The organism is Ruegeria sp. O4 (genome assembly GCF_056535125.1).
In genome coordinates this window covers 111,307-166,792 of sequence record NZ_JBQERO010000003.1, presented here as the reverse complement: position 1 = coordinate 166,792, position 55,486 = coordinate 111,307, and the positions used below count along the sequence as shown (strand labels likewise).

The following is a 55,486-nucleotide window of genomic DNA, read 5'->3' as shown; positions in this document are numbered from 1 at the left end:
GTGCTGAAGTCGTGAAACCGAACTTCGATGCCATTGGCGGTCTCAAACCAGTCGAAGTCCTGGAGATGCCGCGCTACTGTGTCGGCGCCGAAGGACCAGATCAACCCAGCCCCGTTCTGGGTTCTTACCAGCGCCGCGTGACCGTCATGGGCGATTGTCACGTCGATCACCGTGTCTTCAGGGAAATGCCGCAGCCACTGGCGTGGCGCCGTGTCTGGCGTCAGCACGTGCAACCGCGACTTGCCTGTCAGATGCAACAATACCGTAATCCCGGCTATGCCTCCAACGACCAACACCAATAGAATTTCCAGCGGCATTCCATCCTCCTGAGCGCAGAGTGCAAAGGAGGATGGAAACTGTCAAAGGTGGCGTGACGTCAGCTGTGTTGCAAAATCAAGGCTCTGATCGCAGCCATTCGAGAAGCAGGAATACTAGTCGGAGATCGCGTAGGTTACTGGATCTCCCTTTCCCTTCTTGCGTACATCTTTGGCGGTAGCAGCATCAGCGGCTATCCAGAAATCACCCGCCATCGCGGCAATTCCTTCAATTGATTTCATAAAAATATCCTCCGGGTTGAATGCCCGAAGGATATCGCGATTCACTGAACTCGCTGACTATAAGGCTATTTCCTCAGCTTTCTGCGCCAACAAGCGTTGAGATAATCGCCTTCGCGCTGTCCGAGTTCCATTCGGCGTCGCCGATCAACCGCGCGATTTCCTGACCTTCGGGATTCAGAATGACCGTGATGGGCAATGCGATGATACCGAATTCGCGCGCAGCAGCCGAGCTGAGGTCCTGGTGACGCGGCAGGTTGGATATGCCATTTTCTTCGAAGAACTTCTTGATTCCTGCTGGTGAGTTGCGGCCTGTGGCAAGGGTCAGAACCTGAAACTTGTCCCCCCCGAACTCGTCCTGCAACTCGGCGATCTGAGGCATTTCTTTGCGGCAGGGGGCGCACCAGGTGGCCCAGAAGTTCAGCAGAACATACTTGCCCTCATAATCGGCCAGCGTGCCGACACCCCCGTCATCTTCCAGCTGAAACTCGATCACTTTTGCCGGTTTGGGTTCTTCATGCAGGATTAGGCGCTTCAGACTGCCTTCCCGTAAGGGGCCCAGTGTCGCGGCATCGGTTGCCAAAGCGGCATTTGCACCTAGCGCAAGGGCCATATAAAGGGGGATCAAACGAAATAGGCGCATATCAACTCCGGGTTTTCTTACATGACCGATCAATCCTCGAACCAGATGTGGGGCGGCCGCTTTGCCGCCGGTCCAGACGCGATCATGGAGGCGATCAACGCCTCGATCGGGTTCGATCAGCGGATGGCAGCCCAAGACATCGAAGGCTCGCGCGCCCATGCGGCCATGTTGGCTGCTACAGGCGTCATAAGTGATAGTGATGCGCAGGCCATTCGGGAAGGGCTGCTCACCGTTTTGTCAGAAATCCAGAGCGGCACGTTTCAGTTTTCAACTGCGTTGGAAGACATACACATGAATGTCGAGGCGCGGCTGAAAGAGATCATCGGCGAGCCTGCTGGCCGTTTGCACACAGGGCGTTCGCGCAATGATCAGGTGGCGACGGATTTCAAACTGTGGGTCCGGGATCAGCTAGACGCGGCTGAAACTGGTCTGCTGGCTCTGATTCGCGCGCTTTTGGCACAGGCCGAAGCAGGCGCCGATTGGGTCATGCCCGGCTTCACCCACCTGCAAACTGCGCAACCCGTAACATGGGGCCACCACATGATGGCCTATGTCGAGATGTTCGGCCGCGACCTGAGCCGAGTCCGCGACGCCCGTGCCCGAATGAACGAATCCCCGTTGGGGGCCGCCGCACTGGCGGGTACATCTTTCCCCATTGATCGCCATATGACGGCGCAGGCGTTGGGCTTTGATCGCCCCGCCGCCAACTCGCTGGATGCCGTCAGCGACCGCGATTTCGCGCTGGAGTTCCTGTCGACCGCCTCGATCTGCGCTGTGCACCTGTCGCGCTTTGCCGAGGAGCTGGTGATTTGGTCGTCGGCCCAGTTCCGTTTCGTGTCCCTGTCCGACCGGTTTTCGACCGGCTCGTCGATCATGCCGCAGAAAAAGAACCCGGATGCAGCCGAACTGATCCGCGCCAAGGTTGGGCGTATCTATGGGGCCAATACCGCGCTGATGATGGTGATGAAGGGCCTGCCGCTGACCTATTCAAAGGACATGCAGGAGGACAAGGAACAGGTCTTTGATGCCGCCGACAACTGGATGCTGGCACTGGCTGCGATGGAAGGGATGGTCAAGGACATGACCGCCAACCGCGACAGCCTTGCCGCCGCCGCCGGCTCGGGTTTCTCGACCGCTACGGATCTGGCCGACTGGCTGGTGCGGGTGCTGGGCCTGCCGTTTCGGGATGCGCATCACGTCACCGGATCACTGGTGGCCATGGCCGAAGGCAAGGATTGTGATCTGCCCGACCTGACGCTGGATGATATGCAATCGGTCCATGGTGATATCTCGGATGATGTCTACTCTGTCCTTGGCGTCGACAATTCGGTAAACTCGCGGCAGTCCTACGGTGGTACCGCCCCCGATCAGGTGCGGGCCCAGATCGAACGATGGAAGGCAATGGTATGACAACCGCGCTACGTGCGATCCTGATTGCGGTTTCCGGTCTGGTGCTGGCCGGGTGCGGGGCTGATGGCGAGCCTGATCAACCAACTGCCCCTCAACCCACGGTCAGTGCCACCATTGGGGTTGGATCAAGCGGCGCGTATGTTGGCGGGGGTGTCGGCCTAAGCCGCGGACCGCTGGGCATTTATCTTGGATTCTGATCCTTTTGAATGTTGCGCCCATGGTCCCGGCACCTCATGTTGGGTCCACGTATCGATTACCTGTCACACAAAGAAATGGTATTGAAATGAGAGTTCTGGGATTGGTTTGTGCACTTGTTGTTTTGGCGGCTTGCGAGCCTTCGTCAGCGCGACGCCCGGAACCTGCGGCCGAACCAAAACAATCGGGCACCGGCATTTCTATCTCGGGCTATGGCCGAGTTGGTGTTTCAACGCAAAACTAAACCGGGACCAAGGATACAGAATCCATTGATCCGAAGTCCTTTTATGGTCTAAGCGCGCAAGCATGGATCACTTTTTGTACCGCGACGGCGCGCTTTACGCCGAGGATGTCCCCGTCTCCGAAATCGCAGCCGCGGTTGGAACACCGTTCTACGTCTATTCCACGGCTACATTGCTGCGGCATTTCAAGCTGTTCGATGACGCGTTGGACGGCACCGATCATCTGGTCTGCTACGCGATGAAGGCGGCCAGCAATCAGGCGATCCTTAAGACATTGGCACAAGCAGGTGCGGGGATGGACGTGGTCTCGGGCGGAGAATATCTGCGGGCGAAGGCGGCTGGTGTTCCCGGTGACAAGATCGTGTTCTCAGGTGTGGGGAAAACAGCGGACGAGATACGCATGGCGCTGAGCGGCGGCATTCGCCAGTTCAATGTCGAATCCGAGCCCGAAATGGAAGTGATCAACGCCATTGCGCTTGAGCTTGGCGTGATCGCGCCGATTACCGTCAGGGTGAACCCGGATGTTGATGCCAGGACGCATGCCAAGATTGCCACGGGCAAGTCCGAGAACAAGTTTGGCATTCCGATTGCCCGCGCCTCGGAAGTTTATGCTCACGCCGCCGACCTGCCGGGGCTGGAGGTGATCGGCATCGACGTTCACATCGGCTCGCAACTGACCGAACTTGAACCGTATGAGTTGGCCTACACAAAGGTGGCCGAGCTGACCGAGCGCCTCCGCTCTGAAGGTCACAACATTAGGCGCCTCGACCTGGGCGGTGGTTTGGGCATTCCATACACCCGGTCGAACGACGCACCGCCCTTGCCGATTGAATATGGTGCGCTGGTCAAGAAAACACTGGGCCATCTGGGCTGTGAGATCGAGATTGAGCCGGGCCGCCTGATCGCGGGCAATGCCGGGATCATGGTCAGCAAGGTCATCTATGTGAAATCAGGTGAAGGTCGCGACTTTTTGATCCTTGATGGGGCGATGAATGACCTGATCCGTCCCGCAATGTACGAAGCGTACCACGATATCGTAGCGGTGCAGGAACCGGCGGCTGGCGTGGAACAGCAAGCCTATGACATCGTAGGCCCGGTCTGCGAATCCGGTGATACCTTTGCCAAGCAGCGCAATATGCCACCGTTGAAATCGGGTGATCTGGTCGCATTTCGCAGCGCGGGTGCATACGGTGCGGTGATGTCCAGCGAATACAATACCCGTCCGTTGATCCCTGAAGTTCTGGTGAATGGCGATCAATTTGCAGTCATTCGTGAACGGCCAAGCTTTGACGAAATCATAAACCGCGATACCATACCATCGTGGCTTTGACGCGATAACCGCGCGGGCCCGTCCCGGAGGCCCGTCTTGACCAACAGTACGAACCTGCCCATTCCGCGCCTGTCCCTGTGGCTAACCCATCTTGGCATGGTGGCTGAACAGGTGCTGCGCGCGTTCTGGCCTGCGTTCTCGATTGTTCTGGCTTTGCTCGCCGCTCTGATGCTGGGGCTGCAGGATCATCTGCCCGTTGAAATCGTCTGGGGTGCTGGTGCGCTCTCGTTGATCTCTTTTGGTGTAGCATCCGTCCGCGGTGTCACGAAATTCAAACTGCCGTCCCGCGCTGATGCGCTGGCGCGGCTGGATGAGGCTCTGCCCGGTCGACCTATTCAGGCTTTGCTGGATGATCAGGCAATCGGTACCAACGATGGGGACTCGGTTGCCTTGTGGCAGGCGCACAAAGCCCGCATGGCACAGCGTGCGGCCACTGCTGAGGCTGTGAAACCAGATCTTCGGCTTGCGTCGCGTGATCCGTATGCGCTGCGCTATGCCGCTCTGCTGGCATTTGTCGTGGCGCTGATCTTTGGTTCGTTGTGGCGCGTGGGTTCAGTGGCGGACATGGCGCCGGGTACAGCCGTCGCTGGACAGGGCCCAACTTGGGAAGGATGGGTGGAACCCCCCAGATACACAGGTTTGCCGACCTTATATCTTGCTGATCAGACGGGGGCGGCGCTTTCTGTTCCCAAGGGCAGTCGCATCACCTTGCGACTTTACGGTGAGGTCGGTGCACATAGTCTGACCGAAAGCAGTTCTGCCAGCGGAACCGAGGCGGCAACAGACCCGGAACAGGAGTTTGTCGCCGAACGCTCGGGTCAGTTGCGCATTGATGGTCCGGTGGGGCGGGACTGGTCGGTGCAGGTCATTGACGACGCGGCTCCGCAGATTGCAGTTTCCGGTACCGCCGAGTCTGAAGCGGGCGGGCAGATGAAGCTGCCATTTTCCGCCAGCGACGATTACGGAGTGGTTTCGGGCTTGGCCCGGATCGAGCTGGATTTGGCGGCGATTGACCGTCGGTACGGACTGGCGGCCGAGCCAGAGCCGCGCGAGGTGATCGAAATTGAATTACCCATGCCGATCACCGGTGATCGGGCAGATTTCACCGAAGACCTGATCGAGGACTTCTCGCAGCATCCGTGGGCGCATTTGCCGGTCAGGATTACCTTGATGGCAACGGATGCAGCGGAGCAGCAAACGTCTTCGGATTCCTATGAGACGGCTTTGCCAGCACGGCGCTTCTTTGATCCGCTGGCGGCAGCCGTGATTGAGCAAAGGCGCGATCTGCTTTGGTCGCGATCCAATGCGCCTCGTGTCTCGCAATTGCTGAGGGCTGTGTCGCACCGCCCTGAGGATCTGTTTCGTTCTGACACAGCCTATCTGCGTCTGCGGGTTGTTCTGAGGCGATTGGAAACTTTTCATCGATACGGGTTGAAACCCAAACAACAGGAAGAGATTGCACAAGCCCTGTGGGACCTTGCCGTGGTGATCGAGGACGGGACGCTGGCGGATGCATTGGAACGGATGCGCCGCGCGCAGGAACGTCTGACCGAGGCGATGAAGAACGGGGCCAGCGATGAAGAAATAGCGGAGTTGATGCAGGAATTGCGCGAGGCGACGCAGGATTACCTTCAGCAACTACAACGTCTGGCACAGCAAGATGGAGAAGACGGCGAACGTCAGCCCGGCCAGAATAGTGAATCTTTGCAAATGACGCAGGATGACCTGCAGCGCATGATGGACCGTATTCAGGAACTGATGGAACAAGGTCGCATGGCCGAAGCCCAGCAGGCGCTGGAAGAATTCCAGCAGATGATGGAGAACATGCGTGTAACTCAGGGTCAGGGCCAAGGGCAGCAATCCGAAGGCCAGCAGGCCATGGAAGGTCTTGCCGAAACCCTGCGCGAACAGCAGGGTCTTAGCGATCAGGCCTTTCGTGATTTGCAGGAACAATTCAACCCCGGCGCGCAATCAGGTGAAAGCCAAGGGAACGAAGGTCGCAACGGCGGGCAAGGTCGGGGGCAAAGCCACGAAGGTCAGGGCGGACAAGGTGAAGGTTCGGATCAGGCTGGAGACGGTGAGCAGGGGCAAGGCTCGCTCGCCGACCGACAGCAAGCGTTGAGAGACGAGTTGGGTCGTCAGCAACAAGGTCTCCCCGGTGTCGGCACACCCGAAGGTGACGCCGCGCGCGAGGCGCTGGATCGGGCCGGGCGCGCCATGGACGAGGCCGAGCAGGCCCTGCGTGGCGATGATCTCGCCGAAGCTATCGACCGTCAATCCGAAGCGATGGAAGCGTTGCGCGAAGGGATGCGGTCGCTGGGTGAAGCCATGGCGCAGGAACAGCAGAACCAACCAGGGCAGGGAACGCAGGACGGCGACATGCAGGCCAACAACCGCGATCCTCTGGGCCGAAACCCAGGCGCTGCGGGTTCGATTTCAACCGACGAGAACCTGTTGCAGGGCGAAGACGTTTATCGCCGGGCGCGCGAGTTGCTGGATGAAATCCGCCGTCGGACCGGTGAAACAGATCGTCCCCAGATCGAGCTGGAATACCTCAAGCGGTTGCTGGAGCGGTTCTAGCCCTTAGTTCTGCGCACCGGATCCTGCCTGAGTTTCGAGCCAGATGCGCGCCTGATCCACCAGCGACACATATGAGCTGAGCAACGGATCGGCCTGCGGTACAGCCTCGCTGATCTGGCGGGCATTCCCGTAGATCAGGTACAGAACCACGCCGATGATCAGCATCAGCGCAAAACCGCGCAAGAACCCACCGGACTTGCGAGGCGCCTGCGCCTCATCTTCTGCCGGGTCCGACCGCATGCTCGAGTTGATGGCATCGACATCCGGCAGTGCATCCTTTTGCCCGGCATCTACGGCGGTTTCCGAAGTTGCAGGGCGTTTGGGCCTGACCTTAGGTTCTGGCGGTGCTTCCAGGCCCAGATCGGGCTGGCTTTCCAGACCACCGCCTTCCTGCGCACGTAACTCCGCTTCTCGTGCGGCTTCTTCTTTCAGGATACTGGCGACTGATGGGGCAACATTTCCTGTAGATGCAGCAGGTTTTTCAACCTCTGGCGCTGATTTATCTGCGGGCTCGGCGTCCTTCTGGGCCTCGACCTCGGTGTCCGATGTATCTGCCTCAACAGGCTTGTCCTCGGGCGCGTTCGGTTCATCCGTCGGCTCGGATGGATGCTTGGCCTGAAACCAGGTCTGATCGCAGTTCGAACACTGCACATCGCGGCCTTCCTCGGGGATGACCTCGTCAGGAACTTCGTACTGCGCAGTGCAATTCGGACATGTAAGACGCATACTGCCTCCTCGGCCGGATGAAGGGCCGATAATAGTTTTTTCAGGGATGATATTCCGTTAAGACCCAACAGCAAAGGGCGTTTTCGGTTTCATGGGCCAAGTGTCACCAATTGGACTCGGTAGAGCCATTGAAACCGTCGCCATGCTCGGGCAAGAAGAGCGGCAAAATATTGGGGGCACGTGTGATCGAGCTGGAAAATGTCAGCTATACCTACGGTGGCGGCGAGTTGCTGAGCGATGTCTCGGTTCAATTGCAGCCGGGGTCGTTCCATTTTCTGACCGGGCCATCGGGGGCGGGAAAGACGACATTGCTCAAGCTGTGTTACGGGGCACTGTTACCAACCTCGGGACGTCTCAGCGTGTTTGATCAGGATATCTCGGCCCTTGATCGGGATCAGCTGGCCGTGCTGCGTCGCCGTGTTGGCGTTGTTCATCAGGATTGCCAGTTCCTTGACCATATGACGCTTGCCGAGAATGTCGCCTTGCCACTGATGGTCTCTGGGCGCGGGGAATCGTCCGGGCAAGACAATCTGACCGAACTGCTCAGCTGGGTGGGGCTTGGTGCACGTCTCGAAGCGCGGCCACCGGAATTGTCCGGCGGTGAACGTCAACGGGCGGCTCTGGCGCGCGCCGTCATCCTGTCGCCCGATGTCATATTGGCTGATGAGCCCACGGGCAATGTCGATTGGGAGATGTCGCAACGTTTGTTGCACCTGCTGGTCGAGCTGAACCGTATGGGAAAGACCGTTCTGATTGCCACCCATGACCTGAGCCTGATCCGCGCCGCAAAAAGTCATGTTCAGGCCCGTGTTTTGCGGATTTCGCAGCGAAAGCTGCATCTGGCGGGGGCAGACCTGTGACTGGGGCTGATATCCGAAACCTGCTGCGCGGCGATACCCGTGCTGACCGCGTTGTTCCGCCAACCGGCTACACCGCGCATCTGACGCTGTTTGTCGCTGGTGCCATGGCATTTCTTGCTGTTTTTGCTTTGGCTTTGTCCCTCGCCTCTGGCCGCATCGCGGATCGGTGGGCCTCGGAACTGGCGGGCGCTGCGACCTTGCGCATCAACGCACCGGCCGAGCAGCTTGCTGCCCAGACAGAAGCGGCATTGACCGTCCTCAGCCAGACGCCAGGTGTCGCCTCCGCCCGTGCGCTTAGCACAGAAGAACAGGCCGCATTGCTGGCGCCTTGGTTCGGGCCGGACCTGCCGCTGGATACTTTGCCAATCCCGCAGCTGATCGAGATTATCGAGGGCGAACCGGGGCTGGATGCGATCGGGCTGCGATTGCGATTGGGGGCCGAGGTGCCCGGCGCGGTTCTGGATGATCACACGCGATGGCGCGAACCGCTGGTCGATGCAGCGATGTCCCTGCGTCGTCTGGGATGGATATCAATCCTGCTGATCGGTGGCGCGACCGCTGCGATGATTACCCTTGCAGCCAACGCCTCACTTGCGGCCAATGCGCAGATTATCGAGGTTCTGCGATTGGTTGGCGCGCAGGATGGTTTCATCGCAGGGGCTTTTGTACGGCGGTTTACCTATCGCGCGTTTTTCGGCGCTTCGGTTGGGACTCTGCTGGGAATGACAGGTGTCTTGCTTTTGCCCGAAGCTTCGGACGCGGGCGGGTTTCTGACCGGAGTTGGATTTCAGGGCAAAGACTGGGTATTGCCGGTTCTTATCCCCGTCCTTGGGGCAGCCGTTGCCTTTGTTGCCACATGGGCCGCGGCCCGACGCAAGTTGAAGGAGCTTTCCTGATGTTGATGGCAATTCAGTGGGTTCGTTCCCTCATCTTCATGATTGTGATCTATGCTTGGATGCTGATCCTTGGCATCGCGTTTCTACCTTATGCGCTGTTTTCCAAAAACGGTGCCCTGAAAGCGTGCAAAACCTACGCCAAAAGCACCATGTGGCTGGCCCGGTGGATGGTTGGTATCCGCTGTGAGGTGCGGGGCAATGCCCCAACGAATGAAGTGGTCATCGGGGCTAAACATCAGTCGTTCCTTGATATCATCATGATTTTCGACGCCATTCCGCACGGCAAATTTATCATGAAGCGCGAGCTGTTGTTCACACCCGTCATTGGCATGTATGCACGACGCCTTGGTTGTATCCCGGTCAATCGCGGCAAACGCGGTGCGGCTGTGGCAAAAATGGTCAAGGACGTCTCAAAAGAATTCTCCGAACCCGGACAGCTGGTGATCTATCCGCAGGGCACGCGTGTGGCGCCGGGTGCAAAGAAACCCTACAAGGTTGGTACAGCGGTCCTGTATGAAGGCCTTGGTTTTCCATGCGTTCCGGTTGCGACGAATGCTGGCGTGTTCTGGCCCCGCACAGGCGTGATGCGTAAACCCGGCCTTGCCATTGTAGATTTTCTGGAGCCGATCAAACCGGGTGTTGCCCGCGATGAGTTCCTCGCGCGGTTGGAGGAAGTGATCGAAACACGTTCGAACGAATTGATGCGCGAAGTGGGGTTTGATCCTGATGGAATTCATTGAAAAAGTAGAAGATCTCGAGGCGTTGTACGGAACGCCGGGTGCTGCTTCGTTGCGAAAGGTCGTTCGACACTTAACTCCGCTCTATCGCAAGTGGATTGAAGCCGCGCGCCTTTGTGTTCTCAGTACAGTTGGTCCCGAGGGTGTGGACGGAAGCCCACGTGGGGACGACGGTGCTGTTGTGCGTGAGTTAAACCCAAAAACGCTGGCGTTGCCTGACTGGCGGGGAAACAACCGCCTGGACAGCTTGCGCAACATTGTTCGGGACCCGCGCGTTTCGCTGATGTTCTTTGTGCCGGGTTCTGACAATGTCGTTCGGGTAAACGGAACAGCCCGATTGACCGCAGACGCGGCATTGCGCAACCAGTTCGAAAAGGCTGGCAAGGTTCCGGCGACGGTTATCGTCGTGCAGATTGACGAGATTTACAGTCAGTGCGCGCGTGCACTGATGCGCGCCCGCACTTGGACTTGTGGCGACGAAAGCAAGGACCTTCCGACGATTGGGCAGCTTTTGTCGGAGGCGTCAGAGGGTGAAGAGGGCGGCGCGCAATATGACAAAGACTGGGCTGCACGCGCCGCCAAGACAATGTGGTAGGTAGCGGACGGTTGTTCAGTCAAGCTGCGGCGGCTCCGATTCTGGACACTTTTTTGATCCAGCGATCAACGCTGCCCGGTTTGGGATAGCTTGCGCCTGCAAAGTAAGTGAATCGCGTTGGTTTGAAGCCAACAAACCCGAGGATCTGGCCCCGAACCTGCCGAATAAGCGCTTGCCTGTACATCAGGCGCATGAACCAGCCCGGCGTATCTGAGGTCAGGATAACGCGTGCCGTGCGTCCGGTCAGCATCGGGGCTGGCAGGCCAGCCATCGTCGTGTTTCGGGTGTCGAATGTCCGCCCCGGTATGAACATCCGGTCAATCAATCCCTTGAGTTTTGCAGGCAGCCCGCCCCACCACATAGGTGTGGTCAGGACCAGATGGTCGCTCCATTCGAAGTCCTGCAACACTTGTTCCAGAACCGGTTCAAGCGGCTTGAAGTCGTGATAGTTGCCCTGACCGAAATCAAAATCGAATTGCAGGTCGCTCAGATGGACTATTCGGACATCATGTCCGTTTTTGCGGGCTGCCTCGCCATAGGTTTCTGCGAATGTGCGTGACAAGCTGCTTTCTGCCGGATGTCCATCGAGGATGAGGATTTTCTTGGGGTGCATCGGGGTTCTCCTAAAAATGACCGCGGTCAGTTTATAGAATCAAAAAATGACCGCGGTCAATATTAAATTTGACCACGGTCAAAAAATGTGCGATTGGGCGTTATGCAAAAAACGATCCAGAAACGTACCATCAAGACCCGCGCCAAGCTTCTATCAGCTGCGGAAGAGGTTTTCCGACATGGCGGATATGAAGCCTTGCGGGTGGATGAAGTTGTAAAGGCCGCGGGTGTTGCCAAGGGGACCTTCTTTGCACACTTCCGCGACAAGGATGCGCTGATGGAAATCTTGATAGCGGACAAGCTGAATGCTTGCCTGGATCAGGCCCGATCCGGTACCCCACCCAAAACGGTACCAGAGATTATCGCTTCGCTGGAACCGGTCCACGAATTCATGACGTCCGAACGGTACGTGTTCGATCTGTTGATCAGATACTCGGGGGCAACGGCAATCGCAGATATTGGGCCGATTGCCTATTGTTTTGAACGGTATTTCCGGGTCGTGATGATGTGGCTTGAAACCGCAGAGGTACGCAAGGATGTACCATCCGAGCTGTTGGCAGAAGGCGTGCAGGCCTTTGCCATTCAGGCCATGTCCTTACAGTATTGCGCGCTGCATTCAGCGACAACGTTCACAGACAGACTGGAAACATATCTGGATGCATGGCTGACCCCGGCAAGCTGATCGCCGCAGGGGTCAGGGGTGTTAGCTGTGGATCGGGCCGTCTCCGCAGGCCAGGGCAGCCTCGCGCACCGCTTCGGAATACGTCGGATGCGCGTGGCAGGTGAGCGCCAGATCCTCGGCAGAAGCACCGAATTCCATCGCCACACAAACCTCGTGGATCAGATCACCTGCGCCCGGGCCGATGATATGGGCACCCAGAATGCGATCGGTTTCCCTGTCGGCCAGAATCTTGACGAACCCGTCAGCCGCAAAATTCGCCTTGGCACGCCCATTGCCCATGAACATGAACTTGCCGACCTTATAGGCACGACCTTGTTCCTTGAGCGTCGCTTCGGTTTCACCGACATTCGCGACTTCTGGCCAAGTGTAGATCACGCCCGGAATCACGCCATAGTTCACATGACCGTGCTTGCCTGCAACCTGTTCGGCAGCGGCCATTCCTTCGTCTTCGGCCTTGTGTGCCAGCATCGGGCCTTCGGTCACGTCGCCAATTGCATAGATGCCCGGCACGTTGGTCTGCCAGTCGGCACCAACCTTGATCTGACCACGTTGGGTCATCTCGACGCCCAAAGCGTCCAGCCCCAGACCATCCGAATAGGGTTTGCGGCCTGTGGCAACCAGCACAGTGTCGGCGTCGATCACATGTTCACTGTCGTCTTTGAGCAGCTTGTAAGTAACTTTGGCCTTGGTCTTGGTCGCTTCGGTTTTCTGCACCGCTGCACCCATGATAAAGGTCAGGCCCTGTTTCTTGAGAATGCGCTGGAAGGTTTTTTGCACCTCAGGGTCCATGCCCGGCGTGATCTCCTTGAGGAACTCGATCACCGTCACCTCGGCGCCCAGGCGGCTGTAAACCGATCCCAGTTCCAGCCCGATCACACCCGCGCCGATCACAACCATTTTCTTCGGGACTTTGTTCAGCGACAAAGCACCGGTTGAAGTCACGACAACCTTCTCATCAACTTCAACACCGGGCAGAGAAGATGGTTCCGATCCAGAGGCGATGATAATGTTCTTGGTCTCGTGGACCTCATCACCCACCTTGACCTGACCTGCGGCTGGGATTGATCCCCAGCCTTTCAGCCAGTCGATCTTGTTCTTCTTGAACAGAAATTCGATGCCTTTGGTGTTGCCGTCGATGACCTCGTCCTTGTAGGCCTGCATCTGCTTCCAATCGACTGAAGGCGCTTTGCCCTTCAGGCCCATCTTGGCAAAGTTATGCTCGGCCTCGTGCAGCTGATGGCTGGCATGCAGCAGCGCCTTGGAGGGAATGCAGCCCACGTTCAGGCAAGTACCGCCCAGTGTTTCGCGCCCTTCGACCACGGCGGTTTTCAAACCCAGTTGAGCGCAGCGGATCGCGCAGACATAGCCGCCGGGCCCGGCGCCGATTACGATGACGTCATAATTTGCCATTACATTCTCCTAAATCGACCGGACGTTCCGGCGCTTCCCCGACCCGATTTGGCGGGTCGGAAATAGTCATTGTCAAACAGGTTCCAGCAGCTTGATCGAGATATGGGCAATTCCGCCCCGCTCGTGATGCATCGCCAATTCTTCGGAACCAAAGAAGGCTTTGGCCTTGTCCAGGTTTGTAACCTCGAACATCGCGATGGCGTGGTCTTTTTGGTTGGGGTCGCGCCAGACATGCAGGTCGCGGATACCCGCGGCCTTGCGCATCGGTTTGTCCTCGCGGAACACTTTCAGCCAGGCGTTGAAATCGGCCACGTCGGCTTGCCAAAGGACATGCGTTGCCATGCTTACAGGTCCATCAGCAGGCGGCGCGGATCTTCCAGCGCCTCTTTCACACGAACGAGGAAGGTAACGGCACCTTTGCCATCGACAATCCGGTGGTCATAAGACAGGGCCAGATACATCATCGGGCGGATCTTGATCTCACCATTGATGACCATCGGGCGGTCCTGGATCTTGTGCATGCCCAGAATACCCGACTGAGGAGGGTTCAGGATCGGCGAGGACATCAGCGAACCATAGACACCACCGTTCGAGATGGTGAAGGTGCCACCCTGCATCTCAGCCATGCTCAGCTTGCCGTCACGGGCGCGCTTGCCCTTTTCGGCGATGGCTTTTTCGATCGCGGCAAAGGACATGCTGTCGGCATCACGGATCACGGGAACGACCAGACCCTGCGGCGTACCGGCGGCAACGCCCATATGCACGAAGTTCTTGTAGACGATGTCGGTTCCATCAATCTCGGCATTGACCTCGGGCACTTCTTTCAGCGCGTGGCAGCAGGCCTTGGTGAAGAAGGACATAAAGCCCAGACGCACACCATGCTTCTTCTCGAACTGGTCTTTGTACTGATTGCGCAGGGCCATGACCTCGGTCATGTCCACCTCGTTGTAGGTGGTCAGGATCGCAGCGGTGTTTTGTGCGTCCTTGAGACGTTTGGCAATGGTTTGGCGCAGGCGGGTCATCCGCACGCGTTCTTCGCGGGCCTCGTCCTCGGCAGCCACAGGGGCGCGTGGGGCTTGGGCCACAGGGGCGGGCGCAGCCGCCGCAGGTACCGGGGCTGAAACTGCTGCAACGGCTTTGGCTACGTCTTCCTTCATGATGCGACCGTCGCGGCCTGTTCCGGTGACCTGATCAGCCGACAGTCCGGCTTCGGCCATTGCTTTCTGGGCGGACGGTGCGTTTGCGACGTCTTTTCCGGTGCTTGTTGCTGCGGGCGCCGCCGCTGCTGCCTGTGCCGGCGCGGCTGCTGCACCAGCGGCAGCTCCGGTGATGACGGCCAGCTTAGCAGCCGCATCCACGGTCGATCCTTCTGGAGCAACGATTTCCGCAAGAACACCCGAAGTCGGTGCGGGAACTTCAACCGAGACTTTATCGGTTTCCAATTCGCACAGCATCTCATCCTGCGCGACGTTGTCGCCAACCTTCTTGAACCAGGTCGAAACGGTTGCCTCCGTCACAGACTCACCAAGTGTCGGAACCATCACGTCAACCGACCCACCTGATGCGGCAGGTGCCGCTGCCGGGGCTGCGGCTGGCGCCGGGGCTGCGCCTTCGCCCGCCGCAATCGTTGCCAGCAAGGCGTCAACACCGACGGTTTCGCCTTCGGCTGCCACGATTTCACCCATGACACCCGCTGCCGGCGAAGGAACCTCGACGGTGACCTTGTCTGTCTCCAGCTCACACAGCATCTCATCCATGGCGACCGCATCACCGGGCTTTTTGAACCAGGTTGCAACTGTGGCTTCGGTGACCGATTCGCCAAGCGTGGGAACACGAACTTCAATCGTCATCGCTTACTTTCCTTCAATGCTCAGCGCTTCGTTAACCAGCGCTTCTTGTTGGGCTTTGTGTTGGCTGGCCAGCCCCGTTGCGGGCGAGGCCGATGTGGCGCGACCGGCATAGGTCGGGCGAGTGTGTTTTGCATCGATACGGGACAGGACCCATTCGATGTTGGGTTCGATAAAGGTCCACGCACCCTGGTTCTTGGGCTCTTCCTGACACCAGACCATCTCGGCATTCTTGAACCGTTCGAGTTCGTTGATCAGTGAATGTGCCGGGAACGGATAGAATTGTTCGATCCGCATCAGGTAGATGTCGTCGATGCCACGCGCGTCGCGTTCCTCCAGCAGGTCGAAATAGACCTTGCCGGAACACATGACGACGCGCTTGATCTTGTCATCGGCCACCAGCTTGGTGTCAGAGTTGCCCTTCTGCGCGTCATCCCACAGCACCCGGTGGAAGCTGGAGCCTGTGGTGAAGTCGTCCGCCGTGCTGACGGCCAGCTTGTGACGCAGCAGCGACTTCGGTGTCACCAGGATCAGCGGTTTCCGGAAAGTACGGTGCAACTGACGGCGCAGGATGTGGAAATAGTTCGCGGGTGTCGTACAGTTCGCCACGATCCAATTGTCCTGACCGCACATTTGCAGGAACCGTTCCAGACGCGCTGACGAGTGTTCCGGGCCTTGCCCTTCAAAGCCATGCGGCAGCAGTGTGACAAGACCGGACATCCGCAGCCACTTGCTTTCGCCCGAGCTGATAAACTGGTCGAACATGATCTGCGCACCGTTGGCAAAGTCGCCGAACTGCGCCTCCCACAGAACCAGAGCGTTCGGTTCTGCTAGCGAATAGCCGTATTCGAAACCCAGCACCGCGTATTCCGACAGCATCGAGTCGATGACATCGTATTGGGATTGCCCGGCACGGATGTTGTTAAGCGGGTAATACCGTTCTTCGGTTTCCTGATGAACAAACCCAGAGTGACGCTGGCTGAAGGTGCCCCGTGTTGCATCCTGTCCGGCCAGACGCACAGGATATCCTTCGGTCAGCAACGAGCCAAACGCCAGTGCCTCGCCCGTGGCCCAGTCGAAGCCTGCACCAGTCTCGAACATCTGTTTTTTATGTTCCAGCAACCGCTCAACAGTTTTGTGCATTGCGAAATCGTCAGGAGCCTTGGTCAGCGCGGCTCCGATTTCCGCCAGTGTCTCTGCCGAGATCGCTGTTTCACCCCGGACATAATCATCCTTGTTCTTGTCCAGATGCGACCAGCGCCCATCCAGCCAGTCGGCCTTGTTGGGTTTATAGTCTTTCCCGGCCTCGAACTCGTCGTTCAGGTGGGCCTGAAAAGCGGCCTTCATATCTTCGATCTCACCCTCGGGGATCAGCCCGTCCTTGACCAGCCGCTCGGTGTACAAGGAAAGCGTAGTTTTATGGGTTTTGATCTTCTTGTACATGATCGGGTTGGTGAACATGGGCTCATCGCCCTCGTTATGGCCAAACCGGCGATAGCAGAAGATGTCCAGAACCACGTCTTTATGGAACTTCTGGCGGAACTCGGTCGCCACTTTCGCGGCGTGAACAACCGCCTCGGGGTCGTCGCCGTTCACATGGAAGATCGGGGCCTCGACCATCAGCGCGATATCGGTGGGATAGGGGCTCGAGCGGCTGAAATGCGGCGCGGTAGTGAACCCGATCTGGTTGTTCACCACGATATGCATGGTGCCGCCGGTTCTGTGCCCTTTCAGGCCTGACAGGCCAAAGCCTTCGGCCACCACACCCTGACCGGCAAAGGCCGCGTCACCGTGCAGCAAAATGGCCATGACCCTTGTGCGATCTGTATCGCCCAGTTGGTCCTGCTTGGCGCGGACCTTACCCAGAACCACCGGGTTTACCGCCTCAAGGTGAGAGGGGTTGGCGGTCAGTGACAGGTGCACACTGTTGCCATCGAATTCGCGATCGCTGGAGGCGCCGAGGTGATATTTCACGTCGCCAGAGCCATCCACGTCTTCGGGCTTGAAGCTACCGCCCTGGAATTCGTTGAAAATCGCGCGATAAGGCTTGCCCATCACGTTGGCCAGAATGTTCAGGCGACCCCGGTGCGGCATCCCGATGACGATGTCACTAAGGCCAAGCGCTCCACCGCGCTTGATGATCTGTTCCATCGCCGGGATAAGCGCCTCGCCACCGTCCAGACCGAACCGCTTGGTGCCCATGTACTTGACGTGCAGGAACTTCTCGAAACCCTCGGCCTCGACCATCTTGTTCAGGATCGCCTTGCGGCCTTCCTTGGTGAACTGGATTTCCTTGCCATAGCCCTCGATCCGCTCTTTCAGCCAGGCGGCCTCTTCCGGGTTCGAGATATGCATGTATTGCAGTGCGAAGGTGCCGCAATATGTACGTTTCACGATTTCAACGATCTGCCGCATCGAAGCGACCTGCAATCCCAGCACGTTGTCGATAAAGATCGGGCGATCCATGTCGGCATCGGTGAAACCGTAAGTCTTGGGGTCCAGCTCAGGATGTGTGCTGGCAGCACGCATGCCCAGCGGGTCCAGATCCGCGGCCAGATGGCCCCGGATGCGATAGGCCCGGATCAGCATCAGTGCCCGCAAACTGTCCAGCACGGCGCGTTTGATCTGGTCGTCGCTGACCTCAGCCCCTTTTTCAGCCGCCTTGTCCTTGATCTTTTTGCCCGCCGCTTTGGCGTCAATCTCGGCCCATTCACCAGTCAGCGCACCAGTCAGGTCGTCTGCTGGCATCGGCGGCCAGTCGGTGCGCGCCCAGGACGGACCGTCGGCTTCGCGTTGAACATCGGGTGCGGCATCGCCCATGGCATCAAAGAACGCGCCCCATGCGGCATCCACCGCACCGGGGTTCTTTGTGTATTGCGCATAAAGCTGCTCCAGATATTCGGCATTATGCCCCTGCATGAAGCTTGAGGCATGAAAGGCGGAATTGGGCGAATGTTCGGTCATAGGGCTACCTCTGTTGGGTTGGGACCGTATTGATTGGTGCCTGGCTGGCTGGGGCGTGTCAGCCACCATAGAACCAGGAGGGGCGACACCACCAGTACCAGTAGTGTCGGAAGAACGATGAGCAACGTGGCGCGGGTGAACAGGATATCCAGCCTGCCGCCATGCTGGAAATGAGAGGCCAGGCCGATACCGAAAACGAGCACGGCTCCGGCGCCAAGGATCAACAGGATCGGCAGCAGAGCATACAGCCCGCTGCGACCGGTATCGTGCATCCGCCGGAAAGCAACTGCCAGATGGGGAAAGAAGACGATCAGGCTGACGATGCCCTGCACCGGTTGCGAGGACGTGGCCGACACGGATTTGGATGTTTCGGTTTCGGTCACTGCAACTTGAGTGAAGAACTGCGCATCGATGATCCCGGCAAGGATGCTCCAGATCACGATGAACAGGAAAAAGAACCAGTATTCGGGCCGAGAGGCACGCCCTGAGAAGGTGAAGAACTTGGAGAAACAGGTGCGGATGGCGTCAGAGAAGGTCATGGCTTTTGCCTTATTGTGCGACGCCTTATGTCCAGAGTTAAGGCGGTATGAGGCGTTCTGCCGAAGGCCTCGTTGAACTCCACTTCGTCAAATCTCCAAAATCTAATTTTTGCGGGGCCGGCACCCAGATCGGGTTCTCGAAGTGGGCGATTTGTCAGTTCGACAGGCTCCCGGTCCAAATCCTGCGCGTTTACGTTGGTTTGGCCAGATGGGTATCCCCAAGTTGTCGCCGAAAGGTACCTAGACGGATCATACCCACGTTCGCGAGTTTCGCCTAGGTCCTTGATGTTAAATGCCCAGATTGCATCTCTTATTTTTTTAGTGTCATCGGTCGAAGTACTGGAATAGTTACAACCCAAACTTTCGCCGGAAGCAGTGCCGCCTTTGCGGTCAGACAGCAACAAAAATGCGATAGAGTCTTGGTCCGTCCACAACACTTCATAGTAGCCTAATTCTGCCCCTTCAGAAATTGCGTTTACGTGATCGAGAATTCCGATAGACACTCCAGTTTCTAGATCCAACTCTAGCGGGTTGTGATCCTTGTAGGTAAATGCAGGCAGTAAATATCCGTCCGCGACAATATTCAGCATTTTGTCAGTGAAGGGTGCTCGGAAAGGCATCCACCCTCTTGCATAAAACTCTTTCGCAACAGTTGCGCTATTCTCGGTCGACCAAGTGCAAAGTTCGATTACGTCCTTTGTTGGCTTGGAGAAGTCAGGCGACGCGGTCGCACTAGCTATTGAGGCGGAGTACAGGCCACCAAGAAGAAAGGCCAAAACATGCCGAAAACGAGGGAACTTCTTCCCCCGCTCCGCAAAGCCTATGCTATGGTGCGCCATCGCGCTTACCCAATCGCTTCCAGTACAGCCTCACCCAGCTGCGCCGGGCTTTCGGCCACGACGATACCGGCCGAGCGCATGGCTTCGATCTTGTCCTCGGCACCGCCTTTGCCACCGGCGACGATGGCACCTGCGTGGCCCATGCGGCGGCCCGGAGGGGCTGTGCGGCCTGCGATGAATCCTGCAACCGGCTTTTTGCGGCCTTTCTTGGCCTCATCGGCCAGGAACTGTGCGGCCTCTTCCTCGGCCGAGCCGCCGATCTCGCCAATCATGATGATCGACGTGGTCTCGTCATCTGCCAGGAACCATTCCAGCACGTCGATATGCTCAGTCCCTTTGATCGGGTCGCCGCCAATGCCCACACAGGTGGACTGGCCCAGTCCTACGTCCGTTGTCTGTTTCACGGCTTCATAAGTAAGCGTACCCGAGCGGGAAACGACACCCACGCTGCCGCGTTTGTGAATATGGCCGGGCATGATACCGATCTTGCAGGCGTCAGGCGTGATGACACCGGGGCAGTTCGGGCCAATCAGGCGCGACTTGCTGCCTTCCAGCGCGCGTTTCACCTTCATCATGTCCAGAACCGGGATACCTTCGGTGATGCAGACAATCACTTCCATCTCGGCATCAATCGCTTCGAGGATCGAATCCGCCGCGAATGGGGGCGGTACGTAGATCACCGATGCGTTGGCTTCGGTCACGTGCTTGGCCTCGTGGACCGAGTTGAACACGGGAAGGCCCAGATGCTCCATCCCGCCTTTGCCGGGGGTCACGCCGCCGACCATCTTGGTGCCATAGGCAATAGCCTGTTCGCTGTGGAATGTACCTTGCGAGCCGGTAAAGCCCTGACAGATCACTTTGGTGTTTTCATCGATGAGGACTGCCATTTTGTCCCTTTCTCTAGGCGGTGTGGGATTGATAGGGTTCAGCCGCTGGAAGAACCTGCGGCGCATAGGTGATTTTCTGAAGCGTGGCGCGACCAAGGGCCAGATCGGCCATCGTGCGCAGGCCGCTGCTGATTTCGGCGATACCGCGCCTGATTTTTTGGCGGACCAGCGGCCAGCCCGTAGGGCGTGCGCGGTGGGCACCCATCTGGATTTCGCCCGGCGCTTCGTTGCCTTGCTCGACCATCGCAGGAACCACCTGATAGACATTGACCCGACGCGCCGCAGGCGAGGCTGACGGGTTGAACAACAGGCCATCCAGCGTGATGTCATAGGGCTTTTGCGCCAGGAAATGTTCCGCCGCGTGCCGGGTCAACGCATATGCTGCACCGCCGGGGTGGCGTGAGTGCATCAGGCGCAGTTCCCGACCCAGATGGGATGAGCTTTTGCGCTCAAGTGCGAGGTATAGCTTTGTACTGCGCCAGCGTTCGAACCGCACGATATCGGCATCCTCTGGCCACCAGGATGCATCGTTCAACCAATCCGCCAGTTCAGGCGACAGGAAAACATCATCCTCAAGGATCAATGCCTGTTCCGCGCCAGAGGCGACAACGGCCTCCCACGCTTTGGCATGGCTTAGGGTGCAGGCCATGTCCTTGGTATGGAAATAGCCCCACGGCCCCTCGGCCCGGCATTCGCGCAGGAAATCCTCACGGGTGGCGGCATCGCAATCAACAGCATTGACGCGCGTCGCCGACAGGCCTGCCTTTTGCAGCTCCTGCTCCATCAAGCGCGCCCGCCCTGTGGCGCGTTCTAGGCCTATGAGGAAGATGGGGATGGTCATGGGGTTACATTTCCAGTCAGATCAGGCAGTCTGTACCAACAGCGATTTGGTCCGCGAGCCGGTAGAGCCCTGACAGATCACTTTGGTATTTTCGTCGATGAGGACTGCCATTTTAGTGGCTCCTTCGCTTGCTATCTTATCTGTTGAAGTTCGATGGACGAGTATTGCTGTCCAGCGGGTTGTTTCGGAGGTTGCCCGGAGACGATGTAGACATTTCGCCCTGCAATGGGTTTGTCGGCTCTCAGCGTAGTTCTCGAAGAGCTTCTGGTCGTCTGATAAGTAGATGAACCATCGATGTGCTTTGCAGCCATCCGCTTTTGTATTTCTTCTACGTCAGTGGAAGTTAGGTTTTTCGACGCGATATAGCAGTAGTCATACTCGACCCTGCCCCTGGTTCCAAAATCAGAAGTTCTGGTTCCGGTGACTGCATAGATCCAATTCGGCTCACTGAAGAACCGAGTTCCTCCCTCGGACGTGTTAGAAATACGTTCAAGGCCTGAGTTCTCCAGCGTTTGAGTTGCTTGAGAAGGATTACCCAAGCTGGCCATGCAGACCGTTTCAAACAGCACACTCGCTTCTTCAATTGCACTGCTTCGTGTTACCGGCGCGTTCGTGCAACCAGCTAAAAGAATTGCGGTTGCCAAGGAGATCTTCTGGAAATTCATTCAATTGGCCTTTGAAAGTGATACTCATCCCGAGGACAGAGGAAGGTTTGCATTTCTGCAAATCTTCCTCCCACTCTGCTCAACCCTTAACCGCCTTGACGATCTTTTCGGCACCGTCTTTCAGGTTGTCTGCCGCGATCACATCCAGACCAGAATTGTTGATGATCTCTTTGCCTTTCTCAACATTGGTGCCTTCCAGACGCACGACCAGCGGAACTTGCAGGCCGACCTCTTTCACCGCAGCCACCACGCCCTCGGCGATGACGTCACAGCGCATGATGCCGCCGAATATGTTGACCAGAATGCCTTTGACCTGCGGGTCCGACGTGATGATCTTAAACGCTTCGGTCACCTTCTCTTTGGTCGCACCGCCGCCCACGTCGAGGAAGTTGGCAGGCTCGGCGCCATAAAGCTTGATGATGTCCATCGTGGCCATCGCCAGACCGGCACCGTTCACCATACAGCCAATCTCACCATCCAGTGCGATGTAGTTCAGGTCGTATTTGCTGGCTTCCAGTTCCTTGGGGTCTTCCTCGGTCGTGTCGCGCAGTTCAGCGATATCTGGGTGGCGGTAGACTGCGTTGCCATCAAAGCCAACTTTGGCATCCAGCACTTTCAGGTCGCCGCTGTCGGATACGATCAGCGGGTTGATCTCGAGCATCTCCATATCCTTCTCGACGAAGGCTTTGTAGAGGATGCCCATAAGCCTGACACATTGCTTGACCTGCGCGCCCTCGAGCCCCAGCGAAAATGCGATGCGGCGACCGTGGTAGGGTTGGTAGCCGGTGGCGGGGTCAACCGAGAAGGACAGGATTTTCTCGGGCGTCGCGGCGGCGACTTCTTCGATGTCCATACCGCCTTCGGTCGAGCAGACAAACGAGATACGGCTGGTCTGACGATCTACCAGCAGGGCCAGGTACAACTCACGCTCGATGCCGGAACCGGCTTCGATATAGATGCGGTTGACCTGCTTGCCTGCCGGACCCGTCTGATGGGTGACCAGAGTGCGACCCAGCATCTTCTTGGCTTCTTCGGCCGCTTCCTCGACCGATTTCGTCAGACGGACACCGCCTTTTTCACCAGCGTCGGCTTCTTTGAAGGATCCTTTGCCACGGCCACCCGCGTGTATCTGCGCCTTGACGACCCAAAGCGGCCCATCCAGCTCACCGGCTGCGGTTTTGGCTTCCTCGGCGCGCAGCACGGCGCGACCATCGGAGACCGGAGCGCCGTAGCTGCGAAGAAGAGCCTTGGCCTGATATTCGTGAATGTTCATCGAAATTGTCCCGTCTGACTGCGTTTAACCGTTATAGGCGTGTCTAGCGGGTAAATTTAAAGGGTTTTTTGACCTGTGACGGGAAATTGCCGAAGATTTTCAGCATTTGTGATCACGGGTTTTTAGGGTGTGATCACAAAAGCTCGAGTGTCATCAATTGATTCGATAATCCTGCACAGTTTTTTGAAATCACATTCGAAAAAAGGGATTTGCGACGTTTGCGCCAACATATGCGGCCGGATTCCGCGGTGGCAAATGAAAACCGGCCCATAATTGGGCCGGTCTCAAATTCAGATTGTCTGGCAGTTTTACGCCAGTGAACTGTCGATGCCTTTGCATGCCTCGATCAGGCCTTTCACGGCGTTGACCGAATTGTCGAAACCGGCTTGCTCGTCTTCGTTCAACTTGATGTTTACGATGCGCTCGACGCCACCAGCGCCGATGACCGTCGGCACCCCGACATAAAGGCCGTTAACGCCTAATTCACCGCTGCAGTACGCCGCACAAGGCAGAACACGCTTCTGGTCTTTCAGATAGGCTTCGGCCATTTCGATCGCCGAAGTGGCGGGCGCGTAATAAGCCGACCCGGTTTTCAGCAGGCCTACGATTTCCGCGCCACCATCACGGGTGCGCTGTACGATGGCATCCAGCTTTTCTTGCGAGGTCCAGCCCATTTCAACCAGATCAGGCAGCGGGATACCGGCAACGGTCGAATAACGAACCGACGGCACCATGGTGTCGCCATGTCCGCCCAATACGAACGCGGTTACATCGCGCATCGAGACGTTGAACTCTTCCGACAGGAAATGCGCGAAACGTGCTGAATCCAGCACGCCAGCCATGCCGCAGACTTTGTTGTGCGGCAGGCCCGAGAATTCGCGCAGCGCCCAGACCATGGCGTCCAGAGGGTTGGTGATGCAGATCACGAACGCATCGGGCGCATGCGCTGCGATACCTTCGCCGACCGACTTCATGACTTTCAGGTTGATGCCCAGCAGGTCATCGCGGCTCATGCCCGGTTTGCGGGCTACGCCTGCGGTCACGATGCAGACATCCGCGCCAGCGATATCGGCATAGTCGCTGGTACCTTTCATCGAAGCGTCAAAGCCTTCGGACGGGCCGGATTCGGCGATGTCGAGCGCCTTGCCCTGTGGCAATCCGTCAGCAATGTCAAACAGGACAACGTCACCCAGTTCTTTGACAGCTGCAAGATGCGCAAGCGTGCCGCCGATGTTCCCCGCGCCGATCAGCGCAATCTTGGGTCTGGCCATTTGGAATATCTCCGGTCGGTTTTGAAATCGCGGCTGTGCTAGTCGCTAAAACGGCATTAGGCAAGAGTTCTGCGACGTGGCATACAACCGCATACCGTTTGCGAGACCCCATGTGGTTGCGCTAAAGGGCCTTTGAGACAAGCCAAAACCGGGACCGGTGCATGTTTGAATTGAACCTGATGTTTTTTGCAGTGGCGATCCCGGCGGTGATATTTGCGGGTATCTCAAAGGGCGGTTTCGGCTCGGGCGTGGCTTTTGCGTCATCATCGATTCTGGCCTTGATCTTAACGCCCGGGCAGGCCCTGGCCCTGATGCTGCCGATTCTGATGGTGATCGATGTGGCCACTTTGGGCCCTTATTGGAAGCGGTGGAGCTGGAGGGATGCGCGCCTGCTGATCCTGGGTGCTGTACCCGGTGTGGCAATGGGGGCATGGCTTTACCGTTCAACGGATGATGACCTGCTGCGCCTGCTGATCGGCGGCATCTCGGTCGGGTTCGTGATCTGGCACATCGCACAGTCAAAAGGCTGGGTGCGCGGATTTGCCAGACGGTTGCCACCCTCCGCTGGCCTGTTTGCAGGGCTGGTCGCGGGCTTCACCAGCTTCGTCAGCCATGCCGGAGGCCCTCCAGCTGCCGTTTACCTGTTGTCCCAACGGCTGACAAAGACCGAGTTTCAAGCCAGTACGGTATTGGTTTTCTGGGTGATTAATATCGCGAAGTTTGTACCCTACGCTTATCTGGGCATGTTCACGTGGCAGACGGCATGGGCCGATATGCTGTTAACACCGTTTGCTGTTCTCGGTGCGTGGCTGGGCGTCCGCGCACATTTCATGTTGTCCGAACGCCTGTTCTTTGGAATTGCCTATATGCTGCTGACCCTCACAGGCAGTAAGCTGATCTGGGACGCACTTACCTGATCAGGCGTTCGGGGGCAGCGCTTCGGCTACAGCCTCAAAAGCTTGCCCCGAAGCGACAAGGCAGGTGACCCCGTTGGGCAAGGTCACCGTGATGGTCCAGCTGCCGCCTTGAGCTGAGGCGAAAAGTTCCATGACTGCGCCTTGCTGGGCCAGACCAAAGCCCCTGCGCGTTTCGCCATAAGTGTCGGTCAACCTTTTCAGCACATCCTCTCGCGGTGCGCAGTTTTGCCCCTGGGCCTGTACCTGTTGTGCCGCCAGAACTATGATCCCAAGTCCCATCGTCATCTCGAACATTGTCTTTCGCATCCCGAATCCTTTCGGTTCCCTCTGCTGGTCAGGGTGCGGCGTAGGCGCCGAAATTCAGTTAAGGCAAAGCACGTTGCGCCGTGTTTGCTGCGGCGCGGCAATTTTGGGCTTGAACTTTCCGGTAAAAAATGCCCCATTCCGCGCAACTTTATTTCAATGGGAGTGGTCCATGGATCCTCGTCAGCGCCCCTATCGTTCGGTTCTCTATATTCCTGGGTCCCGGGATAGGGCTTTGGAAAAGGCCCGCACTCTGCCGGTAGATGCAATCATCTTCGATCTGGAAGATGCGGTCGCGGCCGACGAAAAGGACAATGCGCGCGAAACGCTCAAGGCGGCTTTGGCTGCCGGAGGGTACGGGCCACGCGTCAAGATTGTCCGGATCAACGGGTTGGACACCGAATGGGGCCGTGCGGATGCCGAGGCTGTGCGCGAAATGGATGCCGACGTAGTCCTGTTGCCTAAGGTGAATTCGGCGGCTGACGTGGATGCGCTGGCTGCGATCACCGGAGATCTGCCGATCTGGGCCATGATGGAAACGCCGCGTGGAATGCTGAACGCGGCAGAAATCGCCGCGCATCCGCTGATGGCCGGATTCGTGATGGGAACAAATGATCTGGCGAAAGAGTTGCAAACCCGCTTCCGCCCAGATCGCCTGCCTATGATGTCCTCGTTAGGGCTGTGCTTGCTGGCCGCCAAGGCCGAAGGGCTGATTATCATCGACGGTGTTTACAACGCCTTCAAGGATGTCGAAGGTCTGGCTTTCGAATGTGCCCAGGGCCGTGATATGGGCTTTGATGGCAAAACGCTGATCCACCCGGCCCAGGTCGAAGTGGCAAATACTGCCTTCGCGCCATCGGATCACGAGATCGACCTAGCTCGCCGCCAGATCTCGGCCTTTGAAGAGGCCGAGGCGCTTGGCCAAGGGGTCGCCGTTGTCGATGGCAAGATTGTCGAAAATCTGCACGTTGTAACTGCCCGCGAAATTCTGGCAAAAGCAGAGGCGATATTAGCTTTGCAAGCGGGGTAGGCCAGCATGGGCTTTGTTCTTCTGATCTTGGGTGTGGCGCTGTGGTGGGGGGCGCATCTGTTCAAACGTGTGGCACCTGAACGCCGCGCCGCAATGGGTGACGCGGGTAAAGGCGCTGTTGCCCTGGCTTTGGTCGCGTCGATCCTTCTGATGATCTTCGGGTATCGCATGACCGACTTCATCCATGTTTGGGCGCCGCCAACCTTTCTGGTTCACGTCAACAACCTGTTGGTTTTGATCGCGATTTATATGATGAGCCCTGCGGGCACAAAAGGCCGGCTGCTGAACAAGCTGCGCCACCCGATGCTGGGCGGGTTCAAACTGTGGGCTTTTGCGCACCTGTTGGTGAACGGCGATCTGGCCTCGATCATCCTGTTTGGTGGCCTTCTGGTCTGGGCGGTGGTCGAAGTCATTGTAATCAACAAGTCTGAACCCGAGTGGACCCCGGCAGAGCCTGGCACTTACGGCAAGGATGCGATGTTCTTTGTGGCTTCGATCGTTCTGATGGGAATTATCGGATACATCCACGGGCTGGTTGGCCCATCTCCGTTCGGCTCATAAGGATTTGATTTGATGTCGAAACTTTATCGCTTGCTGACCGAAGAAGACACTTCGGCCTTCTGTCACAAGGTGTCCGACGCCCTGTCAAAAGGATGGGAGCTGTATGGCGACCCGGCTTACGCCTTTGATGCCAACGGCAACGTAATGCGTTGTGCGCAGGCCGTGACCAAAGAGGCCGAGGCCGACTATTCCCCCGACATGAAACTGGGACAGCAGTAATGGCGAAAACAAATCCGGGCCGATTTTTCGAGGACTATTCTGTAGGGCAGGTATTGCAGCATGCAGTACCTCGCACCGTGACCGAGGGAGAGCGCGGCTTGTATCACGCGCTTTATCCCGCACGTCACGCGCTTTACTCTTCGGACGAATTTGCCCGGGTCTGTGGGTTGCCGGAAAGCCCGATTGATGATCTGGCCGCGTTCCACATTGTGTTCGGCAAAACCGTGCCTGACATTTCCTTGAACGCGGTTGCCAATCTTGGCTATGCCGAAGGCCGTTGGTTGAAGCCCGTTTATGCTGGCGATACGCTGCGATCCGTATCAGAGGTTATCGGCCTGAAGCAGAATTCCAACGGAAAAACCGGTGTTGTCTGGGTTCGTACCCGCGGGTTGAACCAATTGGACGAGGTGGTTCTTGAATATGTGCGTTGGGTCATGGTGCGTAAGGCAAACATGGATGCACCCGCGCCCGAGACGGTTGTTCCTGATTTGAAGGCTGTACTTGATCCGCAGGACCTGACCGTGCCGGAAGGGCTCGATTTTGCAAACTACGATTTTGCCCTCGCGGGCGAGGCGCATCGCTGGGGCGATTATGAGATCGGTGAAACCATCGATCATGTGGATGGTGTCACCGTCGAAGAGGCCGAACATATGCTGGCCACACGTCTTTGGCAAAACACCGCCAAGGTGCATTACGATCTGACGTTCCGTCCGGAAGGCAGGCTCATTTATGGTGGGCATGTAATCTCGATGGCGCGGACATTGTCCTTCAATGGCCTTGCAAATGCGCAGATGATTGTCGGCTTGAATGGTGGTGCCCATGCTAACCCGTGTTTTGCGGGTGATACGATCAAGGCGTGGTCCGAAGTTCTGGACAAAGCGGAAACCGGGGTTGCCGGCATAGGCGCTGTGCGATTGCGTCTGGTCGCGACCAAGGGCGGTGATCCGTTCAAGCTGAAAAACGAAGAAGGGCGTTACCTGCCAGACGTTCTGCTGGATCTCGATTATTGGGCTTTGATGCCCAAATAGGTGATCTGACGGATATGTGACGCCACGGCTTGCAAGGCGTGATAGGTTTGCACAATGAACCTGCTACGCGCAATATTGGCCAGCGTCACTCTGGCACCGGCGGCTCAGGCCTGCGATCTGGCCTTGGCTTTAGCCGTGGATGTTTCTGGTTCAGTCGATAGCAGCGAATATCGCATTCAGATGGATGGGTTGGCCGCAGGTTTGCGCGACCCGATCGTGTCCGAGGCGCTGGTGCGGGGGCAGGCGCGGCTGATGCTGGTGCAGTGGACCGGCTCATCGCGCCAGCGGATCACTATTCCTTGGACCCGTATCGATAGCTTTGCCACGCTGGATCAGTTTTCAGACCAGGTCGCCGCCAATCCGCGCATCTGGCGGAATTTTTCGACGGCAATCGGCGAGGCGCTTCAAATGACCCTGAGTTCATTCGATTCGGTTTCAGACTGCCGACGGCACCTGATAGACCTGTCAGGGGACGGTGTGTCCAATGAAGGGATTGAGCCGACGCGGGTACATGCGGCCCTGCGCGCCGAGGGGATCGTTGTCAACGCGCTGGCTATTGAGGAAAGCGAACCGGATCTGACGGCGTATTTCTTTGAGAATGTCATCGTGGGCGAAGGTGCTTTTGTCGTTTCCGCCACCGGGTTCGCGGATTACCCGGAACGAATTCGCCGAAAACTGCTGCGCGAAGTGACGCAGCAAACAGCAGACCTGAAATGACGGCTTGAGAGATTCGTGATCACATCTCTTTGGCCTTGAAAACGCTAACATTGACAGCGCGGAATGTGATATGTGATCACGAGATTATTTTGTGTGATCACATATTCGAATTATCCGTGTAATTGAGCGCAATTTGATGGTTTTTGCACTCGCAGCACGTGACAGTGTCGCAAAAACCAGTAAAACGTTCGGTAGCCAACCGAAAAGGAGCCGCCATGGCCGATGTAAATCGGGGCAATCGCCCACTTTCGCCGCATCTGTCGATTTATCGCCCGCAGTTGACGTCGATCACGTCCATCCTGACGCGCATCACCGGCAACGCCCTTCTGCTCGCAGCTCTGTTGATCGTCTGGTGGTTTCTGGCCGCAGCAACTTCGCCCGAGGCGTTTGCGGTAGCGAATGGGGTAATAACCTCGATGCTTGGAGACCTTGTGATGGCGCTATCCGTTTGGGGGCTTTGGTATCACACGTTGGCCGGTGTGCGGCACCTGATCTGGGACAACGCGGTTGGTCTGGACCTCCCGACGGCGACCAAGCTGGGTTGGGCCGTTGTCATCGGATCGGTCGTCTTGACCCTTCTGACCCTTGTCCTCGTCGCGTGATTGGAGGCCTGACATGCGTTATCTGACCGACCGCAAACGCGCCGCTGGACTTGGCTCGGCGAAATCCGGCACTGCCCATTTCTGGGCGATGAAAGTCAGCTCGGTTGCTTTGCTGATCCTTGTGCCGTTGTTTGTATTTACATTTGGTCCGATCCTGGGCCAGCCATTCGAGGTCGTTCTTGACTACTACTCGCGACCTTTTCCTGCCATCGTGGCAGCACTGACGCTGGCGGTTGGCTTCAAACACTTCGCGGACGGTGCGCAGGTGATGCTGGAAGATTATGTTCACGGCACGCTTGAAAAGGTCCTGATCATTCTGTTGACCTGCCTGTCCTACGGCGCAGCAGCGGCTGGTATCTTCGCTATCGCGCGCATTGCCCTTTAATTCCCGGAGCTGAAAGAAATGGCTGCATACGAATACGAAACGCATGAATATGACGTGGTCGTTGTCGGCGCCGGTGGGGCCGGTCTGCGGGCGACGCTGGGTATGGCGGAACAGGGTCTGCGCACGGCTTGCGTAACCAAGGTTTTCCCAACCCGTTCGCACACCGTGGCGGCTCAGGGCGGTATCGCCGCGTCGTTGTCAAACATGGGCCCCGACCATTGGCAGTGGCATATGTACGACACTGTGAAAGGCTCGGATTGGCTGGGCGACACCGATGCGATGGAATACCTCGCGCGGGAAGCGCCCAAGGCAGTTTACGAACTGGAGCACTATGGCGTTCCGTTCAGCCGAACCGAAGAAGGTAAGATCTATCAACGCCCGTTTGGTGGTCACACCACTGAATTCGGCGAAGGCCCGGCAGTACAGCGCACCTGTGCCGCTGCGGACAGGACCGGCCACGCGATCCTTCATACGCTCTATGGCCAGTCGCTGAAGAACAATGCTGAGTTTTATATCGAGTACTTCGCTATCGATCTGATCATGTCCGACGACGGTCAGTGTCAGGGTGTTGTCTGCTGGAAGCTGGACGATGGCACGATGCATGTCTTCAATGCCAAGATGGTTGTGCTGGCGACCGGCGGGTATGGCCGCGCCTATTTCAGCGCGACCTCGGCCCATACCTGCACCGGTGACGGTGGCGGCATGGTGGCCCGTGCCGGCCTGGCCTTGCAGGATATGGAATTCGTTCAGTTCCACCCCACCGGCATCTACGGTTCGGGCTGTCTGATCACTGAAGGAGCGCGTGGCGAGGGTGGTTACCTGACCAACTCGGAAGGTGAACGGTTCATGGAGCGTTATGCGCCCCAGTACAAGGACCTTGCACCGCGCGATTACGTCTCGCGTTCGATGACCTTGGAAATCCGCGAAGGTCGTGGTGTCGGAGCGGAAGGGGATCATATTCACCTGAACCTCAGTCACCTGCCAGCCGAGGCTTTGGCAGAACGTCTTCCCGGCATTTCGGAAAGCGCCAAGATCTTTGCCGGCGTGGATGTCACCAAAGAACCGATCCCGGTTCTGCCAACCGTGCACTACAACATGGGCGGCATCCCCACAAACTATTGGGGTGAAGTTCTGAACCCAACGGCCGAGAACCCGACAGCTGTGGTACCGGGCCTGATGGCAGTGGGCGAAGCCGGTTGCGCCTCGGTCCACGGCGCGAACCGCTTGGGCTCGAACTCGCTGATTGACCTTGTGGTCTTTGGCCGCGCGGCGGCGATCCGGGCAGGCAAAGTCGTGGATGCGGAAGCTGCGAACCCGGTTCTGAACCAGGCATCGGTCGACAAGGCCTTTGACCGGTTCGACGCGGTGCGCAATGCCAGCGGTTCCATCCCGACCGCCGAGTTGCGGCTTGAGATGCAGAAAACCATGCAAGCGGATGCTGCCGTATTCCGTACCGCCAAGACCATGGCCGAAGGCGTCGAGAAGATGACGGCAATCGCTGCCAAGATGGACGATCTGAAAGTCACCGACCGGTCGCTGGTTTGGAACAGTGACCTGATGGAAACGCTGGAATTGACCAACCTGATGCCCAACGCGCTGGCCACGATCGTCGGCGCAGAAGCGCGCAAGGAATCCCGTGGTGCCCACGCGCACGAAGATTTCTCTGCGCGTGATGATGAAAATTGGCGTGTTCATACGGTTAGTCGGGTCGAAGGCAACCAGGTCGAGCTTAGCTATCGTCCCGTGATCGTCGATCCGCTGACGACCGAAGACGAAGGTGGCATCAGCCTGAAGAAAATCGCGCCCAAGGCACGTACGTTCTAAAAGGCTCGGACAGCAGGCAATGGTGAGCAAGCGCCAAACACCCACGAAGACCGCAACGGCCATTGGCCAGCGGTCGGTCCGTGTCCGGTGCTTGTCATGACGGTCGAGGTCCTGCAATCCGGTTCAGGCGATCCCAAGATCATCCTGATCGGGCTGAACCGCTGTGCGACGACCTCGTTTCACAGGCTGTTTCAGAAAAGCGGGATACCGTCGGTTCATTGGGAAGATGACCAGGGTCGAAATCTTGCGCACCGCATGCTGACCAACATTGCCATGGGGCGACGACCACTGGACGGGTTTGGAGCGGTGCGGGCCTTCACTGACATCGCTTTTGTCAGTTCGCGCTTCATGTTGGACGGGGCGCGTTTCTTCCGTGAATTGCATGCAGCTTACCCGAATGCCTATTTCTTGCTGAACACGAGGGACAGGGATGACTGGATAGCTTCGCGCGCCAACCATTCCGGTGGCGGGTATCTGGATCGGTGCTGCAAAGCCAATGGGCAGAGTGCGGATGAAGTGAAACACGGCTGGGCGCATATGTATGATGTGCACCATGCCGAGGTAGAGACCTATTTCGACGGCAACTCGCGATTCCTGCGCTTTGATATCGACTGTGATGATCCGCAGTGCGTTGCGGACTGGCTCGCGCCGGATTTTGACGTGAACATCGCCCATTGGGGGCATTATAACCGAGGGGCGTCCCAGCGCGCCCGGACAGGCTGAAAGGCGGCCTTGTGCTGAATGGAGAATTGACATGGTTCAACTGACCCTGCCCAAAAATTCCCGGATTACGACCGGCAAGACCTGGCCCAAGCCGGATGGCGCGACCAATGTGCGCAAGTTCCAGATCTATCGCTGGAACCCGGATGATGGTCAGAACCCCCGTGTCGATACCTACTTTGTCGATATGGACACGTGCGGGCCGATGGTTTTGGACGCGCTGATCAAGATCAAGAACGAAATCGACCCGACCCTGACATTTCGCCGATCATGCCGTGAAGGCATCTGCGGCTCGTGCGCGATGAATATCGACGGGATCAACACACTGGCCTGTATCTATGGCATGGATGAGATCAAGGGCGACGTGAAAATCTATCCGCTGCCGCATATGCCTGTGGTCAAAGATCTGATCCCTGATCTGACCCATTTTTATGCCCAGCATGCGTCGATCATGCCGTGGCTGGAAACCAAGACCAACCGCCCTGCAAAGGAGTGGAAACAGTCGATCGAAGACCGGAAAAAGCTGGATGGTCTCTATGAGTGTGTGATGTGCGCCAGCTGCTCGACCTCGTGCCCGAGCTATTGGTGGAATGGCGATCGGTATCTTGGCCCCGCTGCTCTGTTGCACGCATACCGCTGGATCATCGACAGCCGGGATGAGGCCACGGGTGAGCGCCTGGACGAGTTGGAAGATCCGTTCAAGCTTTATCGCTGCCACACCATCATGAATTGCGCCAAGACCTGTCCCAAAGGTCTGAACCCGGCCAAGGCGATTGCCGAGATTAAAAAGATGATGGTCGAACGCGCGGTATAATCACCTGCACCGAATTGCGGCAAACGCATGTCGATCTTGCAAAATAAGGCGATGTAGCCCCGGCTGCATTGCCTTATTTTTCGCTCAGGGAGGAGTGATGAGTTTAAGTCAGGATCACTCCAATGAATGCAAACACATCCAAACAAAAAATCGACACTAAAGAAGCGCTGAAACTGCTGGAGCAGGCATGGGCCTACTACACGCCGGAACCGGTTAAAGCCGACAAAGAGCCCGAGCTGTTCGAATACGCAAACGCGGCCTGATCCAATACGACAGCCCTTGAAAAACTTCGGTCAATCGGCAAAGCAGAGGAATGCCTGTTCTTCTGCTTTTGTTGGCCGCCGGAGTGTTCGCCTATTTTTTCTGGCGGTCGCGCCATTCCACGCTGACACGGGATTGTCGTTGGCGACAGGACAGACGCCATGGCATCTGGCGGTGTAGCTTTTGTGGAGCGGCAGTCGCTGCGCCGGACCAACCTATGCGCTGTCTTAAGGCAAGTGATGGTTGAGAATAGGGCTTTTCGCGAGCCATAGAATCCGCCACTCTGCACGCCATGACCGGTTCTGAGAATACTGCCCGCCCCCCAGAAGATGCCGAAGCCCGTCGTTCGGTCGCCCCTGTCATTTGTTATCCGAACGATGCCTTGCCGCGACCAGATTTGCCCTGGATCAGATCTGTACGCCAACGGGCAGTCCAAACCGGCGAAGTCCTGGTTCCTCCGCGTGAGGCGCGCTGTTTTGATGTACCTGCCGGGCATTTCTTTCGTATCACATCGGTTGAAGGACCGCAGGTTGGCGATTTGAACCTGTGGAACCGCAATGATTTGTCCGAGCGCTTTTATTCCGGAAAAACGCGGGCTCTGCATGGCACGCACCTGACCACCGGAGAGCGGATGTGGTCCAGTTTCCCACATCTGCGGCCGATGGCCACGATCATAGCGGATACACTGGAATGGTACGGGATCGATACCCATGGGGGGTCGGTTCATGACGTGATTGGCACGCGTTGTGATCCATATACGGGCAATTTGCTGTCCGGCACGCAGTATCATCATTGCTGCCATTCCAACCTGACCCGCGCGTTGGCGGATCATCTGAATATCCCGATGGATGAGGCCGAACCCGCGGTGCACGACGTTCTGAACGTCTTCATGTGTACTGGTTTCACTCGGGATACTGGTCAGTATTTCATGAAAGCATCGCCCGTTCGCCCCGGCGACTATCTGGAATTCTTTGCCGAAATCGATCTGCTTGGCAATCTCAGCGCCTGTCCGGGTGGGGATTGCTCGTCCGAGCATTCCTCGGACACCGCCGCGTGTTATCCCTTGTTGGTCGAAACATTTGCCGCGACGGTCTCAGACCTGGATGGCTGGGAAAGCCCGGCGCGCAATGGCTATGATCGCACGCACGGGCGTTAGGATCGGCGGGCACCCACCTTACTGCTAGTTGCCCGGGAATGCGGCCTGTAGCGCGATTTCCACCATGTCTCCAAAGCTGCTTTCACGTTCCGAGGATGGCAGAGCCTCTCCCGTCAGAAGGTGATCGGAAACGGTGAGAACTGCCAGAGCACGACATTTGTGGCGCGCTGCCAGGATATAGAGCTCGGCCGCCTCCATTTCGACGCCGAGAATCCCGTGACGCACCATCTGTTCGTTCAGGTCCGGGCGCTCATCATAGAAAACGTCCGAAGAATAAATCCCACCGACATGGGTAGGGGTTCCTTTGGCAGCCGCCACCTTCGCGGCCGCCTGCAACAAGCTCCAATCGGCGCAGGGCGCAAAATTCAGTTCTTTCATGATACCGCGTGACGGCGTACTCAGCGTCGTCGAAGTCATTGCCAGAATGACGTCTCGAATTTTGACACTGTCCTGCATTCCGCCACACGACCCAATTCGGATCAGGGTTTTTGCACCGTAATCGCGAATTAACTCGTTTACGTAAATGGAGAGCGAGGGCATTCCCATGCCGCTACCCTGTATCGTTACAGGATTTCCCTTCCAATTTCCGGTAAACCCAAGCATTCCCCGGACGTTGTTGACCTGTTTCACATCGTCCAAAAACGTCTCGGCTGCCCATTTCGCCCGATAAGGATCTCCGGGTAATAGGACAGTTTCTGCAATTTCGCCTTTTTCAGCGCCGATATGAATTGTCATTGTTTCGCTCCGCCCTGATCAGATTTCTAGATCGGAAATATCGGCGCCCGCCTGCAACGCGTCATGCACCCATTTCGGTTTGCGGCCACGACCTGTCCAGGTTTGTTCCGGATTGCCAGGATTGCGGTATTTTTCTTTTGTTTTCTTTTGCTTGGATGCGCGGGGTGCATCGCCTGAAAGTTCGGACAGCGAATACCCGAATTCTGCGGCAGCTTTTTCTGCGGCTTTCAAAGCCTCACGGCGCTCGCGTTTTTCCGCTCCTACCAAGGCTTTTTCGACATCGTCGCGCAATGCCAAAAGGTCTTTGCGCGACATCTGTTCAAGATTGAACCCCATCATTCATCTCCAAAGGATATATTTTACGGTACACTTGAGCGCGCACCGTAATTCTAGCGAATGGTTTATTCCATCCCAAATATCCAAAGCGAAGAAACGGGGAATTAAGGTTCTAAAACCTCAGTTACTCGGCTGCGAGGTTTTTGGGGTCAACCAGCGTTACAATATCGCTCATGATCGCATTAAGTTCAAAGTTTTTGGGGGTGTAAACCTTGGCTACACCCATGGCTTTCAATTTTGCGGCATCTTCATCCGGAATAATTCCGCCGACAACCACGGGAATGTGAGACAGGCCAGCCTTTTGCAGCCGATCCATTACATCTTCGACCAAAGGCAGATGGCTACCGGACAGGATCGACAACCCGATGACATGTGCGTCATCATCGCGGGCTGAGGTGACAATTTCTTCCGGGGTCAGCCGGATACCCTCATAGCTGATATCCATGCCGCAGTCGCGGGCACGGAACGCGATTTGTTCGGCGCCGTTGGAATGGCCGTCCAACCCCGGTTTTCCAACCAGGAATTTCAGGCGCCGTCCCAGTTTGTCGCTGACGGCATCAACCGCCGCGCGCAGGTCCTCCAACCCTTCGGTCTTGTTCGAGACCGAACCGGAAACGCCGGTCGGGCCACGATAAGTGCCGAAAACCTTGCGCATCTCTTCGGCCCACTCCCCGGTTGTCACACCCGCCTTGGCAGCGGCAATGGACGGCTCCATGACGTTCGCTCCTGTCTGAGCCGCCTGGCGCAACGCGGACAAGGTCGCTGTAACAGCCGCTTCGTCGCGCTCAGCCCGCCACGCGTTCAGGCGGTCGATCTGTTCCTGTTCTACCGCAGGATCAACGACCATGATGCCGCCATCTTCGGTCTGAAGGGGCGAAGCCTCGCCTTCCATCCATTTGTTCACGCCGACGACCACAGTTTCGTTGCGTTCGATCCGGTTCAGACGTTCAGCGTTGGAATCCACAAGGCGGGATTTCATATACTCGATTGATGCAACCGCACCGCCCATCGCATCCAGATTCGCAAGCTCTGCCCGCGCGCCTGCTTTCAATTCTTCGACCTTGCCATCAACGGCAGGGTTGCCATCGAACAGGTCATCGAATTCCAACAGGTCAGTTTCATAGGCCAGAATCTGCTGCATCCGCATGGACCATTGCTGGTCCCAGGGGCGTGGCAGGCCAAGCGCCTCGTTCCAGGCAGGCAACTGCACCGCACGGGCGCGTGCATTCTTCGACAGGGTTACGGCCAGCATCTCGATCAGGATGCGGTAGACATTGTTCTCAGGTTGTTGCTCGGTCAGCCCCAGAGAGTTCACCTGCACACCATAGCGGAAGCGGCGGAACTTTGGGTTCTCGACACCATATCGCTGTTGCAGGATTTCGTCCCAAAGATCGACAAATGCGCGCATTTTGCACATTTCAGTGACAAAGCGGATACCAGCATTCACAAAAAAGGAAATCCGGCCGCAAAGCGCGGGGAAATCCTCGGCAGGTACTCGTGGGCGCAATTCGTCCAGCACGGCGATGGCTGTTGCCAGCGCATAAGCAAGTTCTTGTTCCGGTGTCGCGCCAGCCTCTTGCAAATGATAGGAACACACATTCATCGGGTTCCACTTGGGGGCATTGGAATAGCAATACTCGGCCACGTCCGCGATCATCTTCAGCGACGGTTTTGGCGGACAGACATAAGTGCCCCGGCTCAGATACTCCTTGATCAGGTCGTTCTGGACTGTGCCCTGCAACTTGGAAATGTCAGCGCCTTGTTCCTCGGCTGCGGCGATGTAAAGGGCAAGCAACCAAGGGGCGGTCGCGTTGATCGTCATTGACGTGTTCATCTGTTCCAGCGGAATCTGATCGAACAAAACCCGCATATCGCCCAGATGGCAGACGGGCACCCCGACCTTGCCAACTTCGCCACGTGCCAACGTGTGGTCACTGTCATATCCGGTCTGGGTGGGCAGATCGAAGGCTACCGAAAGACCGGTTTGCCCTTTGGCGAGGTTGCCACGATATAGCGCGTTCGAGGCCTTGGCGGTAGAATGACCGGCATAGGTCCGGATGAGCCAGGGGCGATCTTTCTGCATCTGCGTCATGAAGGGGCCTCGCGTTTCGGTGGGCAATAAAATTACGTCTATGGGTTCTAAAGCGCAATTTTCGGGACAAGTCAATTCGCTGCGTTGCGGCATCCTGCAATTGTTCAGATTGTGAGCAGCTGCGATTGGTGGCAAGGTGCGGCTATGACGCAAACCGTGGAACTTCCGCTTTGGCTTTTTGTGCTGATCGTGGTCTTTGCCATGGTTACTTTCGCTTCACATTTCCTGTTCCCGTCAGTCCGATGGTTCTTCCGCCGTCGGTTGGAACGTGCCGTGGCGCGTTTGAACCAGCGCCTGCAACGTCCGATCCAACCGTTCAAGCTGGCCCGTCGGCACGACATGATTCAACGGCTGATTTATGATCCACAGGTCGGTAAAGCGGTCCAGCATCACGCCCTTGAAACCGGAATACCCGAAGCCGTCGCATCCGAACAAGCACGCCGCTATGCCCGCGAAATCGTGCCGTCCTTTTCCGCCTTCGCCTATTTCAGTTTTGCGATCCGTTTGGCCCGGCTGCTAAGCAACACGTTCTACGAGGTGCGGCTTAGCTACGAAGACGAAGACTCGGTCAGGACCATCGACCCTGATGCAACCGTTGTTTTTGTGATGAACCACAGAAGCAACATGGACTATGTGTTGGTTACATATCTGGCGGCCCCGCATTCTGCTTTATCCTACGCGGTAGGAGAATGGGCTCGGGTTTGGCCGCTCAGCCGGTTGATCCGTGCAATGGGTGCTTACTTTATCCGGCGCAAGTCAGGCAGCGAGCTCTACCGGCAGGTTTTGTCCACCTATGTGCGCCATGCGACCGAAGCCGGTGTGACGCAAGCCATGTTTCCAGAAGGTGGTTTAAGCCTGACAGGAGCGCTCGCCCGCCCAAAGCTTGGATTGCTCAAGTACATAATGGATGGGACGACGTCGCAGGGGCGTGATGTTGTATTCGTTCCCGTCGCTTTGAATTATGATCGCGTGCTTGAAGACACCATTCTGACCCGCGCGGCGTTGGGAACAGAACGTCGTTTCCGGGCGCGGATCGGAGTCATCACGCGTTGGATTCTCAAACAGATCTGGCGGCGAGTGATCGGGCGCTACAAGCGGTTTGGGCTGGCATCGGTCCGGTACGGGCTGCCGATTTCTCTGAAAGAGTTCCGGGCCGAGGGTAGTGACGACATGATGACCGATCTGGCGCGTACATTGATGCAGCGTATCCAGAACGCGATCCCGTTGGTCCCGGCCCCTGCGGCCTGTTTGCTGATACGTGACAATGGGCCGATGGCGGAACAGGAACTGCGGTCCTCTATTCAGGCGATGATGGAACGCGACGGTAAGCAGACCCAAGACAATGCATTGGCCATATCAAGCGCATTGGACCAGTTGATTGAACGACGGATACTCAAGCGGCAGGGGCATATTCTTTCTGCATCTGGGCAACGCGGTGATCTGCTGGAGTATTATGCAGCATCTGTACCGGTGGCAGCGCGCCTCCTTGATTCTGCGGATGCAAAATAATTTCTGCAACTGCTGGGTCATAAAATTACAAATTTGCATCAAAAACGGTTGCAATATTTCGCGATGGCCAATATTTCATCTGATAAAGCGCGCGATTCTGCGTCGCGGCAAAAGTATTGAAAAAGGAGGCCAGCATGGCTTTGGACACCGAAACCGGTATCGCGTCGTATGAGGCACCCGAAAAAGACCTCTATGAAATGGGTGAGATCCCTCCGATGGGATATGTCCCGAAACAAATGTACGCCTGGGCCATCCGAAAGGAACGCCATGGCGAGCCAAACACTGCGATGCAGCAGGAAGTGGTCGATGTACCCACGCTGGACAGCAATGAGGTGCTTGTTCTGGTGATGGCTGCAGGCGTTAATTACAACGGTGTCTGGGCTGCACTGGGCCAGCCGATCAGCCCCTTTGATGGCCATAAGGCACCGTACCATGTCGCGGGTTCTGATGCATCGGGTATCGTCTGGGCCGTTGGTGACAAGGTCAAGCGGTGGAAGGTTGGCGACGAAGTTGTCATCCACTGCAACCAGGACGATGGCGACGACGAAGAATGCAACGGCGGCGACCCAATGTATTCGACCAGCCAGCGGATCTGGGGCTATGAAACACCTGACGGCTCATTCAGCCAGTTCACACGCGTGCAGGCTCAGCAGTTGATGCCGCGCCCCAAGCACCTGACTTGGGAAGAAGCGGCCTGCTACACGCTGACACTCGCGACAGCTTATCGTATGCTGTTTGGTCACGAACCGCATGACCTGAAACCGGGTCAGAACGTTCTGGTCTGGGGTGCCTCGGGCGGTCTGGGATCTTATGCTATCCAGTTGATCAACACAGCCGGGGCAAACGCGATCGGGGTGATCTCGGACGAAAGCAAGCGTGATTTCGTCATGGGTCTGGGCGCAAAGGGGGTTCTGAACCGCCGCGACTTTAATTGCTGGGGTCAACTGCCCACGGTCAATACGCCCGAATACGCCGAGTGGTTCAAAGAGGCCCGCAAATTCGGCAAGGCAATCTGGGACATCACCGGCAAGGGCAACAACGTCGACATGGTGTTCGAGCATCCGGGCGAGAGCACCTTCCCGGTCTCGACTTTCGTGGTGAAAAAAGGCGGCATGGTTGTGATTTGTGCGGGGACGTCCGGGTTCAACTGCACATTCGACGTGCGTTACATGTGGATGCACCAGAAACGCCTGCAGGGTTCGCATTTTGCCCATCTGAAACAGGCGGCGGCGGCGAACAAGCTGATGGTCGAGCGCCGCCTGGATCCCTGTATGTCCGAGGTGTTTGCCTGGAACGACCTACCGGAAGCACATATGAAAATGCTGCGGAATGAACACAAGCCGGGCAACATGTCTGTGCTTGTTCAGGCACCGCGTACCGGATTGCGCACCCTTGAGGAGGTTTTGGACGCAGGCTGATAAAGTTCAGGACCTTAGACAAAAACCACCCGCGAATCGCACTGTCAGTTCGCGGGTGGTTTGCTGTTTGCAGGCCTATTTCATGCTTTCAGATGCTTGCGATTTTTACCCCCGCTATTTTTGGGGAGTAGAAACCGGTGAATAGGTCGAAAAAGTTCATACATGTTATGGTTGTGTTAACGCTTCGTTAACTGTTTCAGAGAGACCCTGATGGCGCAAAATGAGTGGATATTGGACGTACTATCGGACCTCAACGCTTTCGCCGTTGCGAATGGGTTGAGCGCGCTTGCAGAACAGCTTGATGATACAAGGCTGATTGCCGCGGCCGAGATCGCGTCCCTGAAGAACGAGGCACGGGCGCCCGCGGATGGGAACGAAAACCGATTTGGGTCAAATCCTGCAGGATTTGGAAAACACCAGCACGCTTGAAGAGCTCAGCATCGTCGCCGAGTGTCTGCGAGACACTTTGAAGGTTGCACATCTGACATATCACTGGGTTGACGGCGCAGGTGACCAATACGGGTATACGACATACTCAGACGCCTGGGACGAACGATACAGGGAAAAAAACTATCATCGTATCGACCCTGTAATTCTGGGGTGTTTCCAGAGATTTCACCCGGTTGACTGGAAGTCGCTGGACTGGTCCAGCAAGGTGGCCAAATCATTCCTTCAGGATGCCCACGACCATGGGGTCGGCAATCAGGGATACTCGATCCCGATCCGAGGGCCAAACGGTCAGTTCGCTCTTTTTACCGTTAACCACAGCTGCGACGATCAAACCTGGCAGACCTTTATCTCGACCTACGGGCGTGAGTTGATTCTTGTTGCGCACTACATCAACCGCAAAGCGCTGGAGTTTGAAAAGGACAGGCAACCGGATGCCACGCGCGGCCTGTCACCCCGTGAAATCGACGCCATTACCCTTTTGGCACTGGGTTACAGCCGTGCTCAGGTGGCGCATTCCCTGTCGATTTCCGAACACACGCTACGCGTTTACATTGAAAGCGCCCGATCGAAACTCGGAGCCCTTAACACGACCCACGCAATCGCAACGGCACTCAGCCGGGGATTAATAGTGGTTTAAGGGCAGAGCGTACTCAAAACGCAATATTAACCACGACTCTGTACCCCCTTCGTTCCTGCACAGGACGACAAGGGGAAAAGTCATGTTGCGTTATCTATATGCCGATGAGTTACACAGATTTCCGACTCTGGCTGAGGGGATGTTCAAGGATCGCGCAGATCAGTTCAAAACCCGGTTGGGGTGGGATGTCCATGTCAACAAAAAAGGAGAAGAGCGGGATGAGTACGACGACCTCAACCCGCTTTATGTCATCTGGGAAGAACCGGATGGCAGCCATGGCGGGTCGATGCGGGTATTGCCGACAACAGGCCGGGTAATGATCAATGAGGTGTTTGGGCATCTCAACGGCGGCAAGCCGATTTGCAGCCCGCTGATCTGGGAGGTGACCCGGTTCTGCCTGTCCCGCACAGCCAGCCCGCACACTGCCGGGGCCATCATGCTAAGCGGGGGCGAGATGATGGAAGGCTTTGGCCTGACGCATATTGCCGGTGTTTTTGATGCCCGTATGATCCGGATCTATCGTCTGATCGGGTCGTCCCCCGAGGTTCTTGGAACCCAAGGCAAAGGGCGTGACCAGATCTCGGTTGGGTTGTGGCCCTATTCAGCGGATGATTGCAACCGCGTGGCTGAACGGGCAGGCATCCCGCGTGAGCTTTCGCGCATGTGGTTCAAGGCGGCTTTCGGGCGATCCAAACTGCACCGATTTGCCTTGTCTGCCTAAGGACCGGAAAACGCAATTCCGCATCTGGTGATGGTTGGCGCGGCCCTGTAGGGTCGCGCCATGTCTTTGCCCAACGTGACCTTCTCAGATGATCAGGCCGCCGCGTATGACAGCATCGCTGAGATGCTGCGCTCAGCCGGTGTCGACCTGGAGGACGATGCCCTTCTGAAACTGCCGGGGGCAGGGAAGTCTGGCGTGATGGCTGTCATCGGCAAGGCCGGGTCCGGCAAAACGTTGCTACTGGCCGAACTTTACAAAGCGCTGGCGGAGACCGGCGTTCAGGTCGTGTCCGGCGATTACGAAAGCCGGAAATCCAGAGACAAGCGCAGCCTTGCCATTCTGGCCCCCACGAACAAGGCCGCAAGTGTTCTGCGCCTTCGCGGTGTTCCGGCAACTACTATTCACCGCATCCTTTATACGCCGGTTTATGACCCGGAATACGAGCGTATCGCCGAGTGGCTGGCCGGAAATGATGAGCGTCCCGAGATCGAAGGTCTGACAGACGAAGCTTTGGACCGTGCTGCTGCGTTTTATCATAACAACAAATCGATACCCGGAGCGCTGGCCGCAGCCGGATTGCGCGGTTCAGATTTCATTACCGGTTGGAAACGCCGTGAGGAACCGCTGGATATCGGGTTTGTCGATGAGGCGTCGATGCTGGATGATCGTCAGTTCGAGGACCTGAAAGAGATATTCCCGACCCTTCTACTGTTCGGTGATCCCGCACAGCTGGCTCCGGTCAATCAGTCCGGCAGCATGGTGTTTGAAGCCTTGCCCGAACCGCGAAAGCTGACGCTTCAGCGTGTGCATCGGCAGGATGCAGATAACCCGATCCTGGATCTGGCGCACGCTCTTGCCGATCCGTCGATGGGATTTGAAGAATTTGAACGTCTGGTCGAAGACACTGCCCGGCGGGATGACAGGGTCGTTTGGGGGCAGCGGGTCGAAGTTGATCTGATGGCGCGCAGCCCGGTTCTGGTCTGGCGCAACGCCACGCGCATTCGTTTGATACAGGCGTTCAGGCAGGTTCATGGTGCACCGGATACGGAGCTTTTGGAAGGCGAGCCGCTGATCTGCGACGGGATCGAGTTGCCGTTGAAGCACCGCAAGAAGCGGTTGGATCTTGAGGCGCGCGGCCTGATCAAAGGAGCCCAGGTTGTTTATCTTGGTCCCGGTCGCAAACCGGGGTTTTCGCGCTTGCATGTGATGGGGGCCGAAGACCCACAGGTCAGCGCTGCGTCGATTGTCCAGATCGAAAAACCGGATGAGGAAGAGCCCTTCATTCCTTTTGCTGCCCGTATGGGGGCGACGTTTTTGCACGGGGCTGCGGTGACGATACATAAGGCACAAGGATCACAGTGGGACACGGTTCAGGTGTTTGCCCCTGACATTTACGCCGCGGCCCGTATGGGCCGTTCCGAGGCTGGGCAACCTTTGTGGAAGCGTTTGGCTTATGTTGCGATCACACGCGCTCAAGAGCGTTTGATCTGGGTGGTCCGTAACCGGCTGTCGAAACCCACCCACCCGTTGCAGATTGATGATTTGCGCGCGGTCCCCGCAGTTTCACTCACACTGGAGACAGAAGAGACATGGGTTCCATAATCGTAACTGGTGCAAGCTCTGGCATAGGTCGGGCCACCGCCGAGCTTTTTCTGGCGCAGGGCTGGACGGTCGGGCTGCTGGCGCGCAGCGCGGACAAGCTGAATGCCCTCGCGCAAGAATACCCGGCGGCCATAGCAATGCCCGCCGATGTGACCGACCCGGACGCAGTCAAACAGGCGTTCCACGTATTCATGGATCGGACAGGGCGACTTGATGTTCTGTTTAACAACGCTGGTATTTTTGCCCGCGGGGGCACAATCGACGAAATCGCGTTGGACGATTGGTATCAAACCGTCAACGTCAACCTGAACGGTATGTTTCTATGCGCGCGTGAGGCCTTTGGGATCATGCGTCATCAAAGCCCGCAGGGCGGGCGGATCATCAATAACGGATCGATTGCAGCGCATGTTCCGCGTCCGAATTCTGTACATTATTCGGCGACCAAACATGCCATTACGGGGCTGACGCGCAGCCTTTCACTGGATGGACGATCCTTTGGAATTGCATGTGGTCAGATCGATATCGGCAACGCACGCACGCAGATGGTTCAGGATCTGGTGGATGCGGCGCAGGCGGCAGGCCAGACGCCGGACCCAACCATGGCGGTTGAAGATGCCGCGCGGTCCGTTCTGCATATGGCCACCCTGCCACCCGAAGCAAATGTGCAGTTCATGACGGTCATGGCCACGACCATGCCCTATATCGGCAGGGGGTGAGTGTCAGTTTTCCCGCAACAGACGGAACGCTGTCGACGCGCCCCAACCCGCGGCAATTGCGATAACCAATGACATCAGCCCGTACCAAACGGGTTGCTGACGGGACATATTGTACAGAAACCGCTCTAACCCGACTTTGCGAACATCGATTGTGGTTTCGTATTGCGATACAACCTCTCCTCCGCGGGTCAGGAAGATCCGGGCGGAATAATCCCCTTCGGTCAGGTCCGCGGGCATGTCGATTGACGTCCGGAACAAGGTTTGTTCGTCCACGGCCACTGTGTTCTCGCGGATGGAATACAACTGTTCGGATTCACGGATCCGGATTACGGCATCTGCAAAATCCTGAGCACCACGGATGTGCATCGCCGCTCCTACAGACCGGATCGCGCGTTCAATCGAAATGCGGTGACGCAGGTCTTCGGTATCGGTCAGTATTTGATCCAACGGTTCGCTGGTGGCAACTGCGTAGAAACTTGGTGCCAGGTCGACCAGCACGCTATCGGTGTTTACCCAAATCCCCAACTTTCGTTCCTTGCGGCGAACCGTGACGGGCTCGGACGGGCCAGCGACCGCGACGATAACTGCGACCGGTGGGCCTGGGGGAATGGGTGTTTCCCGTTTGATGGCCCCGAAAATGAGGATCTCAGACCCGTCAAAGTCGGCAGTGATCGCAACACGATCCTGGCTGAGGCCCAGGACGACCTGCTCTTCATCGGCTGCGGCGGGCAGGCAGAACAGGCACAAAGCGGCAAAGACATAGCGCAGCATTCTTAATGCCCCCCGCTGTTGCCAAGCGAATAAAGCTCGGATGGTTCAAGAAGCAGATCAAGGGCCAGCTTGCCGCAGACGACCAGAACCAGCGCCGCCAACAGAACGCGTAGTTGTTCTGCCGGCATGCGCGAACCGATTACGGTTCCGATCTGGGCGCCAATGACGCCCCCGACCAGCAGCAATACCGCCAGGACAATGTCCACTGTATAGTTGGTGGTCGCGTGCAGCATCGTGGTAAATGCGGTTACGAAGATGATCTGAAACAACGATGTGCCGACAACGACTTTCGTGGGCATTCCCAGCAGGTAAATCATCGCCGGGACCATGATGAAGCCGCCACCGACCCCCATAATCGCGGACAAGACCCCGACGCTTAGACCAACTACAACCGGTGGAATGACCGAGATATAAAGACCTGATGTGCGAAAGCGCATCTTGAAGGGCATCGAATGAACCCAGCCACGTTGGCGGCGCTTGGCTGGCGCTGCCCCGCCTTTCTTGGCTTTGCGCAGCGCCCTCAGGCTTTCGATGAACATCAGGCTGCCAATGATACCAAGGAAGACCACGTAACAAAGGGTTACCAGAAGGTCGACCTGGCCTAGGCTTTTTAGATAGTTAAAGACAACAACGCCCAATGCAGCCCCGACTAGACCGCCTGTCAACAAAACCGTACCCATCTTGAGGTCAACGGTCTTTCGTCGAAAATGGGCCAGCACCCCGGAAAAGGACGATGCAACAATCTGATTGGCCTCTGTCGCAACCGCAACAGCCGGTGGTATGCCAATGAAAAACAGCAGCGGCGTCATGAGAAACCCGCCGCCGACCCCGAACATCCCCGACAGAATTCCAACCATTCCACCCAGACCAAGGAGTAGAAATGCATTTACCGAGACTTCGGCTATGGGCAGGTAAATATGCATGATACCGTCACTTTGCGCTGGGTCTTGGCTTGCCTTCTATCAAACTCGAATTCAAGAGCGGTTATTGTCGCGTGGTACGGAGAAAACAACATCATACCCCTCCAGGCTCTGCCAGAGAAAAGATCTCCAACGGCGGCAATAGAAGGTCAAATCCGATCTTTCCGGCAACGCCCATGACCAGCAACGCCAACAGAATGCGCAGCTGTTCGGCTTTCAGACGTGCACCGATCTGCGTCCCCAATTGCGCGCCCAGAACGCCGCCAAGCAACAAGAACAGGGCAAGCACTATGTCGACGCTGAAATTTGTCGACGCATGTATCATGGTTGTGAAACCGGCGACGAAAATGATCTGGAACAGGGATGTCCCGATAACCACTTTGGTCGGAATGCCAAGAACATAGATCATCGCGGGTACCATGATGAACCCGCCGCCGACACCCATGATCGCCGACAGGATGCCAACACCAAACCCGACCAGTGCAGGTGGTATGACCGAGATGTAAAGGCTTGATGCCCGAAACCGCATCTTGAAGGGCAGTGCGTGAACCCATGTACGCTGGCGTCGCTTGGGGGCAGGTTGATACCCGGACTTTCTGGCTTTTCGGATGGCGGCAAGGCTTTCAATGAACATCAGGGTTCCGATAGCCCCCAGAAATACGACATAGCAAATCTGTACAGCCAGATCGACCTGTCCGAGATGCTTGAGAAAATTGAAAACCACCATACCCAGGGCCGCGCCAAACAACCCTCCGGTCAGCAGAACGCTTCCCATTTTCAGGTCCACGGTCTTGCGCCTAAGATGCGCCAGCAATCCCGAAATGGAAGAAGCGACAACCTGATTGGCTGATGTCGCAACGGCAATCGCCGGAGGTATGCCGATAAAAAACAGCAGCGGAGTGATCAAAAATCCTCCGCCGACCCCGAACATACCAGATAAAACACCGACGACCCCACCGATCCCCAACAGCAGGAATGGGCTGACAGAAACTTCGGCTATGGGAAGGTATACGTGCATACCCTCTTAGAACGGTTGCAGCATGCAAAATCAACTCTGCATGCCGCCTTGCAGCGAACAGGACCGAAACTCCATTCGGAACTGGCCTTATCAGCGCTCTTTGATGTAGGGCTCTCCGCCTGCCCGTGGTGGCACGGCCTTGCCGACAAAACCGGCCAGAATAACAACTGTCAGGATATAGGGCAGGGCGTCCATCACCTGGACCGGAATCACTACGCCGCCAAGATCGATGTTTTGGAACCGAAGTGCTACCGCCTGAAGCAGGCCAAACAGCAAACAGGCCCACATGGCGTGCCACGGGCGCCATTTGGCAAAGATCAAGGCGGCCAGCGCAATAAAACCACGACCAGCGGTCATTTCCTTGACGAACCCCGCCTGCAAAGCCGTCGCCAGATAAGCGCCCGCGATACCACAAAGTACGCCACAGATCGCGACGGCTGCGAAGCGCAGGCCAACCACGGATACACCCGCCGTGTCGACGGCTGCCGGGTTTTCACCCACAGCCCGCAGGCGCAGGCCGAACCGTGTGCGGAAAAGCACCCACCACGTTGCTGGAACCATCAGGAATGCCACATAAACAAGGATCGAATGGCCCGAGAGCAGTTCGGAATAGATAGGGCCGACAATCGGAACCCCTCCAAGCGCATCGGCAAATGGAAAGTTGATAGGCTCGAACCGGCCGCCACCAAAGAGCGAGGGCGTACGACCGCCCTGTTGGAACCAGCTTTGGGCGACAAGCACTGTCAGGCCCGAGGCGAGAAAGTTTATTGCAACACCCGAAATCAGCTGGTTGCCCCGGAAGGTTATCGATGCCAACCCGTGCAGCCCTGACAGCGCCAATGAGGATCCGATGCCAGCCAGCAAGCCCAGCCAGACTGAACCCGTAACCGCCGCGACAGCCGCAGAAAAGAACGCGGCCACCAGCATTTTGCCTTCCAGCCCGATGTCGAAAATGCCAGCCCGTTCCGAATACAGACCGGCCAAACAGGCCAGCAAAAGAGGCGTGGATAGGCGGATGGTCGAATCCAGAACCTGGATGAGGGTTACAAAGAAGTCCATTACTCTGCCCTCTTCCGCATACCAAGGAACAGTTTCTCAAGCGGCATCCGTACCATGTTGTCCAGCGCACCGGTGAACAGGATCACCAGCGCCTGAATGACCACGATCAGTTCGCGGGGGATCGATGCCCACAGTGCCAGCTCGGCCCCGCCCTGATACAGGAACCCGAACAAAAGCGCGGCCAGCAATACGCCGAAAGGATGTGATCGCCCCATAAGGGCCACTGCAATCCCGATGAACCCAGCACCCTCGGTCGAGTTCAGGACAAGGCGCTCCGCCTCGCCCATAACGTTGTTGATGGCCATCAGACCTGCCAGCGCACCCGAGATCAGCATCGCAACAATGGTAATGCGAACCGGCGAGATGCCGGCATAGACCGCGCCGGTTTCTGAGTGGCCGTAAGCACGGATTTCATAGCCCAGCCGGGTCCGCCAGATCAGCGCCCAGACGACGACACAGGCCAGCAAAGCGATGAAGAACGTAATGTTTACCGGAGCCCCCCGGAACACCACGTTCTCTGCGGTTGAGAACATTGACTGGAATGTTGGCAGATGGACGGATTCGGGGAACCGTGCGGTTGCCGGGTCCTGCGACCCTTGCGGGCGCATGACATTGACCAGCATGTAGTTCAGAAAGGCAGCGGCAATAAAATTGAACATGATCGTGGTGATCACGATATGGCTGCCGCGCTTGGCCTGAAGATAGGCCGGGATAGCGGCCCAAAACGCGCCGAACAGCATTGATGCGGCGCAGGCCGCAAGCAATGCAATGCTCCAATGCGGCCAGTCGACGTAAAGGCAAACCATGGCCACCCCAAGACCGCCCAGCATCGCCTGACCTTCGCCACCGATGTTGAACAAGCGGGCGTGGAATGCGACGGCGACCGCAAGACCGGTAAACATGAAATTCGTCGCGTAATAGAGCGTATAGCCCCAGCCATAGGTTGACCCCAACGCGCCCGAAACCATCAGCTTAACAGCTTCGACGGGGTTTTCTCCGATGGCGAGGATGACCAGCGCCGACAGGATAGCGGCCAGCATCAGACTGATCAGCGGGATCAGAACGACATCGGCCCATTTAGGCATTTTTTCCATCCTACGCGGCCTCTCCTGCAACACCGGCCATCAGCAGGCCAAGTTCTTTTTCATCTGTTTCATTGGGCAGCCGTTCACCCATGATATGCCCGTCGAACATCACTGCGATCCGGTCGGACAGCGAGAATATCTCTTCCAATTCAACCGAAACCAGCAGGATCGCCTTGCCTTGATCGCGCAGGGCTACGATCTGCTTGTGAATGAATTCGATCGCGCCGATGTCAACGCCGCGCGTCGGCTGGCCGACCAGCAGCAGGTCAGGGTTTCGCTCGATTTCGCGGGCAACGACGATTTTCTGCTGGTTTCCACCCGAAAAGCTCTTGGCTGCAAGCCAAGGATCCGGTGGCCGGACATCGAATTTCTCGATCTTGGCTTCGGTATCAGCACGCAACGCGGCATTGTCCATGAACAGGCCCCGCTGATAAGCGGGGTCCCGGTGATAGCCAAAGGCCACGTTTTCCCACGCGTGGAAATCCATAATCAGGCCTTCACGCTGCCGATCTTCCGGCACATGCGCTATATGCTGTGCACGACGCGCCTGACCGTCAGATCCGGCTCCGCTTAGGGCCAGCGGTTCGCCGTTCAGCTTGATCGAGCCTTGTCCCGGACGCATCCCGCCCAGAACCTCCAGCAGTTCCGACTGCCCATTGCCCGCCACACCGGCAATACCGACGATCTCACCGGCACGCACGGTCAGGTCGATACCTTTGACCCGTTCAACACCGGCGGAATCGAAAACGCTCAGCTTTTCGATCTCAAGGATGGGTTTGCCCGGCGTCGCAGGCACCTTGTCGACTTGCAGCAAAACCTTGCGGCCTACCATCAGCTCGGCCAGTTCTTCAGGGCTGGTGTCCAAAGTTTTCACCGTAGCTGTCATCTGCCCACGGCGCATGACCGAGACGGTATCGGTGTTTTCCATGATTTCGCGCAGCTTGTGGGTGATCACGATGATCGTTTTCCCTTCGGCCCGCAGACGATCCAGAATACGGAACAGCTGGTCAGCCTCAGCCGGGGTCAGAACACCAGTCGGTTCATCCAGAATCAGAATCTCGGCCTTGCGATACAATGCCTTCAAAATTTCGACACGCTGCTGCATCCCCACACCGATCTCATCAATGCGTTTGTCGGGGTCAACGAACAGTTCGTATTCTTCTTCCAGTTCTTTCAGCTCTTTGCGGGCCTTGGCCAGAGACGGAGCCAGAAGGCCGCCATCTTCAGCACCCAGAACGATGTTTTCCAGAACCGTGAAATTCTCCACCAGCTTGAAATGCTGAAACACCATCCCGATGCCCGAGGCGATAGCCGCCTGGCTGTCAGGGATTTCGGTCTTTGTCCCGTTGATCCAAATTTCACCTTTGTCGGCTTTGTAAAAGCCGTAGAGGATGCTCATCAGCGTGGATTTGCCCGCACCGTTTTCACCGATAATCCCATGGATCGTACCGGGGGCGACGCTGATTGAGATGTCTTTGTTGGCCTGAACCGGCCCAAAGGATTTGGAAATCCCTTTGAGCTCAATGGCGGGGACGGTCATGTCTTACCCTCAACTGCCGAAAAGCCCATCCGGCAGGTGGCACGGATGGCAGAGTGGATGGCAGGGCGGAAGGGTTCCTTCCGCCCCGCGCGGTATCAGAACTGCAGTGCGGGGCAGCTGTCGTTCTCGTAATAGCTGACAACGGTGATATCGCCGTTGATGATGGCTTTGCGGGCTTCTTCCACCGCATCGTTCATGCGAACTGAGACAAGCTCTTTGTTGTTATCGTCCATGGCGACGCCTACACCTTCTTCGGCCAGTCCCATGGTGAACACGCCGGTTTCTACGGCGTCACCTGCTTTCATCGCGTCATACACCGCGACGTCGACACGTTTCAGCATCGACGTCAGGACCTTGCCCGGATGCAGGTGGTTCTGGTTGCTGTCCACGCCGATCGACAGAATGCCTTCGTCGGCTGCCGTTTGCAGAACGCCTACACCTGTACCACCAGCCGCGGCATAGATCACGTCAGCACCCTGGCTGATCTGTGCTTTTGTAAGTTCGGAACCTTTTACAGGATCGTTCCACGCCGCAGGGGTGGTGCCGGTCATGTTGGCGACAACATTGATGTCCGGGTTCACCGCTTTGGCGCCTTGTGCGTATCCGCAGCCAAAGTGGCGGATCAGCGGAATGTCCATACCGCCGATAAAGCCAACGGTGCCGGATTTTGATGCCATCGCGGCCATCATGCCAACCAGGTACGACCCTTCATGCTCGGCAAAGCCGATCTGGCGGATGTTGGGGATGTCCAGCCAGTTCACGTCGACAGCCACGAATTTGGTTTCAGGATAGTCGCCTGCAACAGCCGACAACGGATCAGCCATACCAAAGCCCATGGTGATGATCGGGTTGGCACCTGATTCTGCGAAACGGCGCAGAGCCTGTTCGCGCTGTGCTTCCGACTGGATCTCGATCTCGCGATACTTGCCGCCGGTCTCATTGGCCCAACGCTGCGCGCCATTATAGGCAGCTTCGTTGAAAGATTTGTCGAACTTGCCGCCCAGGTCAAAGATCAGCGCCGGTTCGGCGAAAGCTGCACCTGCGGTCAGAGCGACAGCAGCGGCAGCACCCATCAAGGATTTCATCAGGGTCATTTAAGTCTCCCATTTTTTTGTTGGCACGAGGTCAGATTAGCCCCGTTTACCCACTTTTAGCGAGCATAAGTGTTGTGATGGCGGGAATTAAGGACGTTTGCAACCGTCATGGTCAATTGATTTCTGACCAAATGGTCTAAAAAATCTTTGGTTGCCGTTAGGGCAGTGCGCGTTCCATCACAAGAGCATCGATATTTGGGCCTGTTTTTCTAGAATAATAACCTTTGCGCCGACCGCACTGGCGATACCCGCATCGCCCGTACAGCGCGATTGCTGCAACATTGTCGGCAGCCACGTCCAGAAATGCGCGGTTTGCCTGCAAAGTGACTGCCCGGTCGTGCCAGATGCGCATGGTCTGAAACCCGAGACCTTGTCTTTGAAACGTGGGGTGAGTCGCAATCGTCAGTAACTCTGCCTCACCCGCGATCACCTGAAAAAGGGCAAAGCAGCGGGCATTTCCAACGTAATCAGTGAACCGGTTTTCCATAAGGCCGGCGAATTCATCGGCAGTCCATGGGCGTGACTGGGTGAATGCCGCTGCATGTGTCGCTGCCATCTCGTAAGGCGTCATTGGTCCAGTAACACAGGCGGCACATCTCGGGATGGGGCCGCGTCCGCAGGTCTGACATATAGCGGGGCCGGAGGCGCACTGACGCTGTGCCATCGTTTTGCGGCAAGTCTGGCAACGGCTTGTATCTGCAATGCGGGGTCGGGGCAGACATACAATGGCCCATGCTTTTCGGCCTCGTCCAAAGGCAAAAGGCATGGGCCGGTTCCGGGAAGTTGTACATATACCTGTTCGCGCGGCGCAGGGATGGCTGGAAGTTGCCCCGCTTCTGCCAGTTCAATCAGAGCATCGAATCCAGAAACGCCCACCGCCGGGACGCCAAGGCCCAAGGCAAGGCCCCGGGCGGCAGAGACCGAGATGCGTATACCCGTGAAATTGCCGGGCCCAATCCCAACACCGATAGCGTCCAGATCGGCCCATACGCAACCGGCCTCGGTCAGCACTTCTTGCAGCAAGGGCATCAATCGTTCGGCTTGACCCCGCGACATGCCTTCGACACGGGATACTGCGATCACACCGCCACGCAACAAAGCGGCCGCGCAATGCGCGGCCGATGTATCAAATGCCAGGATCGTCGGGTCAGACGGCAACTGGGCGAACCTCAGTCACTTCGGGGATGTAATGGCGTAGCAGGTTTTCGATACCCATCTTCAGTGTCAGGGTTGATGACGGGCACCCCGCGCAGGCACCTTGCATGTGCAGGTAGACGATGCCGCGATCAAAACCATGAAAGGTGATGTCGCCACCATCCTGTGCTACGGCCGGGCGCACGCGGCTGTCCAGCAGGTCTTTGATCTGATTGACGATCTCTGCATCTTCTCCGGTATGTTCGGCATGACCCGAGGCCGCTGCCGCGTCGGCACCCATGACGGGCTGGCCGGATTGATAATGCTCCATCACTGCGCCAAGAATTGCAGGTTTGATGTGATCCCACTGAACATTGTCGGATTTGGTCACAGTGACAAAATCGTTTCCAAAGAACACACCGGTCACGCCGTTTACGGCAAAGATTCGTTTGGCCAATGGGGACTTGTCACCAGCCTCGGCTGTCGGGAAATCCGCGGTTCCAGCCTCAAGAACCGTTTGGCCGGGCAGAAATTTCAACGTGGCCGGGTTTGGGGTGGATTCGGTCTGGATGAACATGAGGCAGCTCCGTCTGAGGTGTTTCTGATATGCGCTCAGGGGTCGGAGAAGTCAATATTTGGAACGATTCTAAATCGTGACCGCGTAACGAATCGCGTCATCCAGCCGGTCATCTCCCCAAAACAACTCTGTCCCTGCCACAAAACTGGGTGCGCCGAACAGGCCAAGTGCTTTTGCGCGCGCGGATTGCTCGAACAGCGCAGCCTTGATGCTCGGATCTTTTGCGCGATTCATCACTGCCGCAGGCAGACCTGCCATCTTCAGGCAATCCTCAAGCACGCCTTCGTCAGAGATGTTCCTCCCGTCCCCGAATTCAGCGCAGAAGACAGCCTTTGCGAAGGCAGCCCGTTCTTCGCGATGCGCAAGGGCCAGAGCCAGGCGCGCTGCGGTGAGAGAGTATTGCGGGAACGGGTCAGGCCGAACCAACGGCAGCCCGCGTGCGCCGCAAAGACGTTCCATGTCGCGCCACATATAGCGCCCTTTGGCCGGATAAAGGTTGAACGGCGACGTGCGCCATCCCTGATCCGCGAAAATCGGACCTAACAGAAAAGGCTGCCAGTCGACCGAGACGCCTTTGTCCTGCGCAGCCTGTTCGATCCGCATCGCGCTGAGATAGGAATAGGTCGAGGCGAAGTCGAACCAGAACTGCAACGTCTTCGCCATGTTCAATCCTCAGGTGATTTCTTCCAACTTTTCCTTGCTCAGGTCACCGGGAACAATCGTGATCGGGATCGGTAGGCTGCCAGAGTTTTTTGTGAGCTGAGTCACCAGCGGGCCGGGGCCTTTCTTGTCAGTCCCCGCCCCAAGAACAAGAACGCCGATCTCAGGGTCAGACTGAACGTGTTCGATGATCTGCGGCACCGGATCACCTTCGCGAATGGCCAGTTCAGGTTCTACATTCTGTTTGTCGCGCATCCATTTGGCGAAGACTTCGAAA

At 57.1% G+C, this 55,486-nt stretch carries 60 protein-coding genes (2 of these 60 running past the window's edge); 28 read left to right on the top strand and 32 right to left on the bottom strand.

From position 1 onward, the window contains the following. From ACR0J7_RS06620 to ACR0J7_RS06610, 3 genes are all read right to left on the bottom strand, one after another. A protein-coding gene (locus tag ACR0J7_RS06620) for a hypothetical protein (RefSeq protein ID WP_480558783.1) crosses the window boundary here: on the bottom strand, positions 1-317 show its 5' portion. It extends 70 nt beyond the left edge of the window; 317 of the gene's 387 nt are visible here — the first part of the coding sequence; it begins with the start codon at positions 315-317; the stop codon falls past the left edge of the window. 114 nt (positions 318-431) lie between these two features. Continuing rightward, positions 432-557 (bottom strand): hypothetical protein, encoded by a 126-nt coding sequence (locus ACR0J7_RS06615; RefSeq protein ID WP_480558785.1) that lies wholly within the window; start codon positions 555-557, stop codon positions 432-434. A gap of 73 nt (positions 558-630) precedes the next feature. Next, positions 631-1,197: a TlpA disulfide reductase family protein gene (locus ACR0J7_RS06610; RefSeq protein WP_267363231.1), complete on the bottom strand. Its 567-nt coding sequence runs from the start codon at positions 1,195-1,197 to the stop codon at positions 631-633. 21 nt (positions 1,198-1,218) lie between these two features. On the opposite strand from ACR0J7_RS06610, the gene argH reads away from it, so the two are divergent. From argH to ACR0J7_RS06590, 4 genes are all read left to right on the top strand, one after another. Then, positions 1,219-2,607: an argininosuccinate lyase gene (gene argH / locus ACR0J7_RS06605; protein ID WP_480486632.1), complete on the top strand. Its 1,389-nt coding sequence runs from the start codon at positions 1,219-1,221 to the stop codon at positions 2,605-2,607. Then, complete coding sequence (locus ACR0J7_RS06600) at positions 2,604-2,804, top strand: argininosuccinate lyase (protein WP_480486634.1); 201 nt, start codon at positions 2,604-2,606, stop codon at positions 2,802-2,804. Before argH ends, ACR0J7_RS06600 begins: the two co-directional genes overlap by 4 nt. A gap of 304 nt (positions 2,805-3,108) precedes the next feature. Next, positions 3,109-4,374: a diaminopimelate decarboxylase gene (lysA, locus tag ACR0J7_RS06595; protein WP_480899236.1), complete on the top strand. Its 1,266-nt coding sequence runs from the start codon at positions 3,109-3,111 to the stop codon at positions 4,372-4,374. Between the two features lie 96 nt (positions 4,375-4,470). Continuing rightward, the gene (locus ACR0J7_RS06590; protein WP_480483367.1) at positions 4,471-6,954 is read left to right on the top strand and encodes a TIGR02302 family protein; all 2,484 of its coding nucleotides are present in this window, start codon (positions 4,471-4,473) and stop codon (positions 6,952-6,954) included. A gap of 3 nt (positions 6,955-6,957) precedes the next feature. Here ACR0J7_RS06590 and ACR0J7_RS06585 read toward each other — a convergent pair whose 3' ends face one another. Then, a complete protein-coding gene (locus ACR0J7_RS06585; protein WP_480486637.1) occupies positions 6,958-7,680 on the bottom strand; it encodes a zinc-ribbon domain-containing protein in 723 nt (240 codons plus the stop codon). Positions 7,681-7,862: 182 nt separating this feature from the next. Between ACR0J7_RS06585 and ACR0J7_RS06580 the strand changes: the two genes are divergently transcribed. From ACR0J7_RS06580 to ACR0J7_RS06565, 4 genes are read left to right on the top strand one after another with little or no spacing between them, the layout of a single operon-like run. Beyond that, positions 7,863-8,540, top strand: a complete 678-nt coding sequence (locus tag ACR0J7_RS06580) for a cell division ATP-binding protein FtsE (RefSeq protein ID WP_209506709.1) — start codon at positions 7,863-7,865, stop codon at positions 8,538-8,540. After that, positions 8,537-9,436, top strand: a complete 900-nt coding sequence (locus ACR0J7_RS06575) for a cell division protein FtsX (protein WP_480486639.1) — start codon at positions 8,537-8,539, stop codon at positions 9,434-9,436. The genes ACR0J7_RS06580 and ACR0J7_RS06575 overlap by 4 nt, the downstream gene beginning before the upstream one ends. Continuing rightward, on the top strand, positions 9,436-10,176 hold the full coding sequence (locus tag ACR0J7_RS06570) for a lysophospholipid acyltransferase family protein (RefSeq protein ID WP_480538989.1): 741 nt from the start codon (positions 9,436-9,438) through the stop codon (positions 10,174-10,176). The genes ACR0J7_RS06575 and ACR0J7_RS06570 overlap by 1 nt, the downstream gene beginning before the upstream one ends. Then, entirely contained in the window at positions 10,163-10,768 is a 606-nt protein-coding gene (locus ACR0J7_RS06565; RefSeq protein ID WP_480483127.1) for a pyridoxamine 5'-phosphate oxidase family protein, read from the top strand. Before ACR0J7_RS06570 ends, ACR0J7_RS06565 begins: the two co-directional genes overlap by 14 nt. Positions 10,769-10,787: 19 nt before the next feature. On the opposite strand, the gene ACR0J7_RS06560 is transcribed toward ACR0J7_RS06565, so the two are convergent. Beyond that, the gene (locus tag ACR0J7_RS06560; RefSeq protein WP_480773337.1) at positions 10,788-11,381 is read right to left on the bottom strand and encodes an NAD(P)H-dependent oxidoreductase; all 594 of its coding nucleotides are present in this window, start codon (positions 11,379-11,381) and stop codon (positions 10,788-10,790) included. Positions 11,382-11,483: 102 nt separating this feature from the next. On the opposite strand from ACR0J7_RS06560, the gene ACR0J7_RS06555 reads away from it, so the two are divergent. Next, the gene (locus ACR0J7_RS06555; protein WP_480773336.1) at positions 11,484-12,062 is read left to right on the top strand and encodes a TetR/AcrR family transcriptional regulator; all 579 of its coding nucleotides are present in this window, start codon (positions 11,484-11,486) and stop codon (positions 12,060-12,062) included. Between the two features lie 21 nt (positions 12,063-12,083). Here ACR0J7_RS06555 and lpdA read toward each other — a convergent pair whose 3' ends face one another. From lpdA to mdh, 11 genes are all read right to left on the bottom strand, one after another. Beyond that, entirely contained in the window at positions 12,084-13,472 is a 1,389-nt protein-coding gene (gene lpdA, locus ACR0J7_RS06550; RefSeq protein ID WP_480899240.1) for a dihydrolipoyl dehydrogenase, read from the bottom strand. A 72-nt stretch (positions 13,473-13,544) separates the two neighbouring features. Continuing rightward, the gene (locus ACR0J7_RS06545) at positions 13,545-13,814 is read right to left on the bottom strand and encodes a hypothetical protein (RefSeq protein ID WP_480773334.1); all 270 of its coding nucleotides are present in this window, start codon (positions 13,812-13,814) and stop codon (positions 13,545-13,547) included. Positions 13,815-13,816: 2 nt separating this feature from the next. Beyond that, the gene (gene odhB, locus ACR0J7_RS06540) at positions 13,817-15,322 is read right to left on the bottom strand and encodes a 2-oxoglutarate dehydrogenase complex dihydrolipoyllysine-residue succinyltransferase (RefSeq protein WP_480773333.1); all 1,506 of its coding nucleotides are present in this window, start codon (positions 15,320-15,322) and stop codon (positions 13,817-13,819) included. Positions 15,323-15,325: 3 nt separating this feature from the next. After that, positions 15,326-18,283, bottom strand: a complete 2,958-nt coding sequence (locus ACR0J7_RS06535) for a 2-oxoglutarate dehydrogenase E1 component (protein ID WP_480585547.1) — start codon at positions 18,281-18,283, stop codon at positions 15,326-15,328. Then, positions 18,280-18,822 carry a DUF805 domain-containing protein gene (locus ACR0J7_RS06530; protein WP_480773331.1) on the bottom strand — a complete coding sequence of 181 codons (543 nt, stop codon included), beginning with the start codon at positions 18,820-18,822 and terminating at the stop codon, positions 18,280-18,282. Before ACR0J7_RS06530 ends, ACR0J7_RS06535 begins: the two co-directional genes overlap by 4 nt. Then, positions 18,819-19,412: a hypothetical protein gene (locus tag ACR0J7_RS06525; protein WP_480913629.1), complete on the bottom strand. Its 594-nt coding sequence runs from the start codon at positions 19,410-19,412 to the stop codon at positions 18,819-18,821. Before ACR0J7_RS06525 ends, ACR0J7_RS06530 begins: the two co-directional genes overlap by 4 nt. A gap of 254 nt (positions 19,413-19,666) precedes the next feature. After that, positions 19,667-20,548 (bottom strand): succinate--CoA ligase subunit alpha, encoded by an 882-nt coding sequence (gene sucD, locus ACR0J7_RS06520; protein ID WP_209506539.1) that lies wholly within the window; start codon positions 20,546-20,548, stop codon positions 19,667-19,669. Positions 20,549-20,561: 13 nt separating this feature from the next. After that, positions 20,562-21,389 carry a glycosyltransferase family 25 protein gene (locus tag ACR0J7_RS06515; protein WP_480913627.1) on the bottom strand — a complete coding sequence of 276 codons (828 nt, stop codon included), beginning with the start codon at positions 21,387-21,389 and terminating at the stop codon, positions 20,562-20,564. 131 nt (positions 21,390-21,520) lie between these two features. After that, complete coding sequence (locus ACR0J7_RS06510; protein WP_480506734.1) at positions 21,521-22,054, bottom strand: hypothetical protein; 534 nt, start codon at positions 22,052-22,054, stop codon at positions 21,521-21,523. A gap of 79 nt (positions 22,055-22,133) precedes the next feature. After that, on the bottom strand, positions 22,134-23,327 hold the full coding sequence (sucC, locus tag ACR0J7_RS06505; RefSeq protein ID WP_267363198.1) for an ADP-forming succinate--CoA ligase subunit beta: 1,194 nt from the start codon (positions 23,325-23,327) through the stop codon (positions 22,134-22,136). A 308-nt stretch (positions 23,328-23,635) separates the two neighbouring features. Next, positions 23,636-24,598 (bottom strand): malate dehydrogenase, encoded by a 963-nt coding sequence (mdh, locus tag ACR0J7_RS06500; RefSeq protein WP_267363196.1) that lies wholly within the window; start codon positions 24,596-24,598, stop codon positions 23,636-23,638. A 161-nt stretch (positions 24,599-24,759) separates the two neighbouring features. Between mdh and ACR0J7_RS06495 the strand changes: the two genes are divergently transcribed. Continuing rightward, positions 24,760-25,515, top strand: a complete 756-nt coding sequence (locus ACR0J7_RS06495; protein ID WP_480585560.1) for a sulfite exporter TauE/SafE family protein — start codon at positions 24,760-24,762, stop codon at positions 25,513-25,515. On the opposite strand, the gene ACR0J7_RS06490 is transcribed toward ACR0J7_RS06495, so the two are convergent. After that, entirely contained in the window at positions 25,516-25,821 is a 306-nt protein-coding gene (locus ACR0J7_RS06490) for a hypothetical protein (RefSeq protein ID WP_480869941.1), read from the bottom strand. Between the two features lie 169 nt (positions 25,822-25,990). Between ACR0J7_RS06490 and ACR0J7_RS06485 the strand changes: the two genes are divergently transcribed. From ACR0J7_RS06485 to ACR0J7_RS06430, 12 genes are all read left to right on the top strand, one after another. Further along, a complete protein-coding gene (locus tag ACR0J7_RS06485; RefSeq protein WP_480913625.1) occupies positions 25,991-26,848 on the top strand; it encodes an HpcH/HpaI aldolase/citrate lyase family protein in 858 nt (285 codons plus the stop codon). Positions 26,849-26,854: 6 nt separating this feature from the next. Then, positions 26,855-27,409, top strand: a complete 555-nt coding sequence (locus ACR0J7_RS06480; RefSeq protein ID WP_480773325.1) for an NnrU family protein — start codon at positions 26,855-26,857, stop codon at positions 27,407-27,409. Between the two features lie 12 nt (positions 27,410-27,421). Continuing rightward, positions 27,422-27,628, top strand: coding sequence for a DUF1737 domain-containing protein (locus ACR0J7_RS06475; protein ID WP_480538983.1), 207 nt, complete (start codon positions 27,422-27,424; stop codon positions 27,626-27,628). After that, positions 27,628-28,656 (top strand): MaoC family dehydratase, encoded by a 1,029-nt coding sequence (locus ACR0J7_RS06470; protein WP_480899244.1) that lies wholly within the window; start codon positions 27,628-27,630, stop codon positions 28,654-28,656. Before ACR0J7_RS06475 ends, ACR0J7_RS06470 begins: the two co-directional genes overlap by 1 nt. A gap of 54 nt (positions 28,657-28,710) precedes the next feature. Beyond that, positions 28,711-29,373 carry a DUF1194 domain-containing protein gene (locus ACR0J7_RS06465; RefSeq protein ID WP_480899246.1) on the top strand — a complete coding sequence of 221 codons (663 nt, stop codon included), beginning with the start codon at positions 28,711-28,713 and terminating at the stop codon, positions 29,371-29,373. Between the two features lie 215 nt (positions 29,374-29,588). After that, positions 29,589-29,975: a succinate dehydrogenase, cytochrome b556 subunit gene (gene sdhC, locus ACR0J7_RS06460; RefSeq protein ID WP_267363810.1), complete on the top strand. Its 387-nt coding sequence runs from the start codon at positions 29,589-29,591 to the stop codon at positions 29,973-29,975. 13 nt (positions 29,976-29,988) lie between these two features. Next, the gene (gene sdhD / locus ACR0J7_RS06455) at positions 29,989-30,360 is read left to right on the top strand and encodes a succinate dehydrogenase, hydrophobic membrane anchor protein (RefSeq protein WP_267363812.1); all 372 of its coding nucleotides are present in this window, start codon (positions 29,989-29,991) and stop codon (positions 30,358-30,360) included. A gap of 18 nt (positions 30,361-30,378) precedes the next feature. Next, positions 30,379-32,184, top strand: a complete 1,806-nt coding sequence (gene sdhA / locus ACR0J7_RS06450) for a succinate dehydrogenase flavoprotein subunit (protein WP_267363813.1) — start codon at positions 30,379-30,381, stop codon at positions 32,182-32,184. 96 nt (positions 32,185-32,280) lie between these two features. Beyond that, positions 32,281-32,907: a sulfotransferase gene (locus tag ACR0J7_RS06445; RefSeq protein WP_480483160.1), complete on the top strand. Its 627-nt coding sequence runs from the start codon at positions 32,281-32,283 to the stop codon at positions 32,905-32,907. 31 nt (positions 32,908-32,938) lie between these two features. After that, positions 32,939-33,718: a succinate dehydrogenase iron-sulfur subunit gene (locus ACR0J7_RS06440; protein WP_152456842.1), complete on the top strand. Its 780-nt coding sequence runs from the start codon at positions 32,939-32,941 to the stop codon at positions 33,716-33,718. A gap of 122 nt (positions 33,719-33,840) precedes the next feature. Next, a complete protein-coding gene (locus ACR0J7_RS06435) occupies positions 33,841-33,981 on the top strand; it encodes a hypothetical protein (RefSeq protein WP_480483162.1) in 141 nt (46 codons plus the stop codon). A 290-nt stretch (positions 33,982-34,271) separates the two neighbouring features. After that, a complete protein-coding gene (locus tag ACR0J7_RS06430; RefSeq protein WP_480913622.1) occupies positions 34,272-35,135 on the top strand; it encodes an urea carboxylase-associated family protein in 864 nt (287 codons plus the stop codon). Between the two features lie 24 nt (positions 35,136-35,159). Here ACR0J7_RS06430 and deoD read toward each other — a convergent pair whose 3' ends face one another. The 3 genes from deoD to ACR0J7_RS06415 all read right to left on the bottom strand — a co-directional run bounded on the left by deoD (position 35,160) and on the right by ACR0J7_RS06415 (position 38,391). After that, positions 35,160-35,870, bottom strand: a complete 711-nt coding sequence (gene deoD / locus ACR0J7_RS06425) for a purine-nucleoside phosphorylase (RefSeq protein ID WP_480558821.1) — start codon at positions 35,868-35,870, stop codon at positions 35,160-35,162. Positions 35,871-35,888: 18 nt separating this feature from the next. Then, entirely contained in the window at positions 35,889-36,206 is a 318-nt protein-coding gene (locus tag ACR0J7_RS06420) for an H-NS histone family protein (protein WP_267363820.1), read from the bottom strand. Between the two features lie 124 nt (positions 36,207-36,330). Continuing rightward, complete coding sequence (locus tag ACR0J7_RS06415; RefSeq protein ID WP_480869948.1) at positions 36,331-38,391, bottom strand: methylmalonyl-CoA mutase family protein; 2,061 nt, start codon at positions 38,389-38,391, stop codon at positions 36,331-36,333. A 51-nt stretch (positions 38,392-38,442) separates the two neighbouring features. Here ACR0J7_RS06415 and ACR0J7_RS06410 point away from each other — a divergent pair, with 51 nt between their 5' ends. From ACR0J7_RS06410 to ACR0J7_RS06385, 6 genes are all read left to right on the top strand, one after another. Beyond that, positions 38,443-39,807 (top strand): 1-acyl-sn-glycerol-3-phosphate acyltransferase, encoded by a 1,365-nt coding sequence (locus ACR0J7_RS06410; RefSeq protein WP_480773320.1) that lies wholly within the window; start codon positions 38,443-38,445, stop codon positions 39,805-39,807. A 134-nt stretch (positions 39,808-39,941) separates the two neighbouring features. Beyond that, positions 39,942-41,225 carry a crotonyl-CoA carboxylase/reductase gene (gene ccrA / locus ACR0J7_RS06405; RefSeq protein WP_480475116.1) on the top strand — a complete coding sequence of 428 codons (1,284 nt, stop codon included), beginning with the start codon at positions 39,942-39,944 and terminating at the stop codon, positions 41,223-41,225. A gap of 367 nt (positions 41,226-41,592) precedes the next feature. Continuing rightward, on the top strand, positions 41,593-42,312 hold the full coding sequence (locus tag ACR0J7_RS06400) for a helix-turn-helix transcriptional regulator (RefSeq protein WP_209506490.1): 720 nt from the start codon (positions 41,593-41,595) through the stop codon (positions 42,310-42,312). Positions 42,313-42,394: 82 nt separating this feature from the next. Then, positions 42,395-43,033 (top strand): acyl-homoserine-lactone synthase, encoded by a 639-nt coding sequence (locus tag ACR0J7_RS06395; protein ID WP_267363827.1) that lies wholly within the window; start codon positions 42,395-42,397, stop codon positions 43,031-43,033. A gap of 60 nt (positions 43,034-43,093) precedes the next feature. After that, positions 43,094-44,635 (top strand): ATP-dependent DNA helicase, encoded by a 1,542-nt coding sequence (locus ACR0J7_RS06390; RefSeq protein ID WP_480506746.1) that lies wholly within the window; start codon positions 43,094-43,096, stop codon positions 44,633-44,635. After that, complete coding sequence (locus tag ACR0J7_RS06385) at positions 44,623-45,351, top strand: SDR family oxidoreductase (RefSeq protein WP_480554204.1); 729 nt, start codon at positions 44,623-44,625, stop codon at positions 45,349-45,351. Before ACR0J7_RS06390 ends, ACR0J7_RS06385 begins: the two co-directional genes overlap by 13 nt. Positions 45,352-45,354: 3 nt before the next feature. Here ACR0J7_RS06385 and ACR0J7_RS06380 read toward each other — a convergent pair whose 3' ends face one another. The 12 genes from ACR0J7_RS06380 to ACR0J7_RS06325 all read right to left on the bottom strand — a co-directional run. Beyond that, positions 45,355-46,122 carry a TIGR02186 family protein gene (locus ACR0J7_RS06380; RefSeq protein WP_480506748.1) on the bottom strand — a complete coding sequence of 256 codons (768 nt, stop codon included), beginning with the start codon at positions 46,120-46,122 and terminating at the stop codon, positions 45,355-45,357. A gap of 2 nt (positions 46,123-46,124) precedes the next feature. Then, entirely contained in the window at positions 46,125-47,045 is a 921-nt protein-coding gene (locus ACR0J7_RS06375; protein ID WP_480475128.1) for a sulfite exporter TauE/SafE family protein, read from the bottom strand. A 91-nt stretch (positions 47,046-47,136) separates the two neighbouring features. Continuing rightward, positions 47,137-48,060 (bottom strand): sulfite exporter TauE/SafE family protein, encoded by a 924-nt coding sequence (locus ACR0J7_RS06370; protein ID WP_480913620.1) that lies wholly within the window; start codon positions 48,058-48,060, stop codon positions 47,137-47,139. A gap of 90 nt (positions 48,061-48,150) precedes the next feature. Further along, entirely contained in the window at positions 48,151-49,119 is a 969-nt protein-coding gene (locus ACR0J7_RS06365) for an ABC transporter permease (RefSeq protein ID WP_480475132.1), read from the bottom strand. Further along, complete coding sequence (locus ACR0J7_RS06360; RefSeq protein ID WP_267363837.1) at positions 49,119-50,213, bottom strand: ABC transporter permease; 1,095 nt, start codon at positions 50,211-50,213, stop codon at positions 49,119-49,121. Before ACR0J7_RS06360 ends, ACR0J7_RS06365 begins: the two co-directional genes overlap by 1 nt. A 1-nt stretch (position 50,214) precedes the next feature. Beyond that, the gene (locus ACR0J7_RS06355) at positions 50,215-51,744 is read right to left on the bottom strand and encodes an ABC transporter ATP-binding protein (RefSeq protein WP_480558831.1); all 1,530 of its coding nucleotides are present in this window, start codon (positions 51,742-51,744) and stop codon (positions 50,215-50,217) included. A 95-nt stretch (positions 51,745-51,839) separates the two neighbouring features. Further along, positions 51,840-52,838 carry a BMP family lipoprotein gene (locus ACR0J7_RS06350; RefSeq protein WP_209506467.1) on the bottom strand — a complete coding sequence of 333 codons (999 nt, stop codon included), beginning with the start codon at positions 52,836-52,838 and terminating at the stop codon, positions 51,840-51,842. Positions 52,839-52,995: 157 nt separating this feature from the next. Continuing rightward, positions 52,996-53,409 carry a GNAT family N-acetyltransferase gene (locus tag ACR0J7_RS06345; protein WP_480506752.1) on the bottom strand — a complete coding sequence of 138 codons (414 nt, stop codon included), beginning with the start codon at positions 53,407-53,409 and terminating at the stop codon, positions 52,996-52,998. After that, positions 53,406-53,996, bottom strand: coding sequence for a tRNA (adenosine(37)-N6)-threonylcarbamoyltransferase complex dimerization subunit type 1 TsaB (tsaB, locus tag ACR0J7_RS06340; protein WP_480506753.1), 591 nt, complete (start codon positions 53,994-53,996; stop codon positions 53,406-53,408). The genes ACR0J7_RS06345 and tsaB overlap by 4 nt, the downstream gene beginning before the upstream one ends. Further along, entirely contained in the window at positions 53,986-54,549 is a 564-nt protein-coding gene (locus ACR0J7_RS06335; protein ID WP_480483192.1) for a NifU family protein, read from the bottom strand. Before ACR0J7_RS06335 ends, tsaB begins: the two co-directional genes overlap by 11 nt. 69 nt (positions 54,550-54,618) lie before the next feature. After that, complete coding sequence (locus ACR0J7_RS06330; protein ID WP_480913617.1) at positions 54,619-55,212, bottom strand: DsbA family protein; 594 nt, start codon at positions 55,210-55,212, stop codon at positions 54,619-54,621. A gap of 9 nt (positions 55,213-55,221) precedes the next feature. Further along, positions 55,222-55,486 carry the 3' portion of a universal stress protein gene (locus ACR0J7_RS06325; protein WP_267366250.1) on the bottom strand. It continues 191 nt past the right edge of the window, so the window shows 265 of its 456 coding nt (coding positions 192-456); the start codon falls outside the window, past its right edge; its stop codon occupies positions 55,222-55,224.

Bases quoted from the DNA above. Each gene is read 5' to 3' on its own strand.
- ACR0J7_RS06410 (WP_480773320.1), top strand. From the start codon at position 38,443: ATGACGCAAACCGTGGAACTTCCGCTTTGGCTTTTTGTGCTGATCGTG.
- ACR0J7_RS06515 (WP_480913627.1), bottom strand. From the start codon at position 21,389: ATGACCATCCCCATCTTCCTCATAGGCCTAGAACGCGCCACAGGGCGG.
- ACR0J7_RS06445 (WP_480483160.1), top strand. From the start codon at position 32,281: ATGACGGTCGAGGTCCTGCAATCCGGTTCAGGCGATCCCAAGATCATC.
- ACR0J7_RS06555 (WP_480773336.1), top strand. From the start codon at position 11,484: ATGCAAAAAACGATCCAGAAACGTACCATCAAGACCCGCGCCAAGCTT.
- ACR0J7_RS06400 (WP_209506490.1), top strand. From the start codon at position 41,593: ATGGGAACGAAAACCGATTTGGGTCAAATCCTGCAGGATTTGGAAAAC.
- ACR0J7_RS06480 (WP_480773325.1), top strand. From the start codon at position 26,855: ATGGGCTTTGTTCTTCTGATCTTGGGTGTGGCGCTGTGGTGGGGGGCG.
- ACR0J7_RS06615 (WP_480558785.1), bottom strand. From the start codon at position 557: ATGAAATCAATTGAAGGAATTGCCGCGATGGCGGGTGATTTCTGGATA.
- ACR0J7_RS06610 (WP_267363231.1), bottom strand. From the start codon at position 1,197: ATGCGCCTATTTCGTTTGATCCCCCTTTATATGGCCCTTGCGCTAGGT.
- deoD (WP_480558821.1), bottom strand. From the start codon at position 35,870: ATGACAATTCATATCGGCGCTGAAAAAGGCGAAATTGCAGAAACTGTC.
- odhB (WP_480773333.1), bottom strand. From the start codon at position 15,322: ATGACGATTGAAGTTCGTGTTCCCACGCTTGGCGAATCGGTCACCGAA.
- ACR0J7_RS06345 (WP_480506752.1), bottom strand. From the start codon at position 53,409: ATGACGCCTTACGAGATGGCAGCGACACATGCAGCGGCATTCACCCAG.
- ACR0J7_RS06420 (WP_267363820.1), bottom strand. From the start codon at position 36,206: ATGGGGTTCAATCTTGAACAGATGTCGCGCAAAGACCTTTTGGCATTG.
- ACR0J7_RS06335 (WP_480483192.1), bottom strand. From the start codon at position 54,549: ATGTTCATCCAGACCGAATCCACCCCAAACCCGGCCACGTTGAAATTT.
- ACR0J7_RS06600 (WP_480486634.1), top strand. From the start codon at position 2,604: ATGACAACCGCGCTACGTGCGATCCTGATTGCGGTTTCCGGTCTGGTG.
- ACR0J7_RS06440 (WP_152456842.1), top strand. From the start codon at position 32,939: ATGGTTCAACTGACCCTGCCCAAAAATTCCCGGATTACGACCGGCAAG.
- ACR0J7_RS06465 (WP_480899246.1), top strand. From the start codon at position 28,711: ATGAACCTGCTACGCGCAATATTGGCCAGCGTCACTCTGGCACCGGCG.
- ACR0J7_RS06545 (WP_480773334.1), bottom strand. From the start codon at position 13,814: ATGGCAACGCATGTCCTTTGGCAAGCCGACGTGGCCGATTTCAACGCC.
- lpdA (WP_480899240.1), bottom strand. From the start codon at position 13,472: ATGGCAAATTATGACGTCATCGTAATCGGCGCCGGGCCCGGCGGCTAT.
- ACR0J7_RS06390 (WP_480506746.1), top strand. From the start codon at position 43,094: ATGTCTTTGCCCAACGTGACCTTCTCAGATGATCAGGCCGCCGCGTAT.
- ACR0J7_RS06385 (WP_480554204.1), top strand. From the start codon at position 44,623: ATGGGTTCCATAATCGTAACTGGTGCAAGCTCTGGCATAGGTCGGGCC.
- ACR0J7_RS06430 (WP_480913622.1), top strand. From the start codon at position 34,272: ATGACCGGTTCTGAGAATACTGCCCGCCCCCCAGAAGATGCCGAAGCC.
- ACR0J7_RS06380 (WP_480506748.1), bottom strand. From the start codon at position 46,122: ATGCTGCGCTATGTCTTTGCCGCTTTGTGCCTGTTCTGCCTGCCCGCC.
- ACR0J7_RS06590 (WP_480483367.1), top strand. From the start codon at position 4,471: ATGGTGGCTGAACAGGTGCTGCGCGCGTTCTGGCCTGCGTTCTCGATT.
- sucC (WP_267363198.1), bottom strand. From the start codon at position 23,327: ATGAACATTCACGAATATCAGGCCAAGGCTCTTCTTCGCAGCTACGGC.
- ACR0J7_RS06370 (WP_480913620.1), bottom strand. From the start codon at position 48,060: ATGCACGTATACCTTCCCATAGCCGAAGTTTCTGTCAGCCCATTCCTG.
- mdh (WP_267363196.1), bottom strand. From the start codon at position 24,598: ATGGCCAGACCCAAGATTGCGCTGATCGGCGCGGGGAACATCGGCGGC.
- sdhA (WP_267363813.1), top strand. From the start codon at position 30,379: ATGGCTGCATACGAATACGAAACGCATGAATATGACGTGGTCGTTGTC.
- ACR0J7_RS06395 (WP_267363827.1), top strand. From the start codon at position 42,395: ATGTTGCGTTATCTATATGCCGATGAGTTACACAGATTTCCGACTCTG.
- ACR0J7_RS06330 (WP_480913617.1), bottom strand. From the start codon at position 55,212: ATGGCGAAGACGTTGCAGTTCTGGTTCGACTTCGCCTCGACCTATTCC.
- sucD (WP_209506539.1), bottom strand. From the start codon at position 20,548: ATGGCAGTCCTCATCGATGAAAACACCAAAGTGATCTGTCAGGGCTTT.
- lysA (WP_480899236.1), top strand. From the start codon at position 3,109: ATGGATCACTTTTTGTACCGCGACGGCGCGCTTTACGCCGAGGATGTC.
- ACR0J7_RS06495 (WP_480585560.1), top strand. From the start codon at position 24,760: ATGTTTGAATTGAACCTGATGTTTTTTGCAGTGGCGATCCCGGCGGTG.
- ACR0J7_RS06355 (WP_480558831.1), bottom strand. From the start codon at position 51,744: ATGACCGTCCCCGCCATTGAGCTCAAAGGGATTTCCAAATCCTTTGGG.
- ACR0J7_RS06560 (WP_480773337.1), bottom strand. From the start codon at position 11,381: ATGCACCCCAAGAAAATCCTCATCCTCGATGGACATCCGGCAGAAAGC.
- ACR0J7_RS06470 (WP_480899244.1), top strand. From the start codon at position 27,628: ATGGCGAAAACAAATCCGGGCCGATTTTTCGAGGACTATTCTGTAGGG.
- ACR0J7_RS06525 (WP_480913629.1), bottom strand. From the start codon at position 19,412: ATGCTGAATATTGTCGCGGACGGATATTTACTGCCTGCATTTACCTAC.
- ACR0J7_RS06510 (WP_480506734.1), bottom strand. From the start codon at position 22,054: ATGAATTTCCAGAAGATCTCCTTGGCAACCGCAATTCTTTTAGCTGGT.
- ACR0J7_RS06360 (WP_267363837.1), bottom strand. From the start codon at position 50,213: ATGGAAAAAATGCCTAAATGGGCCGATGTCGTTCTGATCCCGCTGATC.
- ACR0J7_RS06435 (WP_480483162.1), top strand. From the start codon at position 33,841: ATGAATGCAAACACATCCAAACAAAAAATCGACACTAAAGAAGCGCTG.
- sdhC (WP_267363810.1), top strand. From the start codon at position 29,589: ATGGCCGATGTAAATCGGGGCAATCGCCCACTTTCGCCGCATCTGTCG.
- ACR0J7_RS06490 (WP_480869941.1), bottom strand. From the start codon at position 25,821: ATGCGAAAGACAATGTTCGAGATGACGATGGGACTTGGGATCATAGTT.
- ACR0J7_RS06570 (WP_480538989.1), top strand. From the start codon at position 9,436: ATGTTGATGGCAATTCAGTGGGTTCGTTCCCTCATCTTCATGATTGTG.
- argH (WP_480486632.1), top strand. From the start codon at position 1,219: ATGACCGATCAATCCTCGAACCAGATGTGGGGCGGCCGCTTTGCCGCC.
- ACR0J7_RS06365 (WP_480475132.1), bottom strand. From the start codon at position 49,119: ATGGACTTCTTTGTAACCCTCATCCAGGTTCTGGATTCGACCATCCGC.
- ACR0J7_RS06350 (WP_209506467.1), bottom strand. From the start codon at position 52,838: ATGACCCTGATGAAATCCTTGATGGGTGCTGCCGCTGCTGTCGCTCTG.
- ccrA (WP_480475116.1), top strand. From the start codon at position 39,942: ATGGCTTTGGACACCGAAACCGGTATCGCGTCGTATGAGGCACCCGAA.
- ACR0J7_RS06565 (WP_480483127.1), top strand. From the start codon at position 10,163: ATGGAATTCATTGAAAAAGTAGAAGATCTCGAGGCGTTGTACGGAACG.
- ACR0J7_RS06585 (WP_480486637.1), bottom strand. From the start codon at position 7,680: ATGCGTCTTACATGTCCGAATTGCACTGCGCAGTACGAAGTTCCTGAC.
- ACR0J7_RS06535 (WP_480585547.1), bottom strand. From the start codon at position 18,283: ATGACCGAACATTCGCCCAATTCCGCCTTTCATGCCTCAAGCTTCATG.
- ACR0J7_RS06415 (WP_480869948.1), bottom strand. From the start codon at position 38,391: ATGCCGCAACGCAGCGAATTGACTTGTCCCGAAAATTGCGCTTTAGAA.
- ACR0J7_RS06375 (WP_480475128.1), bottom strand. From the start codon at position 47,045: ATGCATATTTACCTGCCCATAGCCGAAGTCTCGGTAAATGCATTTCTA.
- ACR0J7_RS06485 (WP_480913625.1), top strand. From the start codon at position 25,991: ATGGATCCTCGTCAGCGCCCCTATCGTTCGGTTCTCTATATTCCTGGG.
- ACR0J7_RS06530 (WP_480773331.1), bottom strand. From the start codon at position 18,822: ATGACCTTCTCTGACGCCATCCGCACCTGTTTCTCCAAGTTCTTCACC.
- sdhD (WP_267363812.1), top strand. From the start codon at position 29,989: ATGCGTTATCTGACCGACCGCAAACGCGCCGCTGGACTTGGCTCGGCG.
- ACR0J7_RS06475 (WP_480538983.1), top strand. From the start codon at position 27,422: ATGTCGAAACTTTATCGCTTGCTGACCGAAGAAGACACTTCGGCCTTC.